The sequence below is a fragment of the Anoxynatronum sibiricum genome, assembly GCF_039414295.1.
Classification (GTDB): domain Bacteria; phylum Bacillota; class Clostridia; order Peptostreptococcales; family Tindalliaceae; genus Anoxynatronum; species Anoxynatronum sibiricum.
Genome location: NZ_JBCITM010000006.1, coordinates 170,808 through 217,983 on the forward strand (window position 1 = coordinate 170,808; position 47,176 = coordinate 217,983).

Sequence of the window (47,176 nt, forward strand, 5' to 3'; positions counted from 1 at the left end):
CTGTTAAAAACAAGCATGTTGATGGCGCCGCCATTGTCAGACACATGTTTGAAAGAGGGGTTGAGGCAGAAAGAATAGACGAAGAAGAACTACGTATCATTGCAGTCTCTGATCCCTTCCCTGGCGGTCCTTTGGCTTACCGCAGAAGTTTAGATGAAGGTTTAAAGGAAGCTATCCGGCATGCCATTTTCAATATGCCTGACGAAGACGTGCAAGCAAATTTGGAAGTCTTTGGCAGCAGACACCTGCGCTTCGAGGAAGCAGACGACGCTCTGTTCGATACGTTGCGAGAGGCTTCCAAACTGATTGATTTAGATTTGTAGAATGTCCATGGTTCATGTATAGTTGATTTACCAGCGTATTTTTCCGATTAATCCTTATCTTTTTCATGAAGATAAGGATTTCTTATTTCTCTTTAAGCAAAGGAGGCATTGGAGATGCTACATGCCAAGGGTGTGAACAAAACTTACAAAAATAAAGTTCAAGCGCTAAAAAATATTGATTTAGACTTATGCAAGGGTGAATTTGCAGTGCTTTTGGGTTTAAGTGGAGCAGGAAAGTCTACTTTGCTCCGATGTATTAACGGGTTGGTTCCCATTGATAGTGGCGATATTATTTTTGAAAACCAATCCGTCTTAGAGCGTAATAAACTTACCCGCTTACGAAAAGATATTGGCATGATCTTTCAGCAGTTCAACATCATCAAGCGACTATCAGTTTTGGAAAACGTTCTTTGTGGTCGTCTGGCATATAACAGTAGTATCCCCAGCAGTCTTCGCCTTTTTCCAAAAGAAGAAGTGGAGTGGGCTTTGACCTGTATCGAAAAAGTTGGCCTTGAGGATAAAGCGCTTACACGAAGTGATCAGTTGAGCGGTGGGCAGCAGCAACGTGTAGGTATTGCCAGGGCCTTAGCCCAAAAACCCAAGCTTATTTTGGCTGACGAACCTGTTGCAAGTCTTGATCCCTACTCATCGGAAGAAATCATGGAGCTGTTACACAAGATTAATGCATTGGAGAATATCACTTTGTTGATGAGTTTGCATCAGGTCGATCTTGCTAAGAAGTATGGGAAACGAATTATCGGTTTAAAGGGAGGGCATATTGTGTTTGATCAGTTGACCCCCGAAGTAACAAGAGACGACCTTAAGTTGATTTACAGCGAAAACCACTCACATGAGGAAAGGGAAGGTGCCTATGACAACGCACACCGACAAAAAACGCAGTAAGTGGACGCTGGTATTTCCCATTAAAAAAGATGGTAAAAATCTTCTAAAATGGCTGGGCTTTTTCGGCTTTTTTTGTGCTGTGCTTCTATGGAGCTTCCAGGGAACAAACTTTAATCTATACCGAATACAAGAGGGCATCGATGGGATTATTGACATCATCAGTCGTATGTTCCCACCAAAACTGAGTATTGTGCCGCGATTAGTTAAACCCACCATTGAAACAGTTCAAATGTCTATTGTTGGCACTTTGATTGCCATTCTGTTGTCTATACCCCTCGGCATCTGTGCTGCGCAAAATATATCACCCAGCCCCATACTCTATCATGGCAGTCGACTGATCCTAAACTCTTTGCGCACTGTTCCAGATGTGATCTTTGCTGTCATTTTTGTTTCGGCCGTTGGCCTCGGCCCTTTTCCCGGCACACTGGCCATTGGAGTCAGTTCCAGTGGGATGCTTGGAAAATTTCTCGGCGACTCTATTGAGAATATTGACCCAGGATCTCTTGAAGCGCTTCGGGCTACTGGTGCCAACAAGATTCAAGCCATCTCCTATGCTGTCATCCCTCAAATCCTTCCTGAATTTATTTCCCTTGCACTGTTTCGTTGGGAGATGAATTTCCGTTCTTCCACCATCTTGGGAATTGTTGGGGCAGGAGGAATCGGTTTTGAGCTCATGACCAGCATGCGCTTGTTCCGCTATCAGGAAATGACCATGACCCTTATCCTTATCCTGGCAGTGGTAGCTGTGGTGGACTCAGTTTCGGCGAACATACGTAGTCGTGTTTTGTAGTTGGACACCTGATCTTCTGTCAAGAAAAAAGACAACTAAATTAGACTGCGCCCATGCCGGTCGCCATACCTTCCAATGTAACGGCTTCATAGTCTTTGGAACTGATGATGTTGTTGATTTCGTCAAGGGGTATACCAGTTCCGTAAGTTACATTACCTCCGTCCCTCGCGTCTCCTTCGTCCCTCGCGTCTCCTTATAACCCTGCACTAAAATGAAAAACATTTTCTAAAAGTTCAGAATAATTCAAGGTTCCTTCATCAAAGCCAGTTCCTTCATATGTGTTTTTCAATTCTGCATTATTTCGTCTTATTGCAATTCCATCAACGCTTTGGAATACAGCACCGAATGAGATTAATACAACGTCTTTATCAACCAAATATATTGCTATAATTTCACGCTTATACTTTGACACAATGCTTTCAACTTTTGGTTTCTTTGTGTGATAATCAGCAGTCCCCAATACCTCACCGACCGTTAAGTACCCATCATCATATAGAAGGAATAGTTGATTGCCCATCTCCTCAAAGTTTTTAAAATCACTTTGATTCATTTTGTTAAATGGCGATGAAAATGAATCATCCGTTACCATAGCATACGCTATTACACCGATAAAGATGATCATTATGGCACCTATTGATATTATAATTGCTGAACTTGTTTTCGATCTGCTCAAATTATCCCCCCCGCTATCAAGATCTATGCTTAATCACATTCGTACACAAAATCAAAAGTACATAAAATCAAGCTCAAGCGCATCAATCAAAACTCCAAAGCCCTTCTCCAACAATCCACCACACGATGTCGCGGCCTTTACCTCATCTTTCCGATAACATCTGCATGTTTGCAACGTCACTGCACTGGACCAGCGGATCCCTTCCCCCCTGGCGGAGCTTGTCTCCCCGCGAAAAGCTTGGGGGCGGAGCATAGCGAAGCCGGCAATGGCTTTCTTCATACACTATTGAGCTGCTATAATCTCGATATAATTAATAATATTCTCATATTGATAATCATTAGCAATCCCAAAGGTTGGGTCATAAAAAGTTCCATTAAAATATACTAAAAGGTGGTTTTTGGGGCAACTTCTAACATTTATTATGCAACACTTTGGAAACTGTACTTTCTTGCCTTGAGTATAAACAGGCTTCCTATATGAAAAACCAAAATAATCAAGGGTTTCTAGCACTTTGCTTATGCTTGCCTGCCATTTCCTGCTTTTCATTATTCTCACTACCTCATCAACAGAAACTCCAGCAAGCATTGCAAGGCATGCCTGTCCACAATAACCGTCACTAGGTTGTTTCAAGTAGCTTATGCTATCAATATTTCTTATTGGATTCTCTTCGTTATACGGACTGTCATGATTTATTCTTGCGAGTTGTTCTAATAGTGTGAAATTAACATCGAACGCACTTCCTGTATCTAATTTATTAAAAACATCCTTATTAATCGGAATGGCATACTCACCCTTCCCTTTTGGGATAAGCTTGCATTCAAAAGCTGCCTCATCAATAACAACTTTAGCCGGTAGATTCCCTTTTTTACCACAAACTTCCCAAACATTAAAAGGTATTTTTATAAACGTCCTATTACCTTCTTTGTAGTAGCCTGACTTAAATGAATAATTCATAGTTTACCCCTCTTTTATCTACTTTTTGACCACTGCAATCCAAACCTCCTGACGATTTTCCTGCATATAACACTCTATAACCGGCAGGTCTGCCAGTTCATATCCTGAGCTGGGAAGCCATTCAGTATAAAACTGCTTGTAAACCTTCTGTGTCGCACTGGGCAACTCTCCGTTGGCTTCAAAAATTGCCCAAGTTGCAATAGGGTAAGAAAACTCCTTCATTCCTTCAAATGCATGAATGTGTATGCATTCAGGTACATCAACATGGCTTGTTACACCTATTATATAATTCATTTCTTCCGAATCTCCCCATTTTCCTCCTTCTGCAATTCCTAAAAATCCGGCAGGTCTATAGTCAGGGAAGTTCTCTACAAACCTCTTCATCGTCCCGTCTTTCCATGCATTTTTCCATATTTGGGGAATGACATCAAGTGCCGTTGATGTTTTAACTTTGTGTAATATTCCCATTACCTTAAACTCAGGCCACTGCTCAATTTGATAGTTCATATGATTTTCTCCTTGAATGTTTATTTGAAAGGAGAGTTTTGGACAAGATTTTAATTGAACTATTTTATTTCTGACACCGGAAGGCAGTACACCGTGAAAGCTTCTAAATGCCCGGGAAAATGAATCTTGAGATTCGTACCCATATTTTAGTGAAATATCAATTATTCTTTCTTTGCTGTTCATTAAATCAAAAGCCGCCATAGTTAAACGCCTGTTCCGTATATATTCAGACAATGGTTTATCTGCTATATACGAAAACATTCTCTGAAAATTATAAACAGAACATCCTGCAATTTTTGATATTGCTTCATAGGATATTTCACCTGTAAGGTTTTCCTCTATGTAACTTATTGCCTCATTCAGCTGCTTAATCCAATCCATCTTCTCACTCCCGGTTCAATCATACCATTTAAACAATTAGTGTTCTCGACATTTTGTGCCGCATTATGTAGTCCAATAATTGCATTTTTGTATAGTTTTCATTAAGTATTCTCCCCAAAACATTACCCATGGTTATCCGGCACATGATGCTCCGGTCTTTGCGCGCGATTTTATAACGTCCTGCGAGTTCCCGAAGTCTGGTTACTATATTCATATTATCTCAGATTTTGGAAATTCGCTGTTAGGCGATGGACCATTCCCCCCAGATTCAGAGACGACCATGGATGGGAGCCCCTTAAACTTTTCTCTTGAGCTATGTGCCATGCAAAATAAGAAAAGTGAGTCTTAGTTACAAATGCAGATTATGCTCATTAGTCTTGCTAATCCTTTTTTAAGCCAAAAATCCCCAAGACATTACCAGCAACCATAGCTAACAAACCAGCGTATTGTGGTACTTGCATATACCCTGCTTGTATAGATACATCTGCAAAACCTAATACCCCAACAGAATACATGATTGACCCTCCAATAAAAAGCATTCCTCCGAATAATACTTTTTTCATGCGTAACCTCCTCGTTGTATGATGATATTATTTATTGCATATTTATCTACGGATGTGCACTAAGACAATCATTCACTAACGTTCTCATTCTTCACTGCTCATCCGCTTTTTCAAATCATTGAACAACATGCTGAAGCAGGTTGCACACCCTCCGTCCCCGGTGATCCCACGTCACATCCAATGATTTGAACACCTTGCTTTTTTAATGCGGCTATTTTTGCAGATTGCACCAGTGTCGCAGATGGGATCACCTGTTGAATTCTTCTGCTTAATCCCGCAGCTCACGAATGACATCATGTCGCTTCAGAGGCATGCCATGGCCATGGATTACTGTGTTGAAATCATAAGCTAACATTTGTCTGAGCACTATTTTAGAAAATCCATTTTGCGTTACCGCTGACACATCCTCTCGGTGCGTTTTCCGTTCATGGTACGGCGGCGGGTAGAAGGCATCTCCCGTAAACATCACCTGATCATGTTCATCATAAATTAAAATGGAATCCTCCGAGTGTAGGCTATTGGTGCTCTCCAACAACAGTCGTCCATCTGCCAGCTCTATCACCATGCGTTCCCGAAAAGTTGTTTGTGGAAGCCGAATGTGAAAATCGTCCCAGTTATGAACCGCTCGCATTTTTACATCATGACTGGTCTTGTTCTGTGGGTATTTGGCTGCTTCCTGCTTTAGAAATTCAGCGCTCCAGGGCTTTTGAGCTTCCACCTTCAGGTAGTCCAAGCATTTTTCGTGGGCAATAATGGGGGCATCAAAAGACATGGCACCAAAAACATGATCCCAGTGGTGATGAGTATAGATGATATGCGACACAGGGGGCGCTTTCATGGAAGTCAGCACTTCCTGTATAAATTTTCCCCAGACAGGGCCATTGCCGCAATCTATCAAAACTGTCTGAGTTCCATTGTTAATAATGCCTACATTGGGCTGGATTCCCCGGTTGCTGCCAACAATCATCCAGACCCTGTCAGTCAATTTCCTGACTCGCTTTTTGTTCATTGTGGCTTATCTCTCCTTGGCCTCACTTGTAACAGTTCATATTGCTGGTTTATCTCGGAGATCAACTAAAGATTAATACTCGTCTTGAACACAACACATGCATTGCCACTGATCTTAACCAACTCAACCTCTTCCTTATTGCTAAAAACATGCACCTTCATATAACCTTTGCGGTTCATTGCCTCACCCTGTTTTATTTCAAAGGTGTATCCATCTTCCCTTTTTTCTATTTTGCCATAATGTGTCAAATAGGCACCTAATGGCCCATTGGCATTTCCAGTGACCGGATCTTCGTTAATCCCGATGGCAGGTGCAAACATCCTCCCACTAACAAGAACACCATCTTCTTCTGAATCAAAGGTAAAAGCGTAGTACCCATTACAGCCTATATCAGCACTTAACTCTGTTAACATACTGGGATCGATTTTTATTGAATCAAGGGTTGCTTTCGTTTTGATTGGAACCATCACTTTGGAATGGCCGGTTGATACAATTTGAATGGGCAATTCGTTGCCAATATCAGATTCCCTAATGCCCAGTCCTTTCAACAGCTTCGCTTTTTCGTCTTTCAGAAGAATATTTCCATATTCGATGCCCGCCTGGGTCATCACAATTCGCTGATCGTCACCATCGCTGACAATTTCCACCGGTAGGATGCCTGCTTTCGTTTTTTGAATGATGGTACCGTTGGTGATCCCCTTTTCCAATGCATAGACATAATGTGCAGCGATTGTTGCATGTCCGCAAATGGGCACTTCCTTTGTGGGGGTAAAAAAGCGCACTTCAATGTCATACTCTTTTGTTTTGTCGTTGATAATAAAGGCTGTTTCAGAATTGTTCATCTCTCGTGCGATTTGCTGCATTTGGTTTTCAGTAAGTGTATCAGCGTTCACTACCACTCCGGCAGGATTTCCTTCGAATAAATTCTTGGAGAATGAATCTACCTGGTAAACAATCAGTTCCATATCATTCAACTCTTTTCTGTTTAGTGATTGGTAATCCCTTGTGATTCACCATAAATCAACTACTCTGAAGGTATTGATCTTCCATTTGATATGGATTGCTTATCTATTCAGAACGAATTTTGCCCAAACCAACGCCATAGCCTCTGGCCATATCTACTATGGAATCCTGTTGCCGTTCATGCATCAGGCATAACAACACCTCAGCCGCCGCCTGGGCGTCTTCAAGGGCGTCGTGATGCTTGAAACGAAACCCAATATGATGTGCCACTGTGGGAAGCTTGTGGTTTATCAGTTCGGGAAGTGCTTTGCGTGCCAGCTTTAGAGTGCAAAGGTAGTCGACGGCAGGATACTTAAGGTTGTACTGATCCAGGGAGCAACGAAGTACTCCCATGTCAAAAGAGGCGTTGTGGGCCACGACAATTTTGGATTCCAGTATGTCACTCACTTCATGCCACAATTCTTTAAAAGTGGGAGCGTTGTTCACCATTTGTGGTGTGATGCCATGGATCTGGATATTAAAGGGATTAAATTCCAGAGGTTCCGGTTTAATGAGCCAGCTTTTTCGAATGCATTCGCCGTTGTCATAGATCACCATGCCAAGGGCGCAGGCGCTGTTTCTTCTGTTATTGGCTGTTTCGAAGTCGATGGCGACGAACTTGATGGGCATGATGGTTCAGCTCCTAAACGATACCATAATGGGGCAATGCTTTAAGAATTCATATTGACACTTCGAATAGGTGCGCTGCTGAAACTGTTCAAGAAGTGATGGTTATGTCGAACTTACACTCCCTTGCCTTTTCCTACATCAACGTAAATGACGACCAGTTGTTCTCTCTGGCCCATTTCAATCGATCCTCCAAGGTATTATAGTGCAATTCCAACTTATGCCCGTCTGGATCAAGAAAATAGAATGATTCTCCCTCTGACGAGTTTTCTTTAAATGATTTTACCCCGGCACTTTCAAGTTTTTCTTTTAATCTTTGGAAATCTGAAGACAAGACATTGAATGAAATATGTGTATTATCTCCCCTTGGCTCTGCAACTCTCTCTTTATCAACATTTAAAGCAATCCACTGATTCCCAGCCAGTAAATATGCTCCCTCATCCCATTTTCCCACGATTCTAAGTCCAAGCAAATTCACATAAAAATCCAGAGATCTTTCTAAATCCGTAATTGCAAAAGTGATATGATTAATCCCGTTTATCATCCACTATCCCTCCAGTAACTGGCCTCCGTTAATAGATTAAAACTGCTCAAGAAACGTACTGCAGACTACGCTTATACTGTACGCGACCACGACTTTGCCTGTTACCGCATTTTGCATAAAGATATTACTTCAGTTAAGCCTCTCTAAAACCATATAATATAAATCATACTTGCCTCACAATATAATACAAATCAGAAAAACAAAGCTCTTAAAATCTTCTTACACAATCTGCGGCAGGACGCTGTGGTCTTTGCATATGGTTTCGGAGAACGTCTTATTCCCGCCACTCAGTTCGCTTTATCTCCCATTTCAGTAGGTATTCGCGAACCTTGGTTCGGTAATATCGACTTCTTTCTGTCACACTGCAAAGCCTTTTGTCTTTACTCTTCCAACATTTTATCAATCAGACTCTATGCTTCTCATCGAACCAGCGCTCTTCAACACCGCAAATACATCGTTTTTCAGTTAACCCGTGACGGGGTGTCACCTCCCGTTATTTTGCCAAGGTATCTGGGCAAAGGGTGTTAATCGTGTATTGCTGCCACAAATAGGCGAAAAACCTCTTACAAACCATTATACAGGTTTTATGCGTCATCAGTGAGAATATTCCTTCATTTTTATAGAAGTACTGCTTAATAGAAATTCTGTTACCACCTTTTCACCACTTGTTCCAGAGTGCTTGAATAACTGTGTGCCATAAAATTTCAAAAATGTCTACGGAGCAGATCCCCTTTAGTCTGACATTTCCTCCCACATTAAATCCCACATTGCATACCTCCGTTTTTTGATGATGACTGAAAACAGTGAAGGTGCGCGACGCATGTATTGCATAAAAAACGACCCTGACCACATCCGGTTTTGGGAATGTTGTCGGGGTCGTCTATTGGCGATTGAGTGTCTGTATTTTACTTCAGCGCTTTGGAAAAGAAATCTGCCAGCGAGTCTTCCACGGCTGCTGTCACATCCGGCTGGTTGCTGTAAAAACCATAGCCATGATCAGCGTTGGGTACGACAATGATCTCTGCGGCTGCATAGGCTTCTGCCACTGCCTGGTTAACACCAGCCCGAACCACATCATCCTGGTCGCCGAAAACCACCAACATGGCACCGTCGTAGTTGGTGATGTTTTCCAGTGGGCGGGAGGCAATCATTTCTTCAAACCAGTTAAGGCTCAGCTGCTGCACCTGTCCCCACTGGGTGGTGAAGTCGGCATACCCTTTTTCGCTTTGAGCTTCTGTGTAGAGTTCGTCGAATGCATCCTCTCCACCCAGGAAGCTGACCATCATTTCCTGACCCCAGTCGGCAGAGGGTGCCAAGAGCCCCATGGCCTGATAAGGCTGATTATCTTCGCTGCCAATGTGCAGCGCGATTCTGCCGCCCATGCTGTAACCCATGATCCCCAGACGCTGGGAGTCAATGGGGTAATTGTCCAGCAGGTAGGCCAGGCTGGCATTGGAATCAGAAATCATATTGGAGAGATAGTTTTCAGTGAAGGGTTGCGTGCTGTCGCCACAACCGGGGAAGTCCATGCGAATGGTGGCAATACCACGATTGGCCAGGGCTTCTGCCACACCACCAAATCCGCTGTTTTCCTGTCTGCTGCCGCCATGCCCATGGTTCATCACCACTGCAGGGAATGGGCCGGCTCCCGCAGGTATCACCACAGTGGCGGGTACCATGCGGTCACCGTTCATGATGCTGATTTCTTCCGTGGTGTACGCTGGTTGCAGGGTGGCAGCAAACCAGTTGACGGTGGCGTCGATGAGCTGGTCAAAAGCTGTCATGTCGCCGGTAAAGATATTGAAAGTGTGGTCAGCCCCTTCCAAAATCAACTGTCGGGAAACGGGGTTGGATGAGGCTTCCACAATCAGGGCAGCGTTAACGGGGTCAACAACAGTGTCTTCACTTCCATTGATGGCCAGTACCGGAGCATCGGAATAACTGAACACCTCCAGCACATCTGTGTTGTAAACATCGTCAAACCATTGGAGGCTGACGCGCAAGGGGCTTCTCCAGCCAAATTCCCGGAGGAAGAAACCATCTGCTTTGGCAGCTTCATATTCTTCTTCAGAACCGGCAATGGTCATGTCAGGCGCACCTGCCCATGTCACCACTGACTGGAAGGACCGGTTGTGGGCGGCGGCCAGCATGGCAATGGTACCACCCTGGCTCCAGCCCATGACACCGATGCGGGTGGCATCGACTTCCTGAAGGTTTGCCAGGTAGTCGAAAGCGGCATTGGCATCTGAAACGGCGGTGTCGAAATTGTATTCAATATAATCCACCTGACTGTCACCCGTACCGATGAAGTCAATGCGAATGCTGGCAATGCCAGCTTCTGCCAGCGCTGGAGCGGTGAGGATATAGCCGCCTCCTGCTTCGTTCTTTTCTGAGCCGGTGCCGTGAAGCATCACCACGGCGGGGAAAGGCCCTTCACCCACGGGCAATGTCACGATGCCCGGTATCTGGTAATCGCCATTGGGAAGCGACACATTGTATTCCATGTACGCTGCCTCCTCTGGCTCTTCCACGATGACTTCTGTAATGGGCGGGTCGAGTTGGTCAGCTGGCTCAGTTTCCAGTGCCGGAGCAGGTTCGCCGGGTACTGGAATGTTCAAGGTGGTGCCAATTTGAAGTTTTCTGACGTCACGCACCCCGTTGAGTTCCGCGATTTCATTCCAATCAACACCGTACGTGATACCCAGATCCCACAGGGTGTCACCTTTCACCACGGTATAAGAAAGAGCATACACACTGGTGAAGCTGACAAAAACCATCATTGTCACCAAAAACAGAGCTGCGATTTTTCGCTTCATAAACTTCATTACCCCTTTCATGAGTAGCCAAATGATGATGCAGGTACAAGGCAACCTATTTGCCATAGTTGTACTACCCAAAAAAAGGGGCTTTAATTGTTTATCACGCTTATTGACAGTAAATTTGCAGGGCGTCTCTTAAAAATACGGCGCACCCTTCTGCAATGTCATCATAGTACTTTTTGAACCGGGGGTCGTCCACATAGGTCTGGGCCAGACTGAGATGCGCTTCCTTTGAGTAGTGGTTCCAGAAATGTCCCAGCCATTGTTGGTGCAGGGCGCATACCGCCTGAGCCGCTTCACTGGAAGGGTCGCCCTGCTCAAAGGCCGCCTTTAGTGATTGGTTAATTTGCTGGGACAACGCCTGTGTTGCCTCGTATGCTTCCGCTGTTAATCCCATCATTTTGGCATTGCTGGCGTCAACAACGGCGTCACCATACGTTTCACGGATTTCTGCGCCGTACTGCTTCTCATTGTCTTCAATCATTTGCTGTTTAAAGCCTTCAAATTTTTCTTTGTCACTCATGGTTATTTCTCCTTTCGATGCGGCAATGGTTTTTTCCACATTGGCAATGAGCCGCTCCATCTGCTGCTTTTTTTCTTTCAGGGCTGCCAGATGACTTTGCAGCGATGTAACGGCATCGTAGTCTTTGGAACTGATGATATTCTTGATTTCATCAAGGGGCATGCCCAGTTCCCGATAAAACAGAATTTGCTGGAGCAGGTCAACTTCCTGTTGTCCATAGACCCGGTACCCATTGCTGCTGGTTCTCTTGGGTGATAACAGCTGAACTTCGTCGTAATAGCGCAGTGTTCGGGTACTGACTCCTGCCAGTTTTGCCAGCTGGTTGATACTGTATTCCATTTTGTTGATCCCTTCCTTCTGTCTTCTGGTAAAGCGTCCGGACTTTCCTGCCAACTCATGATCATAGGTACATGATAAAGGATGACGCAACGTTAAAGTCAATAGATGTGCAAAAAAAATTCCCTGATCACATTTTTGACAACCATGTCACCAGGGAAGCTTTTGATTAATCAGGTTTGGCCTGCTTTTTCATTGTTTCTCCATCGCAGCGGCTTTCAGTTCTTTAGGCATTTTTTCAATGGCATACCTCAGTGAGGTTCGTGGCATCTCGGTCTTCCTTTTCATGACGTAATCATGGATCTCCTGCTGATGTGCTTCGCTGGCGGCCTTCAGCATCCATCCGTACCCCTTTCGCACCAGGTCGTCCTGATCCATGAGAAGGATATCGGCGATCTCCAGAATGTCACCCGGCAATGATATTTCTGCAGTACAATGGTACATCTGAGAATCTTTTTTCCAATTCCATGCCGAACCGCTTTAGTTAATGATTTTCTGTTACAACGAAACCATGCTGCTAGTGGTTAATCAATGCTGCTTCAACAAGAAGATTTCTGATCGCTGTTAGCGATTCTGCATGGGTTAATGTGCCTTTGGGATCTAACGTACCATTTTGCCTGCCCTTAAATATGTCAGCGTCTAACACTCTGCCAACGTGCACAGCTGCCCAATTGGACACGCTATATGCATCCGTGTAAGCAGCCAATCTGCCTGCTTTATTTTCCTGGATTTTGACTAAATCCATGGCTTTTGAATACATGACCATTGCTTCTTCTCTGGTGATGGTGGCATCTGGCTTAAACGCCCCGTCAGGATAACCTTGAATGATTTTCCACTCATTTGCTATGAGGATACTTGAATAATCTTTGTTTGCCGCGATGTCAGTAAACTTATTCACCACTGGCAGCCCTTCTCTGTACAACCCCAGGGCCCGCACCATATAAGCTGCAAACTCTGCTCGTGTTACTGCTTTATCTGGTAAGAAGCTCTCATGATCCAGCAGCACCAGTCTTGCCGCCATATCATTGACATGTTCTTTTGACCAATGATCCTGCACTGAATGAACCTCCACGAGATTCCATATGGCAGAATAGGCTGAGTTTGTTAATGATTGAAGTTTTGCATACCACTTGCCCTCTTTTTCAAATACCTCCGTTGGAACATGGGCATATGAACCATCTGAATTTATAACGATCCCTGTTGTCACCTTGTTGGGATCTATCTCTGCCGGTATTTCCATGATCCGTTCAACATAGGTGCTGAATCGGTTTAGTGTCACTTCTTCTACTTCACCTTCCTGATTGGTTGTTCTGGCTGAAATATTGAAAGCTACTGGTTCAAAGATTAATTCATGCCCTTGTGCCTGCAATTCATTTTTCAACGCTTCCTTTTCTTCCATTGATAATTTTGTAAAGGTAACTTCTATTTCAATATCCTTAAGGGATTCTGTCTTGACACCCAACAACGCAGCTACTTGATCCACAGTGAGTGCTTTGACATCCAGCCTGTATTCAATCGTTTCTTCCTTCACAGACAACATAAAATGATTCTTTTCCAGTTCTTTAACGGTCTCACCTGATAAAATGACCTTTATAACGTCTTCCAGCTTTCCTACAGGCACAACCACTTCATTACTGCCCTGGTTCTCTTTTGTTGCTGCCTCAACCAGTTTGAACATCTCTTCTGTATGAAGCACCAGTGTCATTTCTGTTTTGCCATCTACTTTAGTAACTGTTTGGGTTCCTACATTCATGGCTTCGCCATTCACGATCACACCGGCTATCTTTGACGCTTCATTGAATGCTGGTGCCGATGTTTGAGTGGGTTGGCTGGAATCACTGCTGCTATCTTCGCTTCCTCCAGTCCCACCAGTATTACCGGAGTTTGAAGGCTGCTTGAGAACCGTAACTGTAAATGATTTTGTTCGAGTGGCGTCATTTTTAGTAAGAGTGGCGGTTAATATCACCTGCACATTAGCACCTGTGGGTCTTGTCACTACCCCTCGGGCACTAATGATTTCAGGATTATTCGAATGCCACACAATGGATGTCCCATTATTGCCCGCTTCCAATAGGGTAATGTTTCGTGTAACGCCTACCGAGGTGTCAGTCCCTGAGTACCCAATGACAAGGGCATCATAATCATGATCAACTCGCTCTGAATCTGTCACAATATGAATGGGTGTCACACTGTTTGAGGCAGGCGAAGCAGCGCCTGTGCCGGCACCGTTTGTGGCTGCAACGGTAAAGGTATAGGCCGTGTCATTTGTCAGTCCTGTAACTGTTACGGGACTGGCTGTGCCTGAAGCGGTTAGTCCCCCCGGGTTTGATGTAACGGTGTAGCCTGTAATAGCGGATCCTCCATTTGATGCTGGTGCAGTAAAGCTGATGATGGCTTCAGTATCCCCGGCGAAGGCTGTTACAGCCGTCGGTGCACCTGGCACCACTGCATTCACTGCAAAACTTCGACTCACTTCTGCAGCTGGCAAATACGAAGCATTGCCTGCCTGGTTTGCATGAATGGTTGCTGTACCCGCTGTGAGAAAGGTTAACGCTCCTCCAGATGTAATGGTGGCAACAGCTGGGGTGCTGCTGCTAAAATAGACAGGTAGTCCCGAGGTGGATGTTGCGGTAAGCGTTGGGGTTGTCCCAAAGTTTTGGGCCCCGGGATTATTAAAGGTAATCATCTGTATCAATCTTGGTGCCACACTGTTTGAGGCAAATGAAGCAGCGCCTGTGCCTGCCATGTTTGTGGCTGTGACGGTAAATGTATAGGCCTGACCATTTGTCAGTCCCATAACGGTTATGGGACTGGCTGTGCCTATAGCTGTTAGTCCCTCCGGATTCGATGTGACGGTGTAGCCTGTGATAGCGGCTCCTCCATTTGAAGCTGGTGCTGTAAAACTGATGGTCGCTTCAGTATCCCCGGCGTCGGCTGTTACAGCCGTCGGTGCGCCTGGTGCAACTGGATTAACTGTAAAACTTCGACTCACTTCTGTAGCTGGTAAATACGAAGCATTGCCTGGCTGGTTTGCATTTATGGTTGCTGTGCCCGCTGTAATAAAGGTTAGCACTCCTCCGGATGTAATGGTGGCAACACCTGGAGTACTGCTGCTAAAGTGGACAGTTAGTCCTGAATCCGCTGTGGCGGTAAGCGTTGGGGTTGTCCCAAAGTTTTGGGCCCCGGGATTATTAAAGGTAATCATCTGTATCGCTCTTAGTGTTACACTGTTTGAGGCAGGTGAAGCAGCTCCTGTGCCTGCACTGTTTGTGGCTGTGACGGTAAAGGTATAGGTCGTACCATTTGACAGTCCTGTAACTGTTATGGGACTGGCTGCGCCTGAACCTGTTAGTCCCCCGGGATTCGATGTGACGGTGTAGCCTGTGATGGCGGCTCCTCCATTTGAAGCTGGTGCTGTAAAGCTGATGGTGGCTTCAGTATTCCCGGCGACGGCTGTTACGTTCGTCGGTGCGCCTGGCACCACTGGTTCCGCAAATGAGTTGGGAGTCATAACCAAAGCCATTACCTGCAGTATGATACTTAGCATCACAATCCTTGCAAACACTGAACCCCTTCTTCTGCTGACCTTATTATCCTTTGTGAAATTGTTCATAAGTAACCGCCTCTCCAAGTTGATCTAACTGCAAGCCCATATAGTGTTCGCCGCCTTGTGAGCCCTGCATCAGGAAATTCAGACTTTAAGAGACACAATATCTCATCCGACATTCTGCATGCTCGAGCATACCGCCGTTGCAAACTAAAGATTACAGCACCAAGGTTACAGCACCTCCGACCCCATCATACCCGACCCCATCATACCTCGGGTATTGGTGTTTCATGAGGTACCACATTTTGTTTTCTCTTGATGGTCTTTGAGAGTACCCGTTTACTCTTTGGTGCCGGTGTAGGTGAAAGCAGTGCGGATCATTTTAATGTGGCTTCCTTCGTCTTTTCCAATAATACTTCCACACGTACAAAGGTACATCTGAGAATTTTTTTCCAACTGATGAACTCGCTTCATTCTAGATTTGTGGCATTTCAATACGTGACCGCTTCCTATTTTTTGATATTTGAAAAGCTTTGCTTTGCATCTGGCACACTTAATGGTCAGCATCTAAATTACTCCTTGAACGTCTTTTCGTCTCTGTACCATTGATATGTATAGGTCAGCGTTGCAATCAAGAATACTCCTAAGAATATCACTAGATACGTTGGCACATAATGCCTGAAAGAGTATGCACTGGGGGAATTGTATAGAAACAGACTTGCAGCGACAACACCCGCCAACCCAGTGCTGGCGGTTCTAAGAGCCCGTGTTAGAACATATTTGAGTTGACCACTTTGTTGTTTCTGTCTCCAATTATCCAATAATTTTTCTCTCTCTTCCATGATCATCCCTCCCATATGCTAAACTGATTATGATATTCTCGAACCTCCGTTTCTGGTATACCTGCCAGTGCCAGATGTCAATGAAATGGAGGTTGCATTACCTCCGTCTCGATTGTTCCCGGGTCATTTTAGTGCGCTTTGTTGTTGCATTGTTTATTTTCGCGCCCACATCGTTTATAATTAGGGCGTGAAAGTAAGGTGATGTTATGACCAGCGTTGAAAAACTTAGTTACTTGCTCAAGAAGAACAAGGGATTTCTTAAAACCTCAGATGCTGTCTCCTCAGGTATTTCAAGGACAGTTCTGGGTGATTTTGTGCGTAAAAACGGTCTGGAGCGTGTCGCGCATGGCCTTTACATGTCACAAGACGCCTGGGAAGATAGCTTGTTCGTGATCCAAGTGCGCTACCCGGAATCGGTATTTTCCCATGAGACAGCCCTCTATTTATTAAACCTGGCAAATCGGGAACCATCTCCCTTTTCTGTTACTTTGCGAACTGGCACCAACTCAGCGAGACTATCCAAAGAAGGCATCAAGGTTTATAAAGTGAAAGAAGCCCTCTTCGACCAAGGTATTATTGAAACTATCTCACCCTCGGGGCACACAGTTCGAACCTACAACGCCGAACGAACCATTTGCGATTTGTTCCGCAGCAGGCGAAACATTGAAATCCAAGCTTTGCAGGATGCAGTAAAAACCTATGTTCATCTAAGGGATAAGAATATTCCATTGCTGATGCGTTATGCAAAACTGTTCTCGGTGGAAAAAATGGTCCGTCAATACTTGGAGGTGCTTTTATAGTGCTTTTTTAGCGAAACTTTCACATATACCAGCAATAAACGCAGTTCACTACCATTACTACGCAATGCAGAGCTGATTGTGAGTGAAATTGCTGATGATCCTGGAATGATTGACTTGTGGCATCGTTATCAGCAAAAATTTGATTATGCGGCTGAGGTTCATTGGAATCAAGTGATGGAGTCGGTTGTCCATTTGGTCAGAATTGTAAAGTGAGTCAGCCTATTCCGATGCAATCACTGGTGATCAGAATAATGTCCCGCCCCTACCGCTTCCTGCACCAGCTTTAAGTCATTCTCCCGGATGGAAGGTTACAGCACCTCCGTCCCCATCATGCCATCCGAACTTGATTACCTCCGTCCCCAGCGAACTTGAAAAGCCCCTTTGCTCAGAATATATTTGGCGATTTTCAGGTCTTTGGCTGCTTCTTCAATGCTTTTGCTTGATGTCATCACATAGTTCACGGCGGATTGCTTATATTCACCGCAGTAGTGTTGCTTTCTGTTTGTTCCCATTTATATCATCTCCTTTGTCATATCATTATATCTTTGACATCGGAAAGACTCATTTTAATGTGTCCTTATTTTATTCTAACAGCACCATACCCGGCTATGGTTTTCTCTAAGTGAATTTCCATTGGGCAATTGACTGGACATCTTCAAAGGCTTTTCATATATTGAAGAAATGCAGGTTACACAAACTATAGCTCTCGTCCCTGGCGAACTCCGTATCCCCGAAAGGTCAGGGCTACTTCCACCCAAACTATAGTTCTTTTTTGTTTTCCTCAAAAACTTGGTTTTCGAACTCAGCCAAGAAATTAGTATTTACCTTGCTGTGTGTCCATTGCTCACATAACAAGCAACCTGATGAGTATGCTAACTCCTAATACAATGCATATTCCAAAAGCACCAAACTCGGCTATTTTCCACTTTTTATTAACCGCTGCATTATCCGACTCCATTGTACGGATCTCATTTATTTCATCGAAAATGCGCATGATATCCATTTGTCTCATTTCTTCAATTTTCGAATCTAAAGCATATTGTCTTTCCTGGATAGAATTCATCAACTTTCCAATTTCAGCGATTTGCCCTTCCTGTTTTACAAGCGTCTCTGAGATTGAATTTGTCCAGTCTTTATTGGCCGCTGCATTATCTGATTCAATTCTACGACTCTCACTTATTTCATCGAAAAGGCGCATAATATCTAATTGTCTCAATTCTTCAATTTTCGAGTCCAGAACATATTGTCTTTCCTGGATACAAGCGACCAAATTGCCAATTTCAGTGATTTGCCCTTCCTGTTTTACAATTACGTCCGAGGTTGAATCTGTCAGTTTTTTTGCAGCCTCATGAACCAAAACACGGTGTTCGGCAAGCTCATTTCCAACAGCTTCTAAGCTCTGGTTCGTAGACGTGGAAATGGTGCCAATTAGTTTCTGCACTAAATTTCCAAGCTCCTCCTCCATTTTTGACTGTGCCAGAGTGGATTGCTCACTGATTTTTATAACACCTTGCCGAGCATATTTGTCAATATCAGATGCTTGAATATTAAGCAGCTCAAGTTTATTACTTATGTCAGCAATTATTTGCCGTGTGTTGGTCTCCAACACTTTTGCCACGTTATTTGCGGTTTCAAACAACGCCTGGAGAGAGTCGCTCAGCGCCTTGTTTGAACCTACAACAGCTTCTGCCTGCTCTTTTGCAGATTTGATGTCACGAAGCTCGTCTTCAATTTGTCCTATTACCTTGCTCATTTCTATTATTTGATTGTTGCTCATACTTAACCCCTTTCGAGCTCCTGTTGGCAGTATTTATTTTTCAATCCTCGCAAAACTGCGAGATGTGCTTTAGCAATTACCTCTTCTTTCAAACCCGAAAGCTTGGATAAATCATACTGTTGGGGATGGCTCCAAATCGCCACATGAAAGGATTCGAAGAAGTGCCAGTAATCTTCTTTAGACTCTGCCCTATCAGCAAATCCTAGCAATCCTTGCTGGTAATCTTCAAGAAGTTCATTTTCTAAAGTTACGTTATTATTAATACCCAAGTGAACCAGGCAAAAAAAGTTCAATAATACCAATGCTGGATTGTTGTCAGTCAATGCGCGCCTTATTAACCGGACAGCACCTTGGAGGTGCTTAAGGTTATCCATTGGTGTGCCACCGCCACCAACCAGGTCATCGTCTATCACTCTCATGTACTTTTCGACAATAGCAAAAGAACTCACTTTGCCCCTATCAGTATCTACGGTAAGTGAGAACGGTTCGCCAGTGTCTGACACATAATCAATATTTGCATACTTCGAATTAAAGTAGTAGTATATGAAGTCTTTTAGATCTTCACTTACCTCTTTCCAATCCTTGGTGTCGTCAAGACCTTGAATGCAGAATAGGCGCATATCATCAATGGCTCGCTTCCGTTTGACAGCTATTTTGCTATAGATGAACTCCGTTAGATATCCCAGACACTTGTGTATTTCATTCTGACCTTTATAGTTCGGAACATCCTTAAGAAGATCTGCAGCGCGTCCTGCAGAATAATATCGCATCAAAAAATTCTTCAGACCATCATAGTAGGTTCCATCGGGTTTGCGTGTAATAACGACTCTAAATCTCTTCCTAGCGTAATCCTGAGTAAAGTCATCAATCAGTTCAATGCAGCACATGCGGTATATCGCTTTAGCTACATCCGAGTAATTATTAGGCGCATCATCGTCATCGCTATATGTTATGAAAGCGACAATCTCAGTGCCCACATCGGCCGACAAGACTTTTTCGAGCAAGTTGCTGGTTTTCACTGTTTCGGCTGGTTTATGTTCAGCGCTATCGCCAATAAATACCTCAACAACAGACTGGCTTAGTAATCTGTGCATGTTTTTTTTCTCTACAAGGTCACCTTTAAAATTGTTGTTGTAAAAATATATTACGGTATCGTAATCTGGATTCAAATACTGCAAGTCCTTCTGAGGCACTTCCATACCAGCATCTGTAAGAACAGTTTCAAGGTCAGCATAATAGTGAAAGCCTCTTGCTTCCTTGGGTATCGATCTCAATTTGCAGCCTACAAAATCATCACAGCCGTCTTCACTACATTCTTGGAATGCGAACATCTTGTTGCTTCTGGTGCAAGTAATCTTAACTAAGTCATGTTCTGGCGTAAATATATCAAAGAAAGTTGGCTCTATTTCAATGCCGTAATGTCCGAGGACTGACCGCAGGTCATCTTCCTTGAACCATTTATCTCTGAGTAGTGCCAACGGAAAATCTTTATTATCATATCTTTTGCTTATGCGTACCAGCCTATAATCTGAGAACAGGATCGTCGCCAGTGCGATTCTTCTGTCACGCCCGGCACGCCCAGCTTCTTGTACAAAGCTCTCCAAAGAACTGGGGTAATTCATGTTTACCGTGAAGCGTACGTTTGGTTTATCAATGCCCATGCCAAAGGCTTTTGTTGCAATCATTAACGGGAGTTCGTTATTTCTGAACCGATCGAAACTATCAAACGACTGCTTATCGTCTTGCTCGTCATCAGATCCACCGGTAAAAGTTCCAACGTCTCTGATACTGCCTGAAAGTGCGCTTGCATTTGCACCCACCGAAATGCCTGTATTTTTTCGGTGCGGACAAAAGACTATCCCTGCCTGTTCATATGTGTCGCGTTTGGCAAATATGTCTTCAGGAATATCGCTTATGAGAGCTACACAATCAAACGCATCGTCTATGTTCTGCCTTTCTGCAAACGCGGCCTTTATACGCTCTATGCTACTGCTGCTTTGCAATTCGGCGATACTGCTTGGAATGCTTCTTATATAAGCAGGCAAAATAGTCTCTTTGCTTTTATAAGCTGCCCATTTATCACTGATGTTAACTGCAACGGGCAAATCTCTGTCAAGTCGGCTATTCTTATCATAGTATTGATCGCCTGGGTAATCGACAGGAACTCGCTCAATCTTATAATGGAGTTCAAGCCTGTCTGTGTTTTCATAACGGACTATTGTTTCGGCGTCAAGTGGGTAAGCTCCTTTTCCAGACAGTTCACGCTCAACATCTGAAAGCACATCAAAAGACGCCGTTGCTGTTAAACCGAATAGCGTCAGGCGCTTGCTCTCATCCTTTGCCCAAACATAGTTGTACAAATTACGTCCTAGATGAAGGTATGAAAACCTAAAATCGTGGCCCCACTCTGACACGCAGTGAACCTCGTCGATAACCCCATATGAAAAATATACATGCATGTCATGCATGGTCTTTAGTTTTTCTCTAAATTTGTAAATGCATAGCCGTTCCGGCGATAGAAAAATAAATTGGAGTTCCGATGATTCCAACTGCTTTTCGCGTCTATCTCTTTCTTTCGCTTCCAATGTGGAGTTGATGAAAGAGCAAGTGTCAATCCCCATGTTGCGTAATCCATCGTACTGGTCTTTCATGAGGGAGCGTAGTGGGTCTATTACAACGGTCACGCCAGGTTGCATCATAGCCGCAAATTGATATGTCAAAGACTTACCTCCCCCAGTCGGTAGTAAGCCGATTACATTTTTGTTTTGCAAAGCACGGTCTAATATGGAAATTTGCCCCGGTCTGAAGCCTTTCTTTCTGAACAGCAGTTTTAGGAAGTATGCCAGGTGCTCTTTCGTATTGTTAGATTCTTGGAGTTCTCCAAACTTATTTTTAACGCCTAACGCAAGATAGTCAATAGTATCTGATGTATAGATATATCGTTTGCTGCTAATCTTTTCTACTGATCTAATCGTGAAATAGCAGTTGTTCTTGCATTTAAACTCGCTGAAGGGGTTAACGCCGCCATCTGTTTTTGATGCAACAGTCACATCTACAACAATATCGTAGGTTGCGTTCCTAGTCGGTTCGCTTATTATCGATTGCGCTTCCATGCCCACGTGCAGTGGAGAATCAACCCACTCATCGCCACAGATGATGGTCAGTCTCACTTCTGGCAGTTTCATAGCTTGATAGTCCTTACTCAAAGAGGTAATATGGCCAAACATGTTCTTCAGGTCAACAAAAGCCATTGCAGCGCACGGTACATCCCTTTCTCTGACAAGAACATCCCACGATTCTTGTTCTATTGAAAGAACGCCTGTCATCAATGCTTCCAGTACGGTTTTTTGAATGCGAACGACCCCAATAGGGGAATAATACTGCGCCATCCTCACTTGCTCATTATCAGAAAGCACGCTAGCATATTCAACGCCGCCAAGCTCATCATAAATCAGCTCATTCCCAAAACAGGAAAACACATCTTCTATATATGGGCTTGTTCTTGTTGGCAAACCTCGCGTGACAATATTGTTCAGCACCGCCAGTATTGGGTGAACGTCGTCATACACGCTTGCACCTAAGTCAAATGGTGCGGCAACTTCAAAAGCCATCATATTGCTCCATCGCATAGCATCTTCTTTTGAGAAGCTCCGCCTTCTTTTTTTTATACAATCCAATTCAGCACCACCAAAGAACTGAACAGGCGGGTAATATTCAATTTGTATTATGTAACTCTTCCCGCTGACGTACTTAAATATCAGCAGTTGCATGGTAAAGTTCTGTTCAGCTGTATTGTCGAACTGTTCGCTAGCTAAAACAGTGATTTCGTTTCCGCTTTCTTCGATATACGCTATGGTGTCCGATTCGGCAAAATATTTGTAGAACGCTTCGATTCGATGGTTGTTTGAGTATAAAGGGCTGACGCAAATAAAATAATGCTTTCCGCTAGCACTTGCGCCAATCGTTTGCGCCAGTTGTTTGAGACTAAAGCCTTCAACGTCAAGAATGTTTGAGAATAAGTGAATCGTTACTGGAGTATCCGTTTTAATGTCCTCGACAGTTACATCATCAAGGTACTTATTGACTGATACAATTTCTTCGACGCCATATATACTTGTATGTAGAACGGCATTATTTAGCGCCAACTCCGATGGCTCTATCAATACAATTTTTTTAACAGCGTTGGGAGCGCCTTGTTTCTGCAGATAATCGAACATGCAAATTGTAGCTAATCCTTGACCACTTCCCCAGTCGATAATCGAATATTCAGCACATACAATTTCTTTCAGTTTTTTTATTGTATTGAGAGCAGCGCAAATTTTTGCCTGATGTTTGTTACCAAATGAATAAAGGTAACACCATAGCAGTTCTTCACGCCCAATAACTACAGTGCCTCGTTCCAACTTATAGTAAAAACCATTGATTTCTTGACGCGAGAAATTTGCCATCAACTGTTTATAGGCAATGTTTCTTATCCCATCAAATGATGGTGTGATAAGATTTTTGACTTCCCGTTCGTATATTGTCATGTTATCATCCATTTCTGAGGCAATCTACACATCAAGTGATAGCTGTTCTGTAGTAGTGCCAAACTTAAAAGAGCGGTCGCGCTCGTCTCCACGGCCTCGATGGTCGGTGAGTCGGTCATTCTGTTGGTCAATCTCGCCGCAGAGCAGAGAACTGTTGGAGTTGTATTTCTTGATGTTTTGTTCAAGCTCGGTTTTGCTTGATGTTGCATAGCAATATTTGCATCCATTTAAGCAAGTATTTGGCCAACCAATATCGATACTGTCAACACAATGACACCCTTTTCTTTGGGCAGCGTCCTTTGCCAGCTCTTCATATCTTGTCTTAAGCCGTGAGAGCTTGCATCCGTTCAGCCTCTCAAATATTCTACCATCCACGCAACGCGCATGCTCAATCCCGTATTTCTGCAAATCAATCTTTTCTGCACATGTATCAACAGACATGCCGTTGTCGCCAGCGATTTCAGAGATTTTCTCGGCAAGCAGGTTTTGCTGCGCTACAACAATCTCTTCAGTTTGAAGCGAAGTATATACACTTCTGCCCCCAAAATTGTACTCGTCGATAAAGCTAATGGTGACCTTTTTTGTGTAGCCGTTCAACTTAGTCGCAATTTTCCCAAATGCGCGGATTAGGTACTCCATCGAATACTTGGTGTTCAGCATTATTGGGTCATACCTCCAGTTGACCCTATCACTCCCGATTCTCGACGATAGTTCCTGGAACGTATTTATCAGCTCATGTTTATCAGGGAGATTACCCTCTATGTCTTTCCCATATGGGGTGAGAGAGAATTGAAAGTAATAGCTGTATTCAGAAAAGGCATCCAGTCTTTTTAACATCGGAGCCGGATCTTTTGTCCAAAAGACAATCCCGTCTACAACTTCAGGGCTCAGGCTATAGCGGCTAACCTGAGACGCAAACATCGGGTTGCGAACATCGACATAACCTTCTTTGATGCGATTGACCAGCCACTCGCTATAGTATTTTGGTATGTCCGTTCTTCTGCTTGCGCTTATTATCATTGTTTAACTCCTCACCTTTAATGTTCTCGACTGGAATGGCAATCCTTTTTGAACAAATAGATAATGGCAAACCAACAGTAAAACCGAAAATCAAGTTCGACAATTACACCCACCCAACCAGAAAGTGCATTGTAACCGACCTTCGTAATCTTCTAAAGATTATAGTGGTTAAATTACCTCCGTCCTGAACCATGAATTAGTCAGTCCGGGTATTTAACGCTTCCCTCATACCCACACACTCCGCTCCTGGGAGAATTATAAAGCGGTGATAACAGTTCCTCGCCACATTCATGGTCCTCTCGACAATCGTCACAAAGAAACCCATACCCATCGTAGGCACACTCCAGGCAAATCATTATAGCCGTATTCTTTTCACACTCATCGCAGGAATATTGAACTGGGTGATTTCTTGCCAAAACAGCAACTTTCTCTTTTTTCGTCTGACCTGTATGGTGCTCTAAAACAGTTATGGTAAGGGCAGTGGCGGAACCATAATCGTATTCGTGCTCAAAGACCATACCTGGTGCTATGACATTTGCCAATTTACTTGTCATGCCTTTGTCTTGAATGCCCCAGCCCATGGTGGCTTCGGGGTGGCTTTCATACCTGACACCGGCAATCTTGAATCCGCTCATGTGGCCACAGCATTCCAACCAGATGTCCCGCAAAAACTGATCCAGGTCATTTAGTTTTGCACTGTCTTTTATCTCTGCAATCAACCAATACTGAGGTCTGTATGTGCCACTGATCAGCAGCACAAAATACCCTGCTGTTTTTTGGTTTTCCCCAGCATGTGTCCACGCCTGAAGACGAGCTTCACAGGATAGAAGATGCTTCACCATAGGGTTTTTGGTGTAAGTTTTACCGCAATACGTGCATGTGCCCTTTGTACGTTTTGACATATGCTTCACCTTTCTTTCCCATTATTATGAAATATGACGGCACTCTTTCTCTCTTCTCTTCCCTCACACACTCAACCTATCATTCAACCGATCAATCACATGAACAATCTTCACCGCAGTGTCAATCTTTTTATCAAAAAGTTGTTGCACATTCCCCGCTTTATTAAATGGGTGCTCGTTCAGCACCTTTTTATCCAGGCTGCCGTTTTGAATGATGTGTTTGACGATGAGGTTCACGAACTCCATCTGGTTTTGGTTTAAGTTTTCGTCGGAGAGAAATTCGGCGAAGACTTCGTTGGCGGCTTTTGGGTCCAGGCCCACGATTTCGCCGGCCAATTTCATCAAGGGCTCGTCGCCAAACTCTTTCTGGTAGTCTTCCCGGGTGCCCAGGTCGTGCCAGAGCACCTGCTCCAGGTGCTTCAGGTCATCGGTACTCAGTTGCCGGTTATGGCGCAATTTGTAAACCACGATATCGTCCTGGTTGTCTTTCAGGTATCGGTTTACTTTCTTCCGGTAGTTTTCCAGGTAGTTGACTTTGAAATCACCGATCCGGGTGTTTGAATCAATGACTTCATCCGTGAAGTTGGTGTAATAGATTTTTTTGGTTTTTTCTTCGATGTATCGCACAAGGTCACGGAAGGCTTCCCGCACCATCTCATAGTCCATTAAATCGGCATGATCCCAGAACTCCTGGGTTTGGACGCGGCGAATCAGTTCTTCCTGCTGCCGTACTTTTTCGATGGTGCCTTTTTCCGACAGCTTTTCTGCGGTGGTGACCACTTTTCGTTTTGGTTTGGAAGATTCCAGCCCCTTCAGCTCGGCGTATTCAATGGTGTACATCAGGTAATCGAAGCGTTTGGCCATTTCTTCTTCGTCCAGGGCGGGGATCAGGGGCGCCACATGCTCCGCCAGTTCCCGCAGGTCGTTCTCGGAGAGGTTTTCATAGTCCTGTCGCTGGTTGAACTTATGTATATATTTCAGCTTCATCCGTGCACTGAACTTATTCTCGTCTATCTTCAGCACTTCTGCCAATACGGCTTCTATCAGTGCTTTTCGATGGGCTTCGTAATCTTCCCGCTGGTAGTCCAGGTTCTGCAGCTCCCGGATGATGCCCAGCTTTACGTTGAACAGCTTCTCTGTGAGGCTCACCATCATTTTGGCTTCCTTGCCGTTCTTGTCCACCCGGAAGAACTCAAAGTTGCCACAGTAGTCGAAGATGCGGAACTCTTCCTTGTGGATACCGGCCCCGAAGAGATTTTCACACAGGCGGGTGCCCCGGCCGATCATCTGCCAGAACTTGGTTTTGGACCGTACCTTTTTGAAAAAGACCAGGTTCAGGATTTCGGGAATGTCGATGCCGGTGTCCAGCATGTCAACTGAAACGGCAATCTGGGGCAGTCGCTCCTTCACTTCAAAATCGTCCATGGTGGCGGTAACATAGTTGATACCAGTGTATACAGGCAATGCAAATTCCCCCTTGTATTCCGGGTACAGGAGGTTGAACCGCTTTACAATGAAATCGGCGTGTTTTTTATTTTTGGCGAAAACAATGGTCTTACCCAGTTTGTCGCCGCCTTCCACCTTCAGCCCCTTTTCCATCAGCTCTCTGATCACCCTGTCCACGGTGTCGCTGTTGAATAGAAAAGCGTTCAGCTCTTCGCTGCTGATGTCCCGCACGTCATCGTCAAAGGTTTCTTCAAAGAGTTCTTTCTCGTCTTCCGGCAGGTCATCGTAGTGGATGCCTTCTTCCAGAAACTTCATTTTGGTTTCGATGGTATGGTAAGGCACCAGATAGCCGTCATTGATGGCTTCATCCAGTTCGTAGGCGTAGGTGGGCACGTTGTTTTCCAGTTCAAAGATTTCATAGGTGTTTTTATCCAGATCGTTGCGGGGGGTGGCGGTGAGGCCGATGAGAATGGCATCAAAATAGGAAAAGATGGCCTGGTATTTCTTGTAGATGCTGCGGTGGCTTTCGTCAATGATGATCAGGTCAAAATGGCCCCGGGTAAAAAGCTTCTGCCCGGTGCTGTTTTTCACATCGTCAATGGCGTTCATCATGGTGGGGTAGGTGGAAAAAACCATGCGGCTTTCCGGGTTGTCTTTGCTGTCCAGCAGGTTGCACAGGGACAGCTCCGGCAGCTGGTGCTTGAAGTTCTTTTTGGCCTGGCGCACCAGTGCGGTACGGTCTGCCAGGAAAAGGGCGTTTTTGATCCATCCCCGGCTGAGGAGCACATCCACCAAAGAGATAGCGGTACGCGTCTTTCCTGAGCCGGTGGCCATGACCAGCAGGGCTTTTCGGTTGCCACGGTTCAAGGAATGGCAAACGGCACCAATGGCCAGTTTCTGATAAGCCCGGTTGGTGATAGCGTCGTTGATCATGGGGTTTTCCAGAGATTGGCGGTGATCCCGCCGGTACAGGGTCCAAAGTAGTTCTTCCTTGGTGTAAAGGCCGGACACCATGCGTTCCGGGTAACTGCGGTCATCCCATAGGTAATATTCGAATCCGTTGGTATAAAAGATAAGGGGCCGGTAGCCATACTGTTTTTCCAGACAGTCGGCGTAACGTTCCGCCTGCACCTGTCCCATTTTGGGGTCAATGCTGGTTTTCTTGGCTTCCACCACGGCCAGGGGCTTGCCGTCATCCCCATAGAGTACATAGTCGATAAAACCTATGCCGCTGGCGTTGGGCATACCGGTGACTTCCACTTCTTCCAGGCAGTTTTTACCGAAGGTCCAGCCGCACAACTCCAGCTCCAGGTCGATGTAGAGCTTCCGGGTCTGGAACTCGGTAATTTCGTCCACTTTGTAGGTACGCTGCTGACGGTTGGCTTCCCGCTTGGCAGTGTTTTCCTGGCGCAGCCGCTGGTTCTCCGCAATGATTTCTTCCAGCTTTTGATCCTGGGCACCCAAACGTTGCTGCAGGGCCTGAAGCTCCTGAAGGGTTTTCTGCTCCTGGGCTTTGTCCGGCAACAGGTTTTCGTCAAAGTGAGCTTCGGCATAGTCTTCTGAATAACAGTAGTCAATCCAGCCGGTAAAGGCAAAGAGGTTTTTCAGGGCCAGCACCGCTTGCTCCCGGGTAATGGGAGAGGCGGAATGAACGGCCTTGTTACCCAGTTTTTGGATGTAGATGAGCATGGGGAAGAGCTGGCTGTCGATGGTGCTTTTGAACTGGTAATCGTGGAGGAGGGCCCCCAGCTTTTCGTCGTAAGGAACCGTGAGGGCTTCGTCGAAGCTGTACACCCATTTCACCGCCAGCTCCAGTGCCCGGCGGGTGAGGATGGCGGTGGTGGCGTAGGAAACCACCAGGCTTTTTTCCGCCTCTATACAAGCATCACAAAAGGAACGGTACTTGGCTTCTTTTTGCAGAAACTGGAAGTTGCCGGGCATAGGCGTTCTCCTTTCGGTGTCAGACTAACAGGCACTATGTTCATTTTAACATATCGTATGGACAAACTGTGTGAATAATCATTAAGTTTTGAGCAAAAAAAATCGAGATGGTGCGGGCACCCTCTCGACAAAAACTCTGGAGAGTTTTTGTTCCTCAGTAGTATTATACACGGATGCCCACAAATGATGCAATCTCTTTTGAAGTTGTTGATCTGAGGTGACTTATCAGTATCTTTGTCTTTTCTTTGTTTCGGCAACTAATTGAAACTCTTTCCACTAAAGGCTCGTTGCATCAGGCTGTTGTAGTTGTTTTCCATTTCGGTTAGTGATTGCTCCATGAGTTGTTTTTGGACTTCGATTTTTTGGACAATCTCGGCGAATTGGTTTTGGAGTTTCAAAGGAGGTACAACAATTCTAATTCTTTTCATTTGACTTAACACCAGATCTCTATTAGCAATACCCCTGGTGTATTTTTGTGCTTGTTCGTAACAGTATTTGGAATTTAGCATTTGCTCAAAATACTTGCCATTTATCTTATCTTTATCAAATTTTAGAACCGCTATGTGTACCCAATTTAAAAATTTTATGTCAATATCAACAAGTTTTGCATACCCAGTTGTTCCACCTTTAGTATATAGTATATCTCCGTAATCTGGCTTACATCTGCTTTTGTTTTCTTCATATACTTCGTTGCTTATATATCTAACCTCTGAAAAATCCCATTTTCCTTTAATTATATCCTTAACAGAAACAAACGGTATGCCGCTCTCAACATATTCAAGGGATTTATGTGGACCATCTTTGACAAAATAACAACTTTCTCCAATGCTTGAATTTGTCCAACTATGCTTGTTTATTGCCGGATCTCCAAACATCTCATAAAACGTGGATTGAATCAGCTCATCCATCAGCTCAATCTGCTCTTTTCGCTTGTCGATGAGCGACTGTGCTTTGTCCAGGACTTGGACGATTTTTTGCTGGATTTTGATGGGCGGCAGGGGGATGACAATATCCTCCACAATTTTCTTAGATATTTCCTTGAAAGTGGCTCCTCTACCCAATGCATTAAGTTGATCATATTGGCTTGCTAAATAATAGTACAAATACTCGCTATCCAAAACAGCGCTATTACAAATGATATTCTTGAATCCCTGATTTGTACAAAGCTCAACACCTGCCAAGGCTACTTTTCCGATTGGCGCTCTTGTTGTTAATAGGACTGTGCCAACTGGAAGCATTTTAAGATTGCTGGATTCAAATCCTTCATCGGTTATTTTCCTGCTTGTTGAGTAGATATATCCGTTACTCTTTTTTTCTAAATCAGCTGGTGTTATCCAATATATTCTGCCTTCCCAATATTCTTTTTTATTGGTTTTTGGAGTGCTTCCAGAAACAATTTCAGCAACATCTTTTAGCTTTACAATCTCCACCCCTACACCATCCTCTCAATGTCATCCAACCCATCAAGAATCTGCTGTTCCAGGGTTCTGATTTTCCCAATAATCACTTTAGGTGCTTCGTACTGCACTTCTTCATATTCCGTTTCCTTGTACCGGTTAATGGACAGGTCGTAATCATTCCCCACAATCTCTGCTTTGTCCACCAGAAAGGATTGCTCTGTTCGCTTTCGGTCCTGCTCTGCTTCCCGGTTGTGGAAGCGGTGGATGATGTCCTGGATGTCGTTCTGCTCAATGGGCTGGCGCTTGTCGTCCAGGGAATAGCCGTCGGCTTTCATGTCGTAGAACCAGACTTTGTCGGTGCCGCCGGAGCCGGTTTTGGTGAAGATCATAATGGCAGTGGACACGCCGGCATAGGGTTTGAAGACGCCGCTGGGCATGGAAATAATGGCGTGAAGGTGGTGGTTTTCGATGATTTCCTTGCGGATGGCTTTGTGAGCGTTGGAGCTGCCAAAGAGGACACCGTCGGGGACAATGGAGGCCACCCGGCCGCCTTTTTTCAGGATGCGCAAAAACAGGGACAGGAAGAGGATCTCTGTCTTTTTGGTTTTAGTTATTTGCAGCAGCTCGGCAGAAACGCTGTCGTAGTCCAGGGAGCCTTTAAAGGGGGGATTAGCCAACACCAAAGTATAGCGGTCTTTGTCTTTGTTCACTTCCGCCAGGGAGTCCCGGTATTCGATGTTGGGGTTTTCCACGCCGTGAAGCATCATGTTCATGGCGCCGATGCGGAGCATGGTGCGGTCCATGTCGTTGCCGTGGAACATGGTTTTGCTGTAATGCTCTTTCAGCTCTTTGTTGGCAAAGAGGTCTTCGTGATTTTTCTGCAGGTATTCACCGGCGGCCACCAGAAAACCGGCAGAACCGGCGGCGGGGTCGATGATGGTGTCCGTGGGGGTGGGTTGCATGAGGGCCACCATCATGCGGATGATGTGGCGGGGTGTGCGGAACTGGCCGTTGGTGCCGGCGGTGGATAGCTTGGTCAGCAGGTATTCGTAGAGATCGCCGTTGGCGTCCCGGTCTTCCAGGGGCAGGGCGTCAACGTTGGTGACGATTTTTTCCAGCATCTGGGGAGTGGGGATCATGAAGATGGCGTCGTCCATGTATTTGGCGAAGGCGGAGTTGGCGTCGCCGTGCATGTTTTTGATAAAGGGAAAGACTTGCTTACTCACCACTTCGTACATGGCGTTGGCGTGGAGCTGCTTGAAGTTTTTCCAGCGGTAGTTTTCCTGGTCTGGGGCGAACATGCGCTCGGGTTCAATGCCCAGGATTTCGGCGTTTTGCTCCAGGTCCGTTTGTTTATCGTCCAGCCCTTTGATAAAGAGGAGGTAGGTGAATTGTTCGATGACGGAGAGGGGGTTGGTGATGCCGCCTGTCCAAAAGATTTCCCAGATTTTGTCTACTTTGTTTTTCAGTTCGCCTGTGATCATGTGTTGCCTCCTGTTGTTTTGTTGTGTCACTTTGAGTGATATGGGTGAAGATACCCTTGCCTTCCATTATACAGGTTTTATTCGTCAAAAACGGGAATATTTCTTCAATTTTATTGAAATACTGTTCACCTTTTTCATCTTTTTTTAACTTTTGGGTCTACCAGTGTCAGTGGTGTGTGCCATAGAGCTACAAAACCGCCTGCGGCGGTATTACAGTGAATAGGTGATTTTGTCCACAGCCGTATTACGCATGCTATTTCCTATACCTTAAAAAGCCTGCGGCATGCAATCCGTTGAGCATTGCACGCCACAGGCTTTTTTGAATGATGCTGCTATTACGTTGTCCTGGCTAGTTTCACATTGACCTCAACCCGGGTGCCCACGCCCGGTGTGCTGGTGATCTTGATTTCGCCGCCCATCAGCTCCACCAGCTCACGGGTGATGGCCAGGCCCAGCCCTGTGCCTTTTGATTGAGACACTGAGCCGTCATCTGCCTGGTAGAAGGGCCGGAAGAGTTTTTTCAGGGTTTCTTGGGTCATGCCGGGTCCGGTGTCTTCCACCACCAGCTTCAAGTGGTGGTGTTCGGCGGTTTCCTCACAATGGATGGCGATGTGCACCTCACCTTTTTCAGTGAACTTGATGGCATTGCCGCCCAGGTTCAGGATGATCTGCCGCAGCCGGTCTGGATCTGCCAACGCTTGGTGTGGCAGGTTATTGGCCAGGGTTATTTCCAGGCGAAGGTGCTTTTGAATGGCCAGGGAGCGAAGGGGGGCAAAGGCTATTTGTATTTCATCTTCCAGGCAGAAGACTCTTTTATTCAGTTTGATTCCTCCGGCTTCAATTTTGGCGTAATCCAGCACGTTATTGATAATGGCCAGCAAATTGCTGGCGGCCTGTTGCATGTTGTGAAGGAACTCCGCCTGCTCTTCATCCAGTGGCGTGGTTTCAAGAAGTTGAATGAAACCGATGAATCCGTTGAGGGGGGTGCGCATTTCGTGGTTCATGTGGGAGAGGTAACGGCTCTTGGCTTCATTGGCATCTTTGGCCTGGCCCAGGGCTGCTTCCAGTTGCTGGTTCTTCTGTTCCAGCAGTTGGGTGAATTCCTGCAGCTTTTCTTCCACCTGTTTTCGCTGGGTAATGTCTTCACAAAAGGCGACCAGCTGATTTTCGTCAATACGGGCAATGTGGATGCTGCCCCAGTATCGTTCCCCATTTTTACGAAGGCCGATGTACTCGCCTGAAACGGGACCCAGATCCTTTTCTTCTCCCTTTCCCACTTTGCCGGCTGCCCCCAGTTCCGGGGGCAGAAGATCGATGACTTTCATGGTTTTCAGTTCTTCCTCTGTGTACCCGGTCATCTCACAGCCTGCCGGGTTTGCCCGCAGGTAACGGGTTTCGTGGTCTGTGACGAAAATGCCCAGGGGAGATTTATCCACATAGGCACGGTAGGCCTGTTCATTTTTTTCCAGGGCCAGTTCCATTTCTTTTCGCTCTGTAATGTCTGTGCGGGTGCCTCTCATGATCAGGGGTTTGCCATCATTTGTACGAGAAACCACTTTGCCCCTGTCTTCCACCCACACCCAGTGACCTGCTTTGTGCTTCATTCGAAACTCGACGGTGAACATAGAACCCTTTTCAGCGGCCTCGTCAAAAATAGAATAGGCTTTTTTGAGATCATCAGGGTGAATCATGTGGCGCCATGCTTGGGCATCGGTGGGCTGCAGCTCTGAAATCGAATAGCCCAGCATTTCAGCCCACCGGTCATTATAGTCGTTTTCGCCTGTCTGCACATTGTATTCCCAGATAGCCACATGGGTGGCCTGAATAATTTCGTTGAGACGGTTCCGCTCATCTTCCAGATCCTGCAGGTTTTTTGACCGATCAAGGAACAGCCCCACCTGGGAGGCGAAAAGATCAGCCAGTTCCTGATTGATCAGGGATTTACCCTTGTGCATGATCAGGGTGAACTCCCCCATGATTTGATCCATTTTGTTGATTTTGATGACAGCCACCTGCCCCAGGTGAAGGGTTTTTTCCAGCAGGCTGACAAGGGTGGCCGGGAACACATTGCCCATGCTCTCCTGAAGGCTGTTGAAGGTGGTCAGATTGCTTGTCTCAATGGCTGCGCGGCGGGCCTGATCGTAGGGCCACCTTTTGCCCACCAGTTGAAAGCCCAGGAGACTGGACATTTTCATCAGGTATTCAGGCGGGCCGGCAACAGCCTCTGTGACGACTTCCATGGTGCTTTCGTCAAGAAGGTTTAGGAAGGCATAGTCGGCCCCGGTGATGGCGCGCATGAAGGCGATGATTTCGTTAAGATCCGGCGCCTGGTTGGTTTCCATAAATTGCCGGTTAAAGACCATCATCTGCTTTAGTGCCTCTTTTTCATGATGTTGCTGGGTAATGTCATTAAACTGCTGCCGATCGGTTGAATGGTTGCCGTTCCCTTTTACCATACGGCACCCTCCTCATGCTTAATGAATTCTCTTCCTATTGATGATTCTTCATGATGATTCTTTTTTTATTCTCTGCCTTTCACTGTGATCATGCCGGCAGATGGATCTCATTCATTTATGATTATAGAGAATACATATCCATTTATTTGATTTTTACTCGATGAACTGACTGCGAATTGCTACGCGAGGAATCGGTGGAGACTTGAAAGGGCAAACAGGAAAAGCGGGCCAGGCGGCCCGCTTCAAGCTGAAGCAATCTGAATCAATTTTCCATATCATTCGTTACACTTCCGCAACCACTTCTGCTTCGTCTTCATACACCTCTTTAAACTGGGCGAAGCCTACCAGTGCGTAGATGGCTGCGATGATGGGGCAAAGGATGCAGAAGAATGCGTAGGGGGCGTAGGCGAAGACATCGACACCCAGAACGCCGCTGACAAACACCGCTGCCGTTGACCAGGGCACCAGGTAGGCAAAGATGGTACCGCCATCTTCCAGTGTTCTTGATAGCACCACCCGGCTCAGTTCATACTTTTTATAGGAGTTTTTCATAATCTGGCCTGTTAAAATGATGGCGATATACTGGCTGGCACACAGTACGGTGACCACTAAGCCAATCACCAGGGTGGAGATGACCACTGCAGGTTTGGAGTTAACCACTTTGCTCAGTTTGCTGAGAATCACGGTGAGCACACCGATTCGCTGCAAAATTTCTCCCATTCCAACTGCGAGAAATGCCAGGGCGGTGGCACCCATCATTCCCAGCATGCCGCCTCTTGAAAGCAGTCTGTTTAAATCAGCAATGTCGGTGTTGATGGAGAACCCTGTACCCAGAGAGCTCATGATGGTTTTGATGTCATAAATGCCGCCCTGGAAGATGAAGGCCATGACGATTCCCAGCAGCGCACTGGCGACGAGGGCCGCAATGGGCGGCACTTTTTTGACGGCCAGCACAACCGTGATAATGGGGACCAACAGCAGCAGCGGGTTGATGTTGAAGTTCTGTGTCAGGGCCTGCTGCATGCTGATGATGATGGTCGTATCCAGTGTTTCTGCACTGTAGCGCATGCTGATGATAAAGTAGAGCACGGCGGAGATGATCATGGCCGGCACCGTGGTGTACAGCATGGACCTGACGTGGTCAAAGACATTGGCGTCAGCCATGGCGGCGGCCAGGTTGGTGGAGTCGGAAAAGGGGGACAGCTTGTCTCCGAATACAGAGCCGGAGACGATCATGCCTGCGGTAATGGCCGGATTGATGTTCAGGCCAATGCTGATCCCCATAAACGCCACCCCCAAAGTGGATATGGCTGAATAGGAGCTTCCTGTGAAAAAGGAAAGAATACAGCAAATAAAGAAGCCGGCCAGCAGGAAGGAGGTAGGCGTTAACACACCCAGCCCATAGTAGATGATGGTGGGAACGATGCCGGACACAATCCACGAGCCGATGACAGCCCCCACCGTCATGAGGATCATGGCTGCCATGATGACTTTTCCACATCCATCAAGAAAGAACTGGTGTACTTCTTCCAGTGTGAAGCCGCTCAACAGGCCGGCAATGGCGGCTGCCACCACTGCCAGCAGGAAGATGGCCTGGGTGTTGATCTTGAAAACGCCAAACCCCACCATGAAGATGGCTGCCAGGGCCAGCATCACCACTACTGCCATTCCAAAGCTTACCTGCCGGTTGTCCTTCAACTTCTCTTTTGAGCTTTCCATTTTTTTACCCCCTTGTCACTGTTGGTTAATGGTCGCCGCCTGCATTTCCCCTGATTTTTGCCGTTTCCTTCGCATCCACTTCAAAGGTTTCCTGATGAATCACGACGCCGTACTTCTCTTTGGCCCTTTCAAAAGATACCAGCCCCATTTCCACGTCTTCCCGTACTTTTTCCGGGTCTCTTTCGAAGGGATTGCCGCAGCCTCCTCCACTGGCGGTGATGCAGGTAACGGTGTCGCCGTAGTTGAGAAAAATCACATCTCCCATGGCGTACTCCAGCACCTGCTCATTTTTCTTTCCTTCATTGATGATCCACTGGCTGGTTTCCCCCGGCAAACCGCCGAAGATACCCTGGGGCGGAATTTTGGATTTCTGGGAAACATGGGAGAAGATGCCGTCGTAACCCAGCAGCTGCCACTTTCTTCGCTGGGCGAACCCGCTGCGGAATTTTCCTGCTCCCTCTGAATCGGGGAGGATGGACCGCTCAATGAAGAGCATGGGAGCTTCAATCTCCTGGGCTTCAAGGGGTGGTATGGGGCAGTTGGTCACGTGACAGGACATGATGCTGACGCCGTCGCTGTGGGGTCTGGCACCCAGGCCTCCCGGCACGATTTCGCCCCAATACTGGCGGTGGTTGACTTCCCCTCCCCGGGGATGGGTTTCAAGGTTGGTGCCTGAGCAGAAGTCATAATTGGTGCCGCAGGAATCTGCCATCACCTTGTCGGGAATCGCCTGGGCCATGGCGCCCATGATGAGGTCCACCAGAATATGGTCGGTGACCATGCGCTGGAAGCAGCCAATGGGCATGGTGCAGTTCACCAGGGTTCCTTCAGGGGCAACGACTGTGACGGGACGGTGGCAGCCCTGGTTGCTGGGGATGTGGGCATTGGTGATGCACCGCATGGTGTAATAGGTTGCCGAGATGGTGGCCGACAGGGGGGAGTTGATGGGCCCCCGAATTTGCTTGTCGGTGCCGGTGTAATCGAAGGTGATGTTGTCACCTTCAACGATGACGGTGAGCTTCAGGGTGTAGGGTCCTCCCTGGAAGCCGTCGTCCAGGATTTTTTCTTCGTGTTCATACCGGCCGTCTTTGATGCGCCTGATCTCGTTTCGGGTTAACCGCTCGGAGTAGCCGAGGAGGTCTTCCACCACTGCGTTCACCAGTTCCAGCCCATATTTTTTAACAATTTGCCGAAAACCCTTGCTGCCGATGTTGCAGGCAGAGATCTGGGCCATGAGATCGCCCTTCATATCTCTGGGGTTGCGGGTGTTGTTGAGGATCACATTCCACAGGGCTTCATTGCGCACCCCTTTGTCGTAGAGCTTCACCGGCTCCATGAGAAAGCCTTCCTGCCAGATTTCCACTGTCCAGGAATCGCCTGTCCATACGCCGCCAACATCTTTGTGGTGGAGCATTGTCACAGAGAAAGCGATGAGGGCTTCTTCATCGGAAAAAACCGGCGCAATCATGATCAGGTCTTTGGTATGGTGGCTCCCCAGAGATTCGCCCCCTGCATAGGGATGGTTGGTGAGGATCAGGTCGCCGGGGTACATCTCTTCCCGACTGAAGTATTTGGTGAGCACCGTGTTCAGGCACGGCCCCAGGCAATTCAGGTGAATGGGCACGTTGGCACCTTCGGCCAGCAGCCTTCCCTGGCTGTCGAAGACTGCCGAGGAGCAGTCCATCATTTCTTTAACAATGGTGGAATAACTGCTTCTCACCATGGTGGCCGACATCTGTTCTGCAACTGAACGAAGGGCATTGTTGACGACTTCCAGCAAAATGGCATTGGACATTTACTTCACCTCTTCTCCCTTGAGATTTGTGTGCATGACGATGTTCTTCATTTCATCAATGACGGCGGTGTGACCGGGGTAGACCACGGTGGTGGCACCCATTTCTGCGATGATGGCGGGGCCTTCCACCTGTTCCCCGGCCTTCAGTGAATCCCGGTTGATGACCTCTACAGGGTATTCCCTGCCGGCAAAAATGGCGGTGCCGGCCAGTCGTTCGTCGCCTGCTTCAGATTGGATTAATCTGGCATTTTGCAGCAGGTCTGGCTTGCTGAAGGTGCCGATGGCGCTGACCCTGTAATTGACAAACTCAATGGGGTCTTCCCGCATGCAGTGGCCGTAGGCCTGTTCGTGGAGGGTATGAAACTGGTGAATCATGTTGTCAATGTCGTCTTCACTCAGCACTTTGGACGGCATGGGCACACTGATCTCAAAGGCCTGGCCGAAATAGCGCATGTCACAGGTGCGCACCAGCAGAATATGTTCTTTGTTCACCTGCTGTTTTTCAAGCTCCCGGAGTCCCTGCTGATCAAGTTCGGTGTAGATCTGGTTCAGCAGGCGGGCACTGATTTGTTCCTTTGTCATCAGCCGTGTGTGCACCCGGTCACATTTGATGTCAGAGAGCACCAGTCCCAAGGCACAGAAGGTGCCCGGTGAGTAGGGGACGATTACCTTGGGGATTTCCAGATCTTCTGCCAGTTTTCCTGCATGAAGGCCTCCTGCGCCGCCGAAGGCCACCAGGGTGAAATCTCTGGGATCATATCCTTTCTGAACGGAAACGAACTTAATGGCCCTGATCATATTGGAATTCACCACATCAATAATGCCTTCCGCTGCCTTCACCAGGTCAATTGCCAACGGCTCTGCCACATATTCCCTGATGGCGGCGGCGGTTTTTTCCATGGCGTTCTCCAGGTTTTCCTCAAAGATTTCCGGCCGGATTCTGCCGGTGACCAGGTTGGCGTCTGTCACCGTTGGCCGGGTGCCGCCTTTGCCATAGCATACCGGCCCCGGGTCGGCACCGGCGCTGATGGGCCCCACCTTCAGGGCGCCGCCTTCGTCACACCAGGCAATGCTGCCGCCGCCTGCACCGATGAAACTCAGGTCAACGGTGGGAATGCTGATGGGGTAGCCTTCCACACTGTTTTCTGTGGTGAAGCGCATGATGTTGTTCTGAATCAGGGCCACATCGGCACTGGTGCCCCCCATGTCCAGGGTGATGATGTTTTTTTCGCCAATCAGTTCACACATGTAGTTGGCTGCAATGATACCTGCAATGGGCCCTGATTCTGACACTGATACCGGTTTGCTGAGGGCTGCGTCAAAGGTCATGATACCGGCGTTGCCCTGCATCATGTAGCAGTTGGCTGCCATCTGCTTTTTCTCCATTTCCTCCTTAAACTCCACGATATGGGATGCCATGTTGGGCATCATGTAGGCGTTGATCACCGTGGTGGAGGTGCGTTCGTATTCCCTGAACTGGGGAATGATCTCTGAGGACACCGACACATACACCTCTGGCCACTCCCGTTGAATGATTCGTTTGATTTCAACTTCATGCTGGGGATTTGCATAGGCGTGCATCAGGCACACGGCAACGGCTCTGATGTTTTTTTCTTTCAGTTTTTCAACAATGGCCATCACTTCGGTTTCGCTGACGGGGGTCAGGGCTTCTCCCTTGAAGTTCATCCGCTCGGTCACTTCAAACCGGAGGTTTCTTTTCACCAGCGGCTCTGGCTTTTCCATGTTGATATCGTAGATATTTTCACTGCGATAGGCCCTGCCGATTTCCAGCACGTCTCTGAAGCCTTTGGTGGTGATCAGCGCGGTTGCTTCGCTTTCTTTTTGGGCGATCATGTTCACCACAATGGTGGTGCCATACACCAGTTCCCTGATTTCCTGGGGGCTGATGCCGCATTGCGCCACGATTTTGTTAATGCCGTTATTGATGCCCTTCAAAAGTTCTTTAGGGGTGGTGGGGGTCTTGGTGTAGTAGATTCTTCCGGTATCCACATGGGTTAAGACCACGTCTGTGTTGGTGCCACCGGTATCAATTCCGATACGATACATCTTTTCACCTCTTCTCGTTATTTTGTGCTGCTGTAGTAACTCAGGGAAGACTTCACAAGAGACCGTTCGTACAGGTTCCGGCTGTTCAGATCCAGTGCTTCGATGGGCTTTGACAACAACACATCGATATGGGGAATCATCTGTTTTCCGTAAATCTCCATGCACTCTTTGGCGTCGACGCCGGGCCAGGCATTGCAGCTGATAACCACCCTTCGGTTGGTTGTTGAAACAGAAGGCGGCAGATGTTCATACATGTCATCATCCGGTTCAATGATGTATTTGTCAAGGGTGCCTGTGGGGATTCCCTCGATGCCCTTCACCTGGATGGGAGTGGTCTGTTCATTGTAGGGATCTGCCGCCAGATCAAGAATGACGGCGCACGCCGGCAGGCATGCCAGCAGCTGGTTGCTGATGATGAACCTGGAGGGGTCGGGTCTTTTGCTGGCATCCACCAGCACATGGGTGTGGGCCAGTATTTGTTGAAGCAGGCTCTCCTTTTGGGTCACCGCCCTGGGGAGCATATGAATGATCAGTCCCTTGTCGGTTGTGAGAAACTCGTTGTCTCCAAATGCCTCGAAGGCCTTGGCTGCGTTTGCCGCCACTGCACCCGCGCCGATGATGGAAATGTGAATGAGGTTTTCCTGGATCTGCCTGAAATCATTGGTTCTTTTCTTTAATTCTTCAAAGGCGATTCTTGACCCGGCGGTGGAGGTGCCCCGATAGTTCACCAGAATGCGTTCGTTTTCATCATTCACCATGGCATCCATCGAAAAACAGTTGATTTTTCGCTCTCTCAACAGCTCGTTTCTGGTTTCTCTGGTTTCATAGTGGAGCATGGAGATTAAGACGGCCCCTTCGCGAATGAGATTGATTTCATCTGTTTCGGGACATCGCAGCACAATGATGGCATCGCTTTGATAGACCTCTGCAAGGTCAGCAAAACAGATATGGGGGTTGCTTTGAAGGTAATCAGTTTCAGTAAACCCCAGTCTTTCTCCGTACCCCTTTTCAAGGCAAATGTCCACTTCATAGCCTTGAAGATCTTCAAAAAACCGGGGGAGAAAATCCCGTTTCTCACTTTCTTCTTTATGCATCTTTGGAAAACCGATGGATTTAACCAACCGCATCACCATTCCTCCTGTCCTGTCACTTGATTACTTTCATGTCATTCTGCTTTTTCAGGCTTTAGCCTTCACGCTGCGACAGTTGCTCACATCATGACTTCTATTAAGTGCAATTACCATGCCATGAAGTTATCTGTTCCATAATGGCTATTTTTCAACGTTGCAATGTTTGATTGTTCGGAAAATTCGTTGCATTGTTGGCACATGTTGCATTTTCGCAACACTATTTTGGTGTTAATGGTTTTGTTTTTCTCTTTTTCTTTCAAAATCGCCTTTGGCTTAATGATTTCGTTGCATTTACGGCACATTTATGTGAATCTCTTCTTGAACTTGTCGGGATATATGGTATGCTTAAGTCAATAATGGAAATATTCTGAAGTAGGGAGGGAGATGGTTAAGTGGAAGACTACAAGCAGAATTTCCTGAAAAAGCTGACTGAAGCATCCCTTGATTTAAATGAAACTGAAACGGTATTGGCAACATACGTGAAGGAAAACTACAAAAAAGTATCGCTTCTTGACCTGGACGATGTGTCGAAAATTTTGTCCATTGAACCGGTACACATTGTGCGGTACATTACCAAACTGGGATTTAAAAATTATGAGGATTTAAGAAGCACACTGCGGGATTTTGCCATGTCTGAACTCAGTTCTGCCGACCGGTTTGAGTTTTCTCAGATCAGCCTGGCGCCACAAATTAGCAACATTAAGAATGTGGTCATTCATAAAGAGCTGTCCAACCTCAACAAACTCATTGATCGCTTTGATGAGGCCGCCTTCTACTCACTTCTGGAAAGAATCATCATTGCACCGGAAATCATCGTGGTGGGTACCCGAAGCTCCAGTATTCTGGCCCTCTACATTGATCAGATGTTTAACAAGCTGGGCAAACATACCATTGCCATTACTTCAGGAGCCACCACTCAGCTGGATAACCTGCCACTGCTTCACAATGAAGCCCTGGTGCTGGCCCTGGGTTTTGCCCGTTATCCAAAAGAAACGGTTCGAATGGTCAGCTTTTTCAAGAAACGTCAGCATGCGGTTGTTTCCATCACCGATCACGCCACTTCACCGCTGGCCCCGTTTTCTGATGTAACCTTTACTGTTCCCTGTCAGTCAGTCTCCATCACCGACTTTTATGCCACACCTTTCAGCGTCATCAATATGATCATCATTCTGTTGAGTCAGATCGACAAAGACAGATCAGCCAGCTACTTAAACCGATTTGAGGATATGGCCAAAGACTTTGGTTTCTATTTCTGAGGTGAAAAACAGTGGCGGAGGGATCAAAAATCATGAAATTTGACGTTGTTTATGATCAAGATGATTGTGCCATCATTCCTCAGAATTTTGCTGCGTTCAAAATCGGCAGCATTATCACCAGCAACCCGGCCATGGTTGACCTGATCAACGTGTGCTTGCGAATCGCCAAGTCGGATGCTCCCATTCTCATCACCGGTGAATCTGGCGTGGGAAAGGAGCTGCTTGCTGAGTTGATCCACAGCAACAGCAACCGGCGCAAGGAGCCTTTTCTGAAAATCAACTGTGCCGCCATTCCTGACAGCCTGAAGGAATCGGAACTGTTTGGATACGAGCCGGGTGCTTTCACCGGAGCACTGAAGCATGGAAAAAAAGGCCTCATTGAGGCTTCCAAGAACAGTACCCTGCTGATGGATGAAATTGGCGAAATGCCCCTGGGAATGCAGTCAACGCTTCTGAGAGTGCTGCAGGATGGCAAGTTTGTCAGAGTCGGCGGCTCTAAGGAAGTGAAATCGGATGTGCGGCTGATTTGTGCCACTAACAGAAACCTGAAAGACTTGGTGGATGAAGGCTTGTTCCGAAATGATTTGTATTTCAGGCTGAATGTGATTCCCATCACCTTGCCGCCTTTATCGGAACGGCCGGAAGATATTTCCCTGCTGGCCCTCTATTACACCGATCATTTCAACCGCCAGTATAATTCGCACAAACGACTGCACCGGAGTGTGCTGGAGGCTTTTTCCATGCGTCAGTGGACGGGAAATGTCAGGGAACTGCGAAACACCATGGAACGGCTGGTGCTTATCGCCGTGAATGAGATGATTTCTGTTGAGGATCTGGATTACATTGATGCCATCAACCACAAGGATTCTCCCGACTGCATGACTGATCAGGCAAAGGATGTCTCTGTGCAGGACAAACCCTTGAAGGCAATGGTGGAAGCGTATGAGATTGATCTTATTAAAAAGGCCATTGAACGGCACGGCAGCCTGAGGAAGGCGGCAAAGGCGCTGGATGTGACACCATCCACCATTTCCCGAAAACTCACCAGGGATAAATAACTGCCCGCTGCATTGGTTCCTGGTTGAAAAAGCGAGATCAAAAACGAATGTCATTCCTTCAGCTCCCATGGTGTATAATAGAAGCCAGCAGTCTCGCACTTCTACCTAATGCTTGCCCCAGCTTTACACCACCACCTTCTTTGGGAGGCGTTCTGCCATGCTGAAGTACCATTTGCGGCCCAAGCGTATTTTATATTTTGTGTTTGTGCTGTTCGTATTGGGGATCCTTTTTGTCAACCGTTCCCATCAGCTGCAGACAGGCAAAAGCCTGTTTCAGCGCACCCGGCTGGAAATTTTGACAGATGAAGAAACCCACTGGTTGAAAGCCAAAGGCGCTTTAAAAGCAGCGGTTCTGACGGATAACGCGCCTCTCAGCGGCTTCTCCTCAGAAGGCTATTGGCGTGGCGTGGATGTGCTGTATCTTGGGTATCTGGAAAGAGAACTGGGGGTTCCCATTGAACTGGTACCCCTGGAACGCGGGGAACAGGTGGCTGCCCTTCAGCAGGGTGAGGTGGATCTCATCATCGCCCCGCCCCTCATGAAATATAAGGAAATCCTTCGTTACACCCTGCCCCTTTATGAAATCAGAAGCATCGCCGTTACCGCTTCGTCGGGCCTCATCAGTCAGGTCAATGATTTTGCCGGTTTGCGGGTAGCCTTTCTTGAAGAGGATTACACCCAGGAATTTTTGAGTTTAAAGCGCTTGGTGTATCAGGGCAGTGTTGTCACCCATATTGGAAAGGGCCTGGAAGCGGTGAAGGAAGGCAGGACAGACGCTTTCATCGGCCCTGAGCCACTGATTCTAAAAGCCCTTAAAGAAGTGGACGGGTTGCCTGAAAATGGCCAGACAGCAACTAATCTGCCGGATTTGCAGATTGCCGCTCTTCCCGCTGCCAATTTTCATCTAACCGACTTTCCTGTTTTCAAAAAAGAATACTCCCTGGCTGTTCCCACTGAACATGCCATCCTGTTCTCCCTGGTAAACAAGGCGGTCTATAATCTGGAACAGACAGGCACCATGACCCACATTCAACAAAGGATCTTTGGGATCTCTGATCCCCTGGTGGGGGAACCTTTGACAGAACGATACCTGAGCATCCTGGTGATTTTTGGGCTGGCTCTGTCGTTGATCTTCTATCTTTTTTATTCATCCAACTTCTCCCTGCGCATGGCCATTGAGGATAAAATGAAAGAGCTGGATGACAGCCGGCAGGAGCTTCAGAATGCATTTGACGGCATCGAGCATGTCATCATGGTGGTTGACGGAAATTACCGCATCAGGTTGCTGAATCAGTATGCCCTTCGCTGGTTTCAGCAATCTGAATCACAGCTCACCGGAAAAACCCTGGAAGAAATCATGGATGAGCCCTTTTACACCAAAATCATTCCCGTCGTGGCAGACAGTTTTTTAGATCGCGTCAGTCACGACCGGGTGTTTCAGCATGGAAAATGGATTTATGAGCTGGGCACTGCTCCCCTGGAGTACCGTAACGACAGTGTCAGTAAAATGCTGTTAACTCTGAAAGATGTGACCGAAGAATACCAGCAGGAGCAGGTACTGCTTCAGAAAAACAAAATGGCCGCCATCGGCCAGTTGGCTGCCGGCGTTGCCCATGAGATCAGAAACCCCTTGGGGGTGATCCGCAATTACGCGTTTCTGTTGAAGCAGCGTCTTCAGGGCGCTGACACGGCACTGCAATACGCTGAAACCATTGATCAGATTGCCCAGCGGGCCAACGCCATTCTCAATAACCTGCTGGACATCAGCCGCACAGAATCCGGCCAGTGGAAAACCGTATCGGTGCGGCGTTCCATTGCACGTATTGTGGAACTTCAGCAAAGCACCCTCAAGGATAAAACCATTGACATCAGAATAGCGGGTGATGACACCCTGGAGATGAGCCTGCCTTTGGATGTGATGGACACCACCCTGGTGAACCTGATCTCCAATGCCCGTGATGCCATTGACGACCAGGGGAAAATTGAAATTCACTTTGAGAAGGCGAAGGATTTTCTTCATCTCCAAGTGACCGACACTGGGATTGGCATGAACCCTGATGTGAAGCTGAATGTGTTTGACCCGTTTTTCACCACAAAACCACCTGGCGAAGGGGTTGGCCTGGGGCTGAACATTGTTTACAATATGATTCATCAGATCGGCGGCGAAATTCATGTGGAAAGTCACCCTGGCCAGGGCACCACATTCAGCATTCTGATACCAACAAAGAGGGAGGGCTCCCATTGAGAAAAATACACAACTTCAACATCCTCATTGTTGATGACGATACAGACTATCGACACGTTCTGGAACTGTTGCTTTCCAATCAGGGGTACGGCACCCTGTCGGCTTCTGATGCGGCAGAAGCAATGGCGCTGATCCGCCAACACGAAATCGATCTGATGATCACCGACTATCGCATGAAAGGCATGGATGGCATTGCCCTCTTGAATGAAGTGCGGCGGTCCAATCCCGGCATTAGTATCATTATCATAACCGCTTACGGCTCTGTGGAAAAAGCGGTGGAGGCCATGAGGCAGGGGGCTTTTACCTATGTGATCAAAGGAAGCGACCCGGAAGAACTGTTGCTGGAGATTGAAAAAATCAAACACTTCCGGCATTTGGAACTGGAAAACCGCACCCTTAAAAAACAAACCAATCAGTTCGACTTTATGCTGAACACCCATCATGGTCACTTCAGGCACCTGATTGAAACTGCGAAACGGGCGGCCGACAGCAATGCCAACATTTTGGTTTTGGGTGAATCGGGGGTGGGGAAGGAAGTGCTGGCCCGGTACATTCATCAGAACAGCTCCCGGGAAGCAAACCAGTTCATGGCGGTGAACTGCCATGTTTTTTCAGACAGCGTGCTGGAGTCTGAGTTGTTCGGCCATGAAAAGGGCTCGTTTACAGGGGCAGTGGCCCGGCGCATCGGCCGGTTTGAAGCAGCTGACGGCGGCACCCTGTTTCTGGATGAGGTTGGCGACATGCCCCTGAGCACCCAGGCAAAGCTGCTGCGGGTTTTGGAAAACCACGAAATAGAGCGCATCGGGAGCAATCAGCCCCTTTCTGTTGATTTTCGACTCATCGCTGCCACTCATAAAAACCTGGATGACGAAATTCGAAAGGGACGCTTTCGGGAAGACCTTTATTTCAGAATCGCCACCATTGTGCTGGAAGTCCCACCTCTGAGAGAACGCCGGGAAGACCTGCCTTTATACATTGATTATTTTATCAATCAGATTCAGCAGGATCTGAAAAAACAAGTCAGCGGCATGGAGCCCGCTGTGGAAAGATTTCTGCTGGAATATCGCTACCCAGGGAACATTCGTGAAATGCGCAATATCATTGAACGGTTAATTGTGCTCAGCAGCACGGGCACGTTGATGGAAAAAGACCTGCCCACGCCAAAATCACCGACACCGGCCACCGGCAAGCCGGAAGCTGCTTCTGAAGCATTTGAAACCTTCTCCGAAGGTGGGGCTGCCGGTTCTTTCAAACCCCTGCGGGTTATCCGCCAGGAAGCCGAAAGCCGGCATATTCAGGAAGTACTGAAGCAGTGTGACTACAATGTATCAGAGGCTTCCAGGATTCTGGAAATCAGCCATCGTCAGCTGAACAACAAAATTAACGAATACGGGTTGCGCACCCCCGCAAGAAATTAATTGCGGGAAATCGCAAGAAAAATATTTCCTGCAGGAAATTTATTTCCTGTAATGAAATCAAATGGACCCTCCTTTTTACCTGGACGTTGCTTCTTCAACGTCCAGGTTTTACTATTTTCAGCTAATTCACTTTTTTTATACTTATCGGATATTTCCGGCATCATTTTTGCAAAAGGGTATGAGGAAGAAACAGATCTTCATTTCATAAGGATCGGAGGAAATCGATCATGACCACCCCCCGCTTAGAAGACCTGATGCACAAAGCCCGCAGCGCCCAGGCCGCCTATGCCCACTTCAGCCAGGCCCAGGTGGATGCCCTTGTGCGGGCCATCGCCAAAGTCGTCTACGACAATGCCGAAGCCCTGGCGAAAATGGCCGTGGAAGAAACCC

General features: G+C 46.8%; 36 protein-coding genes (1 of these 36 running past the window's edge). 8 read left to right on the forward strand and 28 right to left on the reverse strand.

Annotation, left to right across the window (positions count from 1 at the left end):
* From AAIG11_RS07980 to phnE, 3 genes are all read left to right on the forward strand, one after another.
* Positions 1–323: the end of a phosphate/phosphite/phosphonate ABC transporter substrate-binding protein gene (locus AAIG11_RS07980; protein WP_343185712.1), read on the forward strand. It extends 565 nt beyond the left edge of the window; only the last 323 of its 888 coding nucleotides appear in the window; its start codon lies off the left edge, out of view; its stop codon occupies positions 321–323.
* 114 nt (positions 324–437) lie between these two features.
* Positions 438–1,226: a phosphonate ABC transporter ATP-binding protein gene (gene phnC, locus AAIG11_RS07985; protein ID WP_343185713.1), complete on the forward strand. Its 789-nt coding sequence runs from the start codon at positions 438–440 to the stop codon at positions 1,224–1,226.
* Positions 1,195–2,016, forward strand: coding sequence for a phosphonate ABC transporter, permease protein PhnE (phnE, locus tag AAIG11_RS07990; protein WP_343185714.1), 822 nt, complete (start codon positions 1,195–1,197; stop codon positions 2,014–2,016). The genes phnC and phnE overlap by 32 nt, the downstream gene beginning before the upstream one ends.
* A gap of 193 nt (positions 2,017–2,209) precedes the next feature.
* On the opposite strand, the gene AAIG11_RS07995 is transcribed toward phnE, so the two are convergent.
* The 14 genes from AAIG11_RS07995 to AAIG11_RS08060 form a co-directional block, all read right to left on the reverse strand.
* Positions 2,210–2,689 (reverse strand): hypothetical protein, encoded by a 480-nt coding sequence (locus AAIG11_RS07995; protein WP_343185715.1) that lies wholly within the window; start codon positions 2,687–2,689, stop codon positions 2,210–2,212.
* A 282-nt stretch (positions 2,690–2,971) separates the two neighbouring features.
* A complete protein-coding gene (locus AAIG11_RS08000; RefSeq protein ID WP_343185716.1) occupies positions 2,972–3,643 on the reverse strand; it encodes a DUF1905 domain-containing protein in 672 nt (223 codons plus the stop codon).
* An 18-nt stretch (positions 3,644–3,661) separates the two neighbouring features.
* The gene (locus AAIG11_RS08005) at positions 3,662–4,531 is read right to left on the reverse strand and encodes an AraC family transcriptional regulator (RefSeq protein ID WP_343185717.1); all 870 of its coding nucleotides are present in this window, start codon (positions 4,529–4,531) and stop codon (positions 3,662–3,664) included.
* Between the two features lie 380 nt (positions 4,532–4,911).
* A complete protein-coding gene (locus tag AAIG11_RS08010; RefSeq protein ID WP_343185718.1) occupies positions 4,912–5,094 on the reverse strand; it encodes a hypothetical protein in 183 nt (60 codons plus the stop codon).
* Positions 5,095–5,362: 268 nt separating this feature from the next.
* On the reverse strand, positions 5,363–6,103 hold the full coding sequence (locus AAIG11_RS08015) for an MBL fold metallo-hydrolase (RefSeq protein ID WP_343185719.1): 741 nt from the start codon (positions 6,101–6,103) through the stop codon (positions 5,363–5,365).
* Between the two features lie 65 nt (positions 6,104–6,168).
* Positions 6,169–7,068 (reverse strand): PhzF family isomerase, encoded by a 900-nt coding sequence (locus tag AAIG11_RS08020; RefSeq protein WP_343185720.1) that lies wholly within the window; start codon positions 7,066–7,068, stop codon positions 6,169–6,171.
* A 103-nt stretch (positions 7,069–7,171) separates the two neighbouring features.
* Complete coding sequence (locus tag AAIG11_RS08025) at positions 7,172–7,735, reverse strand: 3'-5' exonuclease (RefSeq protein WP_343185721.1); 564 nt, start codon at positions 7,733–7,735, stop codon at positions 7,172–7,174.
* A gap of 133 nt (positions 7,736–7,868) precedes the next feature.
* Complete coding sequence (locus AAIG11_RS08030; protein ID WP_343185722.1) at positions 7,869–8,276, reverse strand: VOC family protein; 408 nt, start codon at positions 8,274–8,276, stop codon at positions 7,869–7,871.
* A 905-nt stretch (positions 8,277–9,181) separates the two neighbouring features.
* Positions 9,182–11,092 carry an alpha/beta fold hydrolase gene (locus AAIG11_RS08035; RefSeq protein WP_343185723.1) on the reverse strand — a complete coding sequence of 637 codons (1,911 nt, stop codon included), beginning with the start codon at positions 11,090–11,092 and terminating at the stop codon, positions 9,182–9,184.
* 109 nt (positions 11,093–11,201) lie between these two features.
* Positions 11,202–11,957, reverse strand: coding sequence for a MerR family transcriptional regulator (locus AAIG11_RS08040; protein WP_343185724.1), 756 nt, complete (start codon positions 11,955–11,957; stop codon positions 11,202–11,204).
* Positions 11,958–12,146: 189 nt separating this feature from the next.
* Positions 12,147–12,398: a DNA alkylation repair protein gene (locus AAIG11_RS08045; protein ID WP_343185725.1), complete on the reverse strand. Its 252-nt coding sequence runs from the start codon at positions 12,396–12,398 to the stop codon at positions 12,147–12,149.
* Between the two features lie 73 nt (positions 12,399–12,471).
* Positions 12,472–15,501, reverse strand: a complete 3,030-nt coding sequence (locus AAIG11_RS08050; protein ID WP_343185726.1) for a fibronectin type III domain-containing protein — start codon at positions 15,499–15,501, stop codon at positions 12,472–12,474.
* 339 nt (positions 15,502–15,840) lie between these two features.
* Positions 15,841–15,975 carry a hypothetical protein gene (locus tag AAIG11_RS08055; protein WP_343185727.1) on the reverse strand — a complete coding sequence of 45 codons (135 nt, stop codon included), beginning with the start codon at positions 15,973–15,975 and terminating at the stop codon, positions 15,841–15,843.
* A 98-nt stretch (positions 15,976–16,073) separates the two neighbouring features.
* Positions 16,074–16,343, reverse strand: coding sequence for a hypothetical protein (locus AAIG11_RS08060; RefSeq protein ID WP_343185728.1), 270 nt, complete (start codon positions 16,341–16,343; stop codon positions 16,074–16,076).
* Positions 16,344–16,549: 206 nt separating this feature from the next.
* On the opposite strand from AAIG11_RS08060, the gene AAIG11_RS08065 reads away from it, so the two are divergent.
* Positions 16,550–17,143 carry a type IV toxin-antitoxin system AbiEi family antitoxin domain-containing protein gene (locus AAIG11_RS08065; RefSeq protein WP_343185729.1) on the forward strand — a complete coding sequence of 198 codons (594 nt, stop codon included), beginning with the start codon at positions 16,550–16,552 and terminating at the stop codon, positions 17,141–17,143.
* A gap of 347 nt (positions 17,144–17,490) precedes the next feature.
* Here AAIG11_RS08065 and AAIG11_RS08070 read toward each other — a convergent pair whose 3' ends face one another.
* The 13 genes from AAIG11_RS08070 to AAIG11_RS08130 all read right to left on the reverse strand — a co-directional run bounded on the left by AAIG11_RS08070 (position 17,491) and on the right by AAIG11_RS08130 (position 40,806).
* Positions 17,491–17,655 (reverse strand): hypothetical protein, encoded by a 165-nt coding sequence (locus tag AAIG11_RS08070; protein ID WP_343185730.1) that lies wholly within the window; start codon positions 17,653–17,655, stop codon positions 17,491–17,493.
* Positions 17,656–17,987: 332 nt separating this feature from the next.
* Complete coding sequence (locus AAIG11_RS08075) at positions 17,988–18,920, reverse strand: hypothetical protein (RefSeq protein ID WP_343185731.1); 933 nt, start codon at positions 18,918–18,920, stop codon at positions 17,988–17,990.
* Positions 18,921–18,922: 2 nt separating this feature from the next.
* The gene (locus AAIG11_RS08080; protein ID WP_343185732.1) at positions 18,923–23,461 is read right to left on the reverse strand and encodes a DEAD/DEAH box helicase; all 4,539 of its coding nucleotides are present in this window, start codon (positions 23,459–23,461) and stop codon (positions 18,923–18,925) included.
* Between the two features lie 12 nt (positions 23,462–23,473).
* Positions 23,474–24,469, reverse strand: coding sequence for a DUF1848 domain-containing protein (locus AAIG11_RS08085; RefSeq protein WP_343185733.1), 996 nt, complete (start codon positions 24,467–24,469; stop codon positions 23,474–23,476).
* Positions 24,470–24,669: 200 nt separating this feature from the next.
* The gene (locus AAIG11_RS08090) at positions 24,670–25,371 is read right to left on the reverse strand and encodes a spermatogenesis-associated protein 2 (protein WP_343185734.1); all 702 of its coding nucleotides are present in this window, start codon (positions 25,369–25,371) and stop codon (positions 24,670–24,672) included.
* A gap of 63 nt (positions 25,372–25,434) precedes the next feature.
* On the reverse strand, positions 25,435–28,758 hold the full coding sequence (locus tag AAIG11_RS08095) for a DEAD/DEAH box helicase family protein (protein ID WP_343185735.1): 3,324 nt from the start codon (positions 28,756–28,758) through the stop codon (positions 25,435–25,437).
* 257 nt (positions 28,759–29,015) lie between these two features.
* Positions 29,016–30,188: a restriction endonuclease subunit S gene (locus AAIG11_RS08100; RefSeq protein ID WP_343185736.1), complete on the reverse strand. Its 1,173-nt coding sequence runs from the start codon at positions 30,186–30,188 to the stop codon at positions 29,016–29,018.
* 2 nt (positions 30,189–30,190) lie between these two features.
* A complete protein-coding gene (locus AAIG11_RS08105) occupies positions 30,191–31,642 on the reverse strand; it encodes a type I restriction-modification system subunit M (protein WP_343185737.1) in 1,452 nt (483 codons plus the stop codon).
* A 335-nt stretch (positions 31,643–31,977) separates the two neighbouring features.
* Positions 31,978–34,098: a PAS domain S-box protein gene (locus AAIG11_RS08110; RefSeq protein ID WP_343185738.1), complete on the reverse strand. Its 2,121-nt coding sequence runs from the start codon at positions 34,096–34,098 to the stop codon at positions 31,978–31,980.
* A 282-nt stretch (positions 34,099–34,380) separates the two neighbouring features.
* On the reverse strand, positions 34,381–35,817 hold the full coding sequence (gene nhaC, locus AAIG11_RS08115) for a Na+/H+ antiporter NhaC (RefSeq protein WP_343185739.1): 1,437 nt from the start codon (positions 35,815–35,817) through the stop codon (positions 34,381–34,383).
* 25 nt (positions 35,818–35,842) lie between these two features.
* On the reverse strand, positions 35,843–37,612 hold the full coding sequence (locus tag AAIG11_RS08120; RefSeq protein ID WP_343185740.1) for a hydantoinase B/oxoprolinase family protein: 1,770 nt from the start codon (positions 37,610–37,612) through the stop codon (positions 35,843–35,845).
* A complete protein-coding gene (locus tag AAIG11_RS08125) occupies positions 37,613–39,679 on the reverse strand; it encodes a hydantoinase/oxoprolinase family protein (RefSeq protein ID WP_343185741.1) in 2,067 nt (688 codons plus the stop codon).
* A 17-nt stretch (positions 39,680–39,696) separates the two neighbouring features.
* On the reverse strand, positions 39,697–40,806 hold the full coding sequence (locus AAIG11_RS08130) for a Rossmann-fold NAD(P)-binding domain-containing protein (RefSeq protein WP_343185742.1): 1,110 nt from the start codon (positions 40,804–40,806) through the stop codon (positions 39,697–39,699).
* A gap of 395 nt (positions 40,807–41,201) precedes the next feature.
* Between AAIG11_RS08130 and AAIG11_RS08135 the strand changes: the two genes are divergently transcribed.
* The 4 genes from AAIG11_RS08135 to AAIG11_RS08150 all read left to right on the forward strand — a co-directional run bounded on the left by AAIG11_RS08135 (position 41,202) and on the right by AAIG11_RS08150 (position 46,786).
* Complete coding sequence (locus AAIG11_RS08135) at positions 41,202–42,065, forward strand: MurR/RpiR family transcriptional regulator (protein WP_343185743.1); 864 nt, start codon at positions 41,202–41,204, stop codon at positions 42,063–42,065.
* A gap of 32 nt (positions 42,066–42,097) precedes the next feature.
* Positions 42,098–43,123: a sigma-54 interaction domain-containing protein gene (locus tag AAIG11_RS08140; RefSeq protein ID WP_343185744.1), complete on the forward strand. Its 1,026-nt coding sequence runs from the start codon at positions 42,098–42,100 to the stop codon at positions 43,121–43,123.
* 157 nt (positions 43,124–43,280) lie between these two features.
* Positions 43,281–45,368 (forward strand): ATP-binding protein, encoded by a 2,088-nt coding sequence (locus AAIG11_RS08145; RefSeq protein WP_343185745.1) that lies wholly within the window; start codon positions 43,281–43,283, stop codon positions 45,366–45,368.
* Complete coding sequence (locus AAIG11_RS08150) at positions 45,365–46,786, forward strand: sigma-54-dependent transcriptional regulator (RefSeq protein WP_343185746.1); 1,422 nt, start codon at positions 45,365–45,367, stop codon at positions 46,784–46,786. The genes AAIG11_RS08145 and AAIG11_RS08150 overlap by 4 nt, the downstream gene beginning before the upstream one ends.
* Here AAIG11_RS08150 and AAIG11_RS08155 read toward each other — a convergent pair.
* On the reverse strand, positions 46,783–46,947 hold the full coding sequence (locus AAIG11_RS08155; RefSeq protein ID WP_343185747.1) for a hypothetical protein: 165 nt from the start codon (positions 46,945–46,947) through the stop codon (positions 46,783–46,785). The genes AAIG11_RS08150 and AAIG11_RS08155 overlap by 4 nt on opposite strands.
* Between the last annotated feature and the right edge of the window lie 229 nt (positions 46,948–47,176).

Excerpts from the sequence above, each read along its gene's own strand:
- AAIG11_RS08120 (WP_343185740.1), bottom strand. The coding sequence starts at position 37,612 with ATGTCCAATGCCATTTTGCTGGAAGTCGTCAACAATGCCCTTCGTTCA.
- AAIG11_RS08015 (WP_343185719.1), bottom strand. The coding sequence starts at position 6,103 with ATGAACAAAAAGCGAGTCAGGAAATTGACTGACAGGGTCTGGATGATT.
- AAIG11_RS08025 (WP_343185721.1), bottom strand. The coding sequence starts at position 7,735 with ATGCCCATCAAGTTCGTCGCCATCGACTTCGAAACAGCCAATAACAGA.
- AAIG11_RS08110 (WP_343185738.1), bottom strand. The coding sequence starts at position 34,098 with ATGGTAAAAGGGAACGGCAACCATTCAACCGATCGGCAGCAGTTTAAT.
- AAIG11_RS08050 (WP_343185726.1), bottom strand. The coding sequence starts at position 15,501 with ATGCTAAGTATCATACTGCAGGTAATGGCTTTGGTTATGACTCCCAAC.
- AAIG11_RS08105 (WP_343185737.1), bottom strand. The coding sequence starts at position 31,642 with ATGATCACAGGCGAACTGAAAAACAAAGTAGACAAAATCTGGGAAATC.
- AAIG11_RS08030 (WP_343185722.1), bottom strand. The coding sequence starts at position 8,276 with ATGATAAACGGGATTAATCATATCACTTTTGCAATTACGGATTTAGAA.
- AAIG11_RS08035 (WP_343185723.1), bottom strand. The coding sequence starts at position 11,092 with ATGAAGCGAAAAATCGCAGCTCTGTTTTTGGTGACAATGATGGTTTTT.
- AAIG11_RS08010 (WP_343185718.1), bottom strand. The coding sequence starts at position 5,094 with ATGAAAAAAGTATTATTCGGAGGAATGCTTTTTATTGGAGGGTCAATC.
- AAIG11_RS08000 (WP_343185716.1), bottom strand. The coding sequence starts at position 3,643 with ATGAATTATTCATTTAAGTCAGGCTACTACAAAGAAGGTAATAGGACG.
- AAIG11_RS08020 (WP_343185720.1), bottom strand. The coding sequence starts at position 7,068 with ATGGAACTGATTGTTTACCAGGTAGATTCATTCTCCAAGAATTTATTC.
- AAIG11_RS08060 (WP_343185728.1), bottom strand. The coding sequence starts at position 16,343 with ATGGAAGAGAGAGAAAAATTATTGGATAATTGGAGACAGAAACAACAA.
- AAIG11_RS08085 (WP_343185733.1), bottom strand. The coding sequence starts at position 24,469 with ATGATAATAAGCGCAAGCAGAAGAACGGACATACCAAAATACTATAGC.
- AAIG11_RS08075 (WP_343185731.1), bottom strand. The coding sequence starts at position 18,920 with ATGAGCAACAATCAAATAATAGAAATGAGCAAGGTAATAGGACAAATT.
- AAIG11_RS08070 (WP_343185730.1), bottom strand. The coding sequence starts at position 17,655 with ATGGGAACAAACAGAAAGCAACACTACTGCGGTGAATATAAGCAATCC.
- AAIG11_RS08005 (WP_343185717.1), bottom strand. The coding sequence starts at position 4,531 with ATGGATTGGATTAAGCAGCTGAATGAGGCAATAAGTTACATAGAGGAA.
- AAIG11_RS08080 (WP_343185732.1), bottom strand. The coding sequence starts at position 23,461 with ATGGATGATAACATGACAATATACGAACGGGAAGTCAAAAATCTTATC.
- phnC (WP_343185713.1), top strand. The coding sequence starts at position 438 with ATGCTACATGCCAAGGGTGTGAACAAAACTTACAAAAATAAAGTTCAA.
- AAIG11_RS08155 (WP_343185747.1), bottom strand. The coding sequence starts at position 46,947 with ATGCCGGAAATATCCGATAAGTATAAAAAAAGTGAATTAGCTGAAAAT.
- AAIG11_RS08145 (WP_343185745.1), top strand. The coding sequence starts at position 43,281 with ATGCTGAAGTACCATTTGCGGCCCAAGCGTATTTTATATTTTGTGTTT.
- AAIG11_RS08065 (WP_343185729.1), top strand. The coding sequence starts at position 16,550 with ATGACCAGCGTTGAAAAACTTAGTTACTTGCTCAAGAAGAACAAGGGA.
- nhaC (WP_343185739.1), bottom strand. The coding sequence starts at position 35,817 with ATGGAAAGCTCAAAAGAGAAGTTGAAGGACAACCGGCAGGTAAGCTTT.
- AAIG11_RS08125 (WP_343185741.1), bottom strand. The coding sequence starts at position 39,679 with ATGTATCGTATCGGAATTGATACCGGTGGCACCAACACAGACGTGGTC.
- phnE (WP_343185714.1), top strand. The coding sequence starts at position 1,195 with ATGACAACGCACACCGACAAAAAACGCAGTAAGTGGACGCTGGTATTT.
- AAIG11_RS08095 (WP_343185735.1), bottom strand. The coding sequence starts at position 28,758 with ATGCCCGGCAACTTCCAGTTTCTGCAAAAAGAAGCCAAGTACCGTTCC.
- AAIG11_RS08130 (WP_343185742.1), bottom strand. The coding sequence starts at position 40,806 with ATGCGGTTGGTTAAATCCATCGGTTTTCCAAAGATGCATAAAGAAGAA.
- AAIG11_RS08090 (WP_343185734.1), bottom strand. The coding sequence starts at position 25,371 with ATGTCAAAACGTACAAAGGGCACATGCACGTATTGCGGTAAAACTTAC.
- AAIG11_RS08140 (WP_343185744.1), top strand. The coding sequence starts at position 42,098 with ATGAAATTTGACGTTGTTTATGATCAAGATGATTGTGCCATCATTCCT.
- AAIG11_RS08040 (WP_343185724.1), bottom strand. The coding sequence starts at position 11,957 with ATGGAATACAGTATCAACCAGCTGGCAAAACTGGCAGGAGTCAGTACC.
- AAIG11_RS08045 (WP_343185725.1), bottom strand. The coding sequence starts at position 12,398 with ATGTACCATTGTACTGCAGAAATATCATTGCCGGGTGACATTCTGGAG.
- AAIG11_RS08055 (WP_343185727.1), bottom strand. The coding sequence starts at position 15,975 with ATGAAGCGAGTTCATCAGTTGGAAAAAAATTCTCAGATGTACCTTTGT.